The organism is Solibacillus sp. FSL W7-1472 (assembly GCF_037969775.1).
Lineage (GTDB): Bacteria > Bacillota > Bacilli > Bacillales_A > Planococcaceae > Solibacillus > Solibacillus silvestris.
On record NZ_CP150208.1, the window covers coordinates 1,480,586 to 1,538,256 of the forward strand.

Consider the following 57,671-nt stretch of genomic DNA (forward strand, 5'->3'; position numbering starts at 1 on the left):
AGGCAAAGTGGATTCGTTAAATGGCAAAGTAGCATTACAACCGCTTGCGCCAAACCAATTAAAAGAACCATCACCAATTACAATTGATGACGCGAAAGAAATTGCAAAACAGTTAGTAGCAAGCCAGGGAAATACAACAAAATTCACAATTGATCATGCCTATGAACATGAAATGAATGATCAAGCCGTAATCAGTGTTTCCTATTCTTACCGCTACCGAAACGGCTCGTTCGGTTCATCAATCGAATTCAATAAAAACACTGGGGAACTTATCTCTTACTCTGACTTCTATAGTCCACTCCCGCTAGAAGATGATGAAACGGAAAATACAGTTCCAAGACTGGATAAAGATAAGGTCCTCGCAGCAGCGGAAAAATATGTGAAGGAGCTTGCTCCAACATCCGTACATGAATATGCGAAGGCACATACAGATCCGGTTTATGATAAGGAATCAAAAGTGCATTATGTGAATTTCCCACGAATTAAAAATGGACTGATTGTAAATGGTGACAGTCTATCGGTAACAATTGATGACGAAGGGAAATTGAAATCATTCTATCGCTATCCATTGGATATTGAGGAATGGCCAGATGCATCAGCAACAGTTTCAGGCGAAGAGGCAAAGAAACTATTTGCAGATGCACTGGATGTTAAACTTGTTTACCACCGACTGCAAAATGAAGACGGTAAATACGAGCTTGTATATGTCCCGACAGTAAAGGGACAAGAGTACTACCAAATCGATGCCAACAGTGGCGAGATTGTCAGTCCGTATGTACAAACTGAAAAAGCGAAAGTAACTCACCCGACTGCCGAAAAGGAACTGAATTATTTAATTCAGGCTGGTGCAATTGAAGTGAAGGATCCGAAAACTTTCAATGCGGATACGGCCATTTCACAAGGGCAGGCGCTTCAAACTATCATTAAGTCCATCACTTATTTCTATGAGGATTATTATGCATATCGTCCGGAGCAGCCACCAGTTTCATTCGATGAAATCAATCCGGATCATCCGTATTATAATGTAGTGGAAACTGCAACACGTCTAGGCATTTTAAATCCGCTGGAAGATGAATTAAACATCGACCAGAAAGTAACAAATGAGCAATTAGCCGTTTGGTATATCCGAACACTAGGTCTTGAACAAGCGGCAAAGCATGCGGACATCTATCAGTTAACGATAAAAGATGCGGCTGATGTTGATCCTGAAAAAATCGGATATGTTGCAATTTCGCATGTATTAGGACTTCAAGGTGCGGAACAATCGATGTTCTTACCGAAAAAAGAAGTAACATATGCACAGCTTGCAAAATCTATTATTGAACTTGCATATGAAATAGCAGAAAAACGCAATAGCGGTTCGTATTACTACTAACCTTTATAATGGTTTTAAACTCGTGAAGTTTCTAAAGACTCCACGGGTTTTTTTTATTTTTTTTCATAAAATAAGGAATATACGTTCTCTTTTGTGCAATAGTTAGTGGTTTAACTGTACCGACTTGTGATAAAATAATTTAAAGTGCTAAACTGAAAAAAATCGCGATAATTTTTTTGAAACGTTGTAAGATAGTACAAGTAACGAATCAATAATGGAAGTTGGGAAAAAAATGCAAAAAAATAAATACCGAATTCATAGTAATGTTCTGTTTGAAATTGCACAAAGCCGTTCATTCACAGAAAAGGATAATATCGAGGAACGTTTTGATGAAGAGGGAAAAATCAAATTATTAAGTGACCGTGCTGGAGCGGATTTATCACTATCGATTGTAAAAACTGAAGATGGGATCGCTTATTCAGTAAAATGGGATGACTCGGAAGAAGTTTTCAAAGGTTGGAACATGGCTTGGGAAGAATTTATTTGGTGCTTAGGTGTTGTCAACAAACCACTTGAAGAAGCGGCGAAAAAAGCTGCAGAAGAAGCAAAACGTCGTGCAGCTGAAGAAGCATTGCTAGCAGAAGAAAATGCAGAACTTGAAGAAGCTGTAGCAGAAGAAGCATCAACTGAAGAAGCTTCGGCTGAAGAATCATCTAAATAATAATGTGAAACGCCTTCTCAATATAATTGAAGAAGGCGTTTTGATTACGCCATACAATAGTGAGAAGCCGATAATTTAAATGGATTACAAGTAAAAAAACATCCATCTCCTCACATAAGGGGAAATGGATGTTTCAATATATCTATTTATCTGAACTAACAATGGCATAGCGTTCCCATTTTCGACTGCGCCAGCGGAAAATAACGAGCACTGCGCGGATCCATTCATCACACGCAATAGCAAGCCATACACCAACAAGGCCCAAGTCAAGAACGAAGACGAATAAATAACCTAGAGATAAACCGATAACGATCATGGAAATAAAACCAATACGGACAGGATAAGCGGCATCCCCTGAAGCACGCAAAGAGTTAATGATCGTAATGTTAATCGTACGTCCTGTCTCCAGTAAAATACTTAATAATAGTACGCTCGCCCCGATTTGAATAATTTCTTCATTGTCAGTAAAGATGCGCATGAACGGTTCTCTAAAGAGGATGATAATTGCGACCATGGACAATGTAAAAATTAAAGCCGATTTTACACCAAACCATACTTTACTATAGGCAAGTTCTTTCTCGCCTGCTCCGACGTACCGGCCGACTAAAATAGCTGTCGCCATCCCGATTGCCATTGCAAAAAGATAAGTAAACATCGAGATATTCACGGCATACTGACGGGCAGATAATGCCTCGGCTCCAATAAATGTTACATAATAGAGAAGGACAATTTGATTGGTCTGGTAGAGCACCTGCTCAAGGGCAGACGGAATTCCGATTTTCAATATTTTTGAAATATAGTTTTTGGACAATCTATAGTAATCTGCCCATTCAATACGAACCTCCAAGGCCTGGTATAAAAGCCAGAAAAATACAACTGATGCCAGGACACGACTAACAACAGAAGATATTGCTGCACCTTCCACGCCAAGTTCCGGCATTCCAAATTTACCAAAGATTAAAATATAGTTTAAAACAACGTGTACAATATTCATTGCAAGCGACACGTACATCGTTTGCTTCGTCCAGCCTTGCACACGAATAATTGAAGACATGGAAGTAATTAAAGCCTGAACGAAAATAAAGCCTCCAACAATGACCAAATAGCTCTGCGCTGCTTCCAATACAGCACCTTGCAGGTTCATCATCTTCATTAGAACATCGGAAAATAATATAAATAACCCACTAATGACTAAACCGACGAGTAAATTGAGTGTTACCGATAAAGCTGCGATTTGGGATGCTTCAGCAATTAGGCGGGAACCTAAAAATTGAGAAACGACAATGGATGCACCCGTACCGATTACCCCTAATAATAAAATTGCAATTTGTATATATTGATTGGCTGTTCCAACGCCTGCTACTGCATCATCCGATACAGCACTTAACATAAATGTATCCGCTAACCCCATCAGCATAAATAGGAACAACTCTAAAAATAATGGCCAAGTTAACTTAAATAAACTCAATTCTTTCGTGCTATTTTCCAATCAGTTCACTCTTTCTATTGTTTAAATCAAAACAAAAAATATATTAGCATAAATTGTTACAGTAGGATAGTTTTTTACTCACCGCTCAAAAGAAGGTAAAAAGTCATGTGGAAATTGTTAATATATGGTTCTATTTTACGCGAATAATAAAGTTATTCAGATATTTGTAATATATTCTCGACATATTTCGACTATTTGTTATCGAATTGTAATATTGACGGCATGAAGATGTCATCTCACTGAAACATTGGGAGGTTATGCTAGGTCATGTTGAATCAAAAAGATTTTTCACGACACTTTTTCTGGAGGGAAATATTCAAGTATGATCAAGAAAATAGTAGCATTTATTGCGGTTATGGTCGCAAGCACATTCATTTTTGCAGGAACGTCAGAGGCAGCTTCACATACAATTAAAAAAGGCGAGAATTTAACAATGCTTGCGAAGAAATACGATACATCAGTAAAAGAACTTATGGCATTGAATGATTTAAAGACTACAAAAGTACAAATTAAACAAGTCCTTAAGTTACCAAGCCATATTAAAAATAAGCCGGCAGCAAAGAAAGCGACAATAAAAAAATCAGCCACACATCCTTCTAATGTAAAAAAGACAATTAAGATGTCATCAACGGCTTACACAGCTAACTGCAAAGGCTGTTCTGGTATTACGAAAACCGGGTTAAATTTACGTAAAAATCCTAGTTTGAAGGTCATTGCAGTAGATCCGAAAATCATTCCACTTGGCTCTAAAGTATGGGTAGAAGGCTATGGAATTGCCGTAGCGGGTGATGTTGGCAGTGCCATTAAAGGAAAGAAAATTGATATTTTTATGAGTAAAAAATCGACAGCTAAAAATTGGGGTCGAAAAACAGTCACGGTTAAACTTTTAAAATCATAAAACAAAGCCTATTGCGATGAAACTTACTTTTCGCAATAGGTTTTTTTTATTTTAAGTTATAATATAAAAAGATTTTGCGGAAGGAATGGATCTGAAATGTTTTTTTATGAGACAACTTGCCGGTATTGCCGGAAGCCATTCAAGTTGATGGAAGGTACAAAAAAATATAACCAATATAAAGTAAACCGACAAGCAAGCATCAGTTGTGATGATTGTGAACGGCGGATCGAAGCAGATTCAAGAAAATATTTGTTTAATCGGGATTAGGGTTTGCCCATCATTTTTCTTATTTGCCGAAGTTCCCGAATTAATTTATCGATTTCATCTTGCATTTGCTTAAAATCAGATTCGCTGCTATAGGATGCCGAAGCCTGCTGTCCGTTTTGCTCCTCAAGCAGTTTTAATGAAATTCCTGCAGAAATCATAGACAATACATCGCCAATCGTTGTAACAGCAGCACCTGCATAGGCAAGCCTGGCTGCGATTACTTCTAAAGAGGGTGTAGAATCCGAACCATTATTCAATTATATTCCTCCTATTCATAGGCAGATGCCTTTACCATATGTATATACGCCTGAAAAATTTTCATTACAGGTATCATTGCGTTAAGAACGAAATAAAAGGAGTTGGTAGTCATGGATGGCAAAAAAGTAGAAATTGAATGCAGAAACTGTCACGAAAGGATGACGATCGATTTTTCTACAGATCATTTTTCTTCGGAAATCAAAATATTTAACGGAAAAAAACAACAGAAAAGGACTTATATTAAGGAATGTCCGCATTGCCAAACAATTAACTCCGTCACGAGTGATAAAAAAGAGGAATGGGGCGGTAGGAAAGGACCAAATATAAAACTTTTTATGTTTTCTGGTTTATTCGGCTGTTTAGGATTTATCGTTATTGGTTTCCTTTTACTTTATTTTGCTTTTAAAGGTTTCGGTTTTTTGGTCGATTGGTTATTTAATTAAGGAAATGATAAATTTTCATGCTATAATAAATAGCTTGTGGAGGTGTAGTTAATGTCAAAGAAATGGACAATCCATTCGATTCGCGAATATGTAGAAAAGAATACAGATACAAAATTAATATCAACAGAATTTAAAGGATTTTCGCAAAAATTAGATTTCCAATGTGCATGTGGGAACACATTCCAAAAACCTTGGAAAAAATTCAAAGAAAACAAACAGCAAAAATGTGAAGTGTGCCAGCCACCGAAAGAATCACGCTAAAGAAATAAACGGTATACAAATACGTCAAAAACGCTGTCTAGCAATAAACTAGTCAGCGTTTTTGACTGTTGCTTCGTTCATTATGAATCGCTAACAATTGTCAGATTTAGTTCATTATAAAGTTCATAAAAACTTTTATGTTCAGTATTTTCTGCAGAGCCTATATAAACAACACTATTTTTAAAGTGCAGGCTGTTTGACAGTATTTCTATATATTTTCCGGTAGTAATGAGTAAAAACTTTTGCTCACAGTAAGGATAGATGATTAATTGACTGTTGGCTGTTTCAATATTTATTGTCTCAAACAGTTTCCTAAAATTCATATGATTTTTCAGCTTAAATTTATACATTGAAATCAAATTGTTTTCATTAGAGTGCTCACTGAAAAATGTATTGGCAATTTGATAAAACTGCTTTGAATTATATATGAGAACACTCTGAGACTTATTGATTTCAGATGGCATAAATGAATTATGACGTTCAATTATTTCCTTGCAAAATGTCAGCAGATCGCTATATAGATCACTGGAATCCGGATGTTTTTTTATTATCCGGTAAAAATGCCGGGCTAAAAAAGAAGTATACATAATTTCGTTCGATTCATTAAATTTTTTTAACAATGAAGACATCGAAAAAACAGCCATTTCATAATTTTGCTTTAAGAAATTTGTACTTGCCTGAATGGAATGGACAAAAACAACTTCCGCATCATTTTTACATTGTTCAATATACCAGTTAAACTGGCCTATATATTTCCTTGCTTCCTCAAAGCTTCCCGTTTCCAATAGGGTGGTAACGAGCTGTAACTGTGCATTACATTCATAAAATAATCGGTCCTCTTTCATTTCCAAAGCATAAAAGTAAGCACTTTTAGCATATTGAACCGCTTCGGGATTATTATTTTTTTCAAGTGCAAGGATGCTTAGTAAATAGTAGCACATTGACAGATTTTGAGGGGAAGAATCTGAATCAATTGAGTGAATGATTGAGTTAATCAGCATGTCGCTTTGTGGAATAATAGCGACTATAGAAGCAAATTTAACACAGCAAACAAGCGCTTCTGTCACATGTTCCGGGTTGCCCGATCTTTCTATGGTCGCCAAAATAAACTGAAGCTGAGCAAATGCTTCGTCAAACTGTTTGTTTGAATAATAAGTCTGAAAATGCTTTATACTCAGCGTTAAAGAGCTTTCGATCAATCGCAATTCGTTGTTTTTCAAACTATTTTGTAAAGATGATTGGGAACAGGTATGCATATCAAAACTCCTTTAGATAGATAAAATAATATCGATTTGTACCGTCAATAGAATCTGTAATCAGTTGACTGAAATAGGTGTCCACAATAATTTTCGCCTTTAAACTGCTTAGAAATTGGATATGGATTTGATTGATAGTCAGACTTGGTGAGGAGGTACTTGGATTGTTTTCATAAAAGTTAATTAGTTCCAGCGGTAATTCAGATTCAAAACCTGTTTCATCTACAAGATTTTGTATCATCTGCTTTAATTTATTTTTTAGGAGAACGGAAAAGAGTAAGCATATTAAATGATTATTACTTTTTCTTTTTTTGAATTTCTGAAGTTCGCTTTGCTTTATCGTTAACTCATGAATATACGATTGAAAAGGATAGTAAAAACGTATGTTGTCATCCATTATTAATTCATAATCATCTGTAGTTAAATATGTATACAGATTATAAACAAATTGATAATAAAAATTATAACATTGATTATAATCTTCCAAATGGACGGCCAGAAATGGGTAGTTTGACAGGAGCTGCTGAAATTCTGAATACTTATCTCCTGAAACAAAATAATAGTTATGGAAATTCAATGAAATATCAGCCTCTCTATTATGGAAATTAATACAATATAAATTGTACAGAATCTTTAATCGTATATCAAACTAATATAGGTTCCAATTTAATAAAAAAAGAGCTAAATTTAGAAAATTAGCCCTAATTCTAGATTATATTATTCAGTTACAGGTTCTGTTTCTAATTTCGCCTTTTTCAGTTCAGGATGAGCCATTTCCAATATAGAAGGGCGCAGTAATAATAGTACAATACCAATTAGAATCAGCCCGCTGACGATTAAAATATATTGGGCCGGAATGAATTCGTATAAAATCCCGAATACAAGTGTTCCAACAGGCATGGCACTCATCGCCATCATTTCGATAATTCCAAAAACCCGCCCCCGGTATTCTTCTTCAATAGAAGTTTGCATCAATACGCCAAGCGGGGTATTTGTAATAACCCCCAATGCTCCAAATAAAAACATGATAATTAAATAATAAATGAAATTCATCAATACCGAAAATGTTACAATGAGCGGCAGTGCCGATAAAATGACAACAATAGAAGAGGCGAACACGGACCGTTTAACTGTCAGTAAAGGAAATTTGACGGTTGCTCTTGATGCGAAATAAATGGATGTAATTAAAATTCCGACTGCACCTCCAGCCTCTGTAAAACCGATGTATTTTGGATCTAAATTCAAAATCGTCAATAAAATATAATCCCCGCCAACATTGATTGCTGTGAAAAATAAGTTTAACCAAAGTGCTGTCCATAAAATCGCTTTAATAATCGGCTTTGTATTGACATAGCGGAAGCCGGCTTTGAAACTTTCGAACATCGATTCTTTTTCAGCATTATCATTTATTGTTTCTTTCTTATATAGTACAAAATTCATTGTTGATTCCAGCATTAATGTCACTACAGCAGCGCAGATGAAGATAATAAGGAACATTTCCATCGATACAAAACCAAATAACATCCCGCCGAAGATCGGTCCGCCAATTCCTGAAATAGAATAGGACAACTGATTAAAGCTCATCGCCTTTTGCAGTCGAGCTTCATCGACCAAATTGGCAATAGATGCGGAAAACGCTACACCGGAAAAAGTACTGAAAATACTATTGAACACCGTTGTGATATAAATCGCCATTAAAGATAATCCGAATTCATGCGTGTAGAGCAATAAGCCGCTTACTGTCAGGATGACCCCGGTTTGCCCACCGAGCACAAGCCATTTCCTGGGGAAACGATCCCCTAAGAGACCTGCAATCGGTGACATGATTGTGCGCGGCAAGTAGCTTAAAATAATATTTGTCGCAAAACTGAGCGAAGAGCCTGTCATCGATAAAATATACATACTGATCCCAAAGCTGTAAACATGTGACCCAAGTGCACCAATCATTTTACTTACTAGAAACGTGTATAAATGATACGTTGCTTTTTTCAATTTCTGTTGTTCATTCATAAACAAACCCCTTTGTTTAATTTAATTAAACTTATTATATGGCGGAGTTTTTAAAATTACAATACAAAAGTTTAATTTAATTAAAATAATTTCTCTTTGTTACATTAAAACCTGAATCAAATGTTTAATAAGGTTAAAATATTCGCCTTTTAAATGATTTTTGGTAAACTGTATTTAATGAGGTGACGACGTGTTAAATATTGGTGCAAAAATAAAAGAACTAAGAAAAGAACGTAAAATGACGCTTGCCCAAGTAGCGGGAGACCGAATAACGAAAGGGATGCTCAGCCTGATTGAAAACGGGAAGGCACAGCCGTCAATGGAGAGCCTTCAGCATATTGCGAAACAGCTCGACATTGATGTGTCCGAGCTCATGCAAAACGAAAATCATCAGCAAATGAAAGAATTATACCGTGATGTTGAAATAAAACGTTTAGCTCTAAATAAAGAGCATGATGATAAAAAAATAAACGAAAAAGTTCTCGAACTGTATCATCTGATTCATCCATTTCATGAAAATGGCAGCCTTAAGGGGGCAACTTTTGAGGAAGTACGCATTTACGAAGTGTATTTGACAATGCGCTACTTTGCGAAAATGGATTTATCGGAAAAGCCATTCGTCAAGCTCGTCAGAATGTATGAACAAGTACATGGCTATTCAAAAATATTGAAGATTTATTCCCGCATGGGGAACATTAAGTTTCTGGAAAATGATTATGCGGAAGGTCTTCGCTATTTACATGAAGGGGAAAAGTATATCGAGAAATACGGGGATTTGATAGACGACCTTGAAAAACTCGATCTATACTATAACATTACAGTTTCCTATGCAGCGCTGAATGATGATGTTCAAATGGAAGTTTATTTGGAAAGAGCTTTAAAATTGGCAAAAGAGAAGAAAATCGTATATCGGTTAAATGATTTTTACCGCTTTTTGTTTTTCATTCACTGTTCAAAAGAAGAAGAGGAAAAGGCTACTTATTATTTAAAGAAAATCCGGGCATTCGCAGAAATTATGGAAGACCCGACTGAAACGCTCATGGAACGGCTAGTAACGCTTCTATATACAAATCAAATTGAAAAAGATTACGAGAAAACGGTTGAGATCCGATTTGAAAATGATTTTGAATTAGAAGGCTTTTTATACAGCACGGACATTTTCTTTAATGGGCAATATGGCTTTGCCTACTACATGCTTGAGCGGTATGAAGAAGCACTGCAAACTTTGAAAGACATCGAAATATTGGAATACAATCAGCACCCGATTGATTTGTCGATGATGTACCGGGCGTTTGCTGTAAGGGCATTATGCTACTTCAAACTAGGGGACAAAGAAAACGCCAAACGCGATATTTTATATGCAATGGATGGTGTGAAAGATTTGAAAGTCACAAGAGAAATCCAGTTCATCATCGATGCATATGAAGAAATAATGAAGTAAATGAAGACACGGATAATCCTAGAGATTATCCGTGTTTTTCTGCGGTATTAGTTTAAATTACTCCATATGAAGTTCTAATCATTCAGTTGGCTGAATAGATTGGTAGGGTGAGTTTAATTTTTGTGACATGGAGGAATGAAGATGATCAAACGAGTAAATCCAGAATTTTTAGCCGGTTTAGAATCATTTACGGACTTTGATTTTAAGGTAGAACAATTGGAAGCTATGCGTGAAGGTATGGCACAAGCGGTATTACCTTTAACAAGCACTGAAACAGTGAATATTATCAATAAAACTATTACTGGCATTGATGATAATGAAATCCGCGTTCGTATTTATAAACCAGCCCACCACGATCAAGAATTACCGGTTTTACTGTGGATTCATGGCGGGGGTTATATATTAGGTTCCATCGAAGACAATGATCATCTTTGTGTACAAGTTGTAGAAACAGCAAACTGTGTCGTTGTTTCCGTTGATTACCGTTTAGCTCCGGAACATCCTTATCCAGCACCACTTGAAGATTGCTATAGTGCTCTTGCATGGATTGCGGATAATGCAGTAGAACTGCAAATCGACAAAAGTCGTATTGGCGTAGCCGGGGCAAGTGCCGGCGGTGGTTTGACAGCGGGTTTAACATTGCTTGCGCGTGACCGTGAGTATCCGTCAATTTGTTTCCAAATGCCGCTTTACCCGATGATTAATGACAGTAACGATACACCTTCTGCGAACGAAATTACAGAAGGTATGATCTGGAACCAAAAAACGAATGATTTTGGCTGGAATTGCTATTTAGCCGAATTGCACGGGCATGATGAAGTACCGATTTATGCTGCACCGGCAAGAGCTGAGGATTATCGTAATCTTCCATATACGTATACATGTGTAGGTCAGCTGGATCCTTTCCGTGACGAAACAATTACGTATGTATCTAAATTGGCACAGGCAGGTGTTGATGTGGAATTCCACTTATATCCTGGTGCATACCATGGTTTTGAATCACTGAATCCTCAGTCAGAACTTGCTCAAAAAGTGATTAAAGAATATGTAAATGCAATTAAAGTAGGCTTTGACCGCGTGAAAGCAAGTGCTGACCAAGTGGAAGAAGTGAAATAAATTCATTGTTTTTAAATTGACAAGTGCTCGGTTCTATATTGAACCGGGCATTTTTATTTTGAGAGGTGTTACTGAATTTAAAGATAGGATTTAAACGAGAGCACGTTATAATTCCGTTTTTCATACAGATCGATTATATGAGCGGCTAATTGCCGAATACCGAGCTGGATTTTGGTTTCATTTACTTGTGAAATACTTAGTCGAATTGCTTTCTGACTATATTCGCTTAAAAACATCCTCGAAGCATTATCTACATAAATATGGTTTTCATGCAGCATGTATATCAATTTATCGACATCAATACCGGAAGGCAAGAAGATGGTGAGATAAAAACCGGTTTTAGGCTTTGTAAATTGTACATAGGTAGGTAAATACAATGAACAAGCTTCTAATAATAGATTCATTTTATTTGAATATAATTTTTTCACCTTTTCTAAATGGTATTGAAACATCCCGTTTTTTAAATAGATTTCCAAAGCCCCCTGTGAAAGTGGCGATGTATTGAAATCCGCGCTGAATTTATTGTGTACAAAGGAAGAAATCATTTTTTCAGGGAGAACCACTGTTGCGATTCGCAGTCCAGGCAAAAATACTTTGGAAAAGCTCTTAACATAAATGACTCTTTCATTAGGTTCATATGCAAACAAAGGATCGGCTTTTAAATCTGTATCAAGTTCTGCCAAGTAATCATCCTCTACGATATATACATCGTATTTTTCTGCAAGAGCAACAATTTTTTTCTTTTCCTCATTAGTGTAATGATGTCCTAATGGGTTGTGGCATCTTGGGATGATGTAAAAGAATTTAATATCATCGGTGCGAAATAACTTCTCCAGTTTTTTAAAATCCATTCCTTCCATTGTCACTTCAATTCCAAATGTTGTAATTTCGTTTACTTGTAAGGCATCAATCATACCAAAGTAAGTGGGCTGCTCAATTAATACATTCTTTTTCCCGTTTGGAAACGGCATGGCAGAAAGAATATGGAGGGCTTGCTGTGATCCGGACGTAATGACCAGTCGATCGGGTTTCGCAAATACTTGTAAATGTTGTAAATACTTCGCAAGCTCCTTACGTAAAGAATAGAGTCCCTGTTGATCACTATAAGTAAATAATTGTTCTTTATAATGATCGATCGCCTGGTTAATACAATGTTGAAAGTCCTCATAGGGCATAATCCTTTGATCTGGACCGGCCGATAAAAAATCAATAGCAATGTCCTGATGATGAACGGATGTATTATGATTATCCACTACATAATAGCCACTTTTCGGTTTAGCGTAGATAATATGCTGTTTTTCCAACTCAAGTAATGCTTTCGCGACCGTATTTTTGCTGCATTGAAATTGTTCAGCGAGCAGTCGAATTGATGGTAATTTATCTCCTGTTTTTAACTTCTCATCCTGTATTTGTTGTTTGACCCATTCCAATATGCCAATATATTTAGTTGTCATCCAGTTCTCCTTTGCTATCTGTCCCATGACAGATGGGGAATTCTCTTATTTTAAAAAGAGCGGATCTTCCTTACAATCTGTTTAATTAGCTTAATCGTATTAACTAATTATGGAATATTTTTTTAAAACTGTGAAGGGGGAACGAAATGGAAATCAGTATGAAAAAAGGGATGCTGTTAGGCTTTATTGGAATCATTTGTTTCAGTTTTACATTACCGGCTACAAGTATTGCTGTCCCTTATTTTGGTGAGACAATTGTCGGATTGGGTAGGACAGTTATTGCAGCAATTATAGTAGGAACAGTATTTATTGTGAAAAAGCAGCCTTTACCGAGTATAAGCCAATTTAAGAACTTACTTATTGTCGCTGTTGGAGCTGTACTGGCTTTTCCGATATTAACAACTTATGCGATGAAGTCATTGCCGGTTTCACATGGTGCAATTGAATTGGCCTTACTTCCACTTGCGACAGCAGGCTTTGCAATGTGGCGAGGAGGCGAAAGACCTTCGAAACGCTATTGGATTGCGAGTGCAACAGGGGCGGTAACGGTCATTATTTATGCCATCTATTTAGGATTAGGGCAATTGCATAAAGGAGACTTTGCGCTGATTGCAGCGGTCATATTACTTGGATTAAGTTATGCAGAAGGTGGCAAACTTTCAAAGGAAGTTGGTAGCTGGCAAGTAATTGCCTGGGCTATTTTAATTGGTGCACCCTTTTTTATTATTCCTGTTGGCCTTGGCTTATCTGACAGTATGCTGGATGCGCCTATTGAAGCATGGATCAGTTTGTTTTATTTAGGGATCGTCAGTCAGTTTTTAGCTTATGTAGCATGGTATGGTGGTATGTCTTTAGGAGGTATAGCTAGGGTAGGGCAGATTCAATACTTGCAGCCTTTTTTAATGATTGGTTTTTCTGTATTATTTTTAGGAGAATCGATCACATGGATTACAATTGTTTTAGCTATGATCGTTGTGCTTTGCGTTATAGTAGGGAAAAATGCTGATGATAAAAACAAAGCTTGGAGCTGAAATAGGGTTGCAGAGTTTATAATTCATATTTTATAAAGAATGATTTCCTATAAGGGGATTCGTTCTTTTTCTTGTTGTCCCTAAAAGGATAAAAATATTTTTATGTTGAAGTAAATTACATAGCTCTGTCTGCACATATGTTTGTGATAAATGATTAAGCATGGTATAAGTGTAAATGAATTTTAATCTGGGAATCTAAATGTTAAAAGGAAGTGAACGTATGTCAAAAATCGTGATTATAGAAGATACAGAAACGATAAGAGAAGAATTGAAAAGCTTTTTAAACACATATGGATTTGAGGCAATTGCACCGACAAACTTTGAAAATATTATTCAGGAAACGCTAAACGAAGCACCGGACCTTATTTTGCTGGACATTAACCTACCCATTTTTGACGGATACTATATTTGCAGAGAAATCAGGAAGCAATCGGATGTGCCGATCATTGTCGTGACGAGCAGGGATAACGAGATGGACGAACTGATGAGTATGAATTTAGGCGCGGATGATTTTGTTACAAAGCCTTATAACACTCAGATTCTTTTGGCGAGAATTGAAACCATATTAAGAAGAGTTCAGGGGTCAAGTATAAGGGATACCCTTGTTTATAATGATTTAAAGCTCAATTTATCCAACGGTTCTGTTATTTATAAAGGGGAGAAGGCAGAGCTCACTAAAAATGAAATCAAAATACTTTCCTGCCTTTATAAAAACAAAGGAAAAATCGTATCAAGGGACGATCTCATGGATTTTATGTGGAACGCAGATGTCTTTGTAGATGATAATAACTTATCGGTCAATGTTACGAGATTAAGAAAAAAACTGGAAGCGTTAGGTATGGAGAAAAATATTGAAACGAGACGCGGGTTAGGATATATACTTCCATGACACTAAAAGAATATGTTAAAGACAGAACAGTTTTCCTGCTCATTAATTTCATCTTATTTATCATTATTGGCGGGATTATGATACTTGTCGGGGTGAATATCCAAATTGTTTTTCTTATTTTCTGTATTTGGTTTTTCCCTCTCATCATATATGTACTGATCGAATATTTTAAGCAGAAAACATTTTATAACGAAATAACTAGCATTATGGAAAATTTAGATCAGAAATATTTGCTGCCGGAAGTTATGAAAGAGCCTGAAACTGTGGAAAGTAAGGCATTGTATGAGGTATTGCGTCAGGCAAACAAAGATATGCATGAGCATGTAAAGAGTTATCGGGACCGGGAAAATGAGTATAGGGAATATATTGAAACATGGATTCATGAAATTAAAACACCCATTGCCTCAACACGGCTGATTATTGAAAATAATCATAGTAACGTTACCCGAAATATTAAAGAGGAAGTAAAGAAGATTGAAGAATATATTGAGCAGGTTCTCTATTATTCAAGAAGTAACAATGTGAGCAAGGATTACCTCATAAAAGAGGTGTCTTTAGCAGGTCTTGTAAGAAGTGTTATAAAGAGAAATTCAAGGGACTTTATTAGTAAAGGGATTTCGATTGATCTTGAAAAAGTTGAAGGGACCGTTTTCAGTGATGCAAAATGGCTGGAGTTTATCTTAAATCAGCTGATCGGGAATGCAATTAAGTATATACGTGAACGTGATGGAAAGGTGATCATCCATACGGTACAAAATGAAAATAATATTGTCCTTACGATTGAGGATAACGGGATAGGGATAACAGAAAAGGATATACATCGGGTTTTTGAAAAGGGGTTTACCGGGGAAAATGGACGGAAATTCGGGAAGTCTACCGGTATCGGTCTTTATTTATGTAAAAAACTTGCAGATCAGCTTGGTCTAGGTCTTACCATCACTTCAAAAATTGGCGAAGGAACAAAGGTGAGTATTATTTTCCCTTTAGGCAGTGTAGTCTTCATGCAGTAATTCAACTTTAGAATAGCGGATTTATAGCGATTGTACATTACAATTGCTATAAGTCCGTTTTTTTATCTTGCAAAAATGTCACTTTAATAAAATATAAAGCAATATGTCTTCCCGATAGCTATTGATAAGATACAGTTAGAAATCAATTAGGGGGAATAAAAAATGAAAAAAGCAATTCCAATAATATTAGGAATCTTTCTGTTAGGTCTTGGAATTTTCCTGGTGTATGAATATGCAACAGAACCAAAAATTGTAGAAGGTGTCATGTCAAAAGCGATTGATGAAAAGGGCAGACCTTCTGATATAACGAATATATTTACACAAGGGGATACAGTTTATTTTTCCGCAAAGAGAAACCGATTCTGGACCAATGAAGCCGAAGTGGTTTGGTATAAAGGCGAAATAAAACAAGAGAATCGATTTTTAGTGGAAGAGGAAGTACTTGTGAACGATGCGAAATATTTCACTGCCGAGCTATCCGTTCCGGAAGGTCTTGAAGAAGGGCATTACAGTGTCACGATATATGTAAAAGGGAAAAAAATTATGGAAACAAAAGCCGAATTTGATGTGAAAAAATAGATGTATCTTGGAGGAAAAGCATGCAACCGATATTAAGTGTAGAAAAAATTGAAAAATACTACGGAAACAAAGGTAATATTACAAAAGCAATAGATAATATCAGCTTTAAAGTAAATGAAGGTGAATTTTTAGGAATTATGGGTCCTTCAGGGAGCGGAAAGACAACGCTCCTGAATTGTATTTCGACAATTGATCATGTTACAACTGGCAAAATAATTATCAATAATCAGGATATTACAACTTTAAAGAAGAAAGGGCTTGAAGCATTCAGACGGGACGAGTTAGGTTTTATCTTTCAGGATTTTAATCTGCTGGATACTCTGACAGCTTATGAAAACATTGCTTTGGCTTTGACGATTCAAAAAAGAGAAGCAATGGAAATCGATCAACTCATTAAAGCCGTTGCGGAAAAGCTTGATATTACGGGCATCCTTAGCAAATTTCCATTTCAATTATCGGGAGGCCAAAAGCAAAGAGTCGCTTGTGCAAGAGCGATTGTAACTGAGCCTTCCCTCATTTTAGCCGATGAACCAACGGGTGCACTTGACTCAAAATCATCACGATTACTGTTGGATTCCTTTGAAAAGCTGAATAAAGAATACCAGTCAACAATTTTGATGGTTACCCATGACTCGTTTACGGCAAGTTATGCCAATAGGATATTGTTTATAAAAGATGGTCGGATCTTTAATGAGCTCGTGCGCGGAAATGATACGAGAAAGGAATTCTTTAATAAAATCATTGAAGTGGTGACTTTACTTGGAGGCGATGTTAGCAATGTTCTCTAAAATCGCAATCAACAATGTTAAAAGAAGTTTTAAGGATTATTCAATCTATTTTCTGACATTAACTCTGGGAGTGTGTATATTTTACAGTTTCAACTCTCTTGACTCGCAAAATGCTATCCAGGAAATGAACAAGAATACGATTTTTCGTGAATCATTAGAATTGCTTATGTCTGGAACATCAGTGTTTGTATCAGTTATTCTTGGAGGTTTGATTGTATACGCCAATAACTTTTTGATCAAAAAGCGGAAAAGAGAACTTGGCTTATACATGACATTAGGTATGTCAAAAGGGAAAATCTCGAGAATTTTAATTGTCGAAACTCTCCTAATCGGTATAGTCTCATTAATCGTAGGTATTGGACTTGGGATTATTGTATCGCAGGGTCTGTCAGTGCTGACGGCAAACATCCTGTCTATGGATCTTGATAAATATAAGTTTGTTTTTTCACTTGGCGCCATGATGAAATCGATTGTCTACTTTGGCATCATCTATTTACTTGTCATGATTTTCAACCAGTTTACGATTTCCAAATACAAACTGATCGATATGTTAAATGCTTCAAAACGTAATGAAGAAGTAAAACTGAAAAATCCTTTCGTATCAGTGCTAACCTTTATTTTATCAGTAGCATTTCTGATATTCGCATATATGAGAATCCTAGAGACAGGCTTAAATGCTGAAGATACGGATCTGATAATTACGATCTTAATGGGGGTCTTTGGAACGCTCCTATTCTTTTTCAGCCTATCGAGCTTCTTTATACAAATTGCGCAAAAGAATAAGGGGTTCTATTTTAAAGATATAAATATTTTTGTCTTAAGACAAATAAACAATAAGGTCAACACGAACTTTCTTTCGATGACAATTATCAGTCTAATGCTTTTTTTAACTATTTCACTCATCTTTACCGCGTTTGATTTAAAAGGAACGATTGATAAAAATACAGCAAATACAACTCCTTTTGATGCTTCGGCATTTCTTGTTGTTAATCAAGAGGAAGAGGATCCTGCGGTAAATGATATTGAAGCTTACTTAAACAATATAGACTTTACATTTGAAGCATATGAAAAACATGCCTTCTTTGATGAATATCTTCTTGATTTAACGATTGAGGATCTGTTATCACAGTATTTAAGCGACGAGGAAAAGATTGCTATACAGGAAAATTACATGTATGGTCCGGTATCTGCACTAAAAATATCGGATTATAATGCAATTATCAATCTGACGGGGCAAGAGTCTGTTGATTTAAAGGAAGACGAAATATTCGTTGTATCAACCTATGGCAAGATGATTCAAGCTTTGCCTGAGTATATGAAAAATGAAGAAAATATTATCATTGAGGATAAAGCATATAAAATAAAAAATGATGTGCCTATTGAAGAAAATATAAAAATTAACAGGGGCAGTAACTTCTTTTATCTTATTATTCCTGATAATTTTACAGGAAACCTTCAATTAGAGTATACAAGTTTTAATGTAATATATGAAGATCGCTACATTGAAAAATCAGAAGAGAAATTTATAACCCTGTTTAATGACCTTGATGAAAATAAATATAGATCCATTAATCCAGGATTAGTCATTGGAAGTACAGAAAATCAGATTAAAGAGCAAGAAAAGGGTTCAGCAGCATTATTTATATTCCTTGGCCTGTTTTTAGGGCTCATCTTTATTATATCGAGCGCGGCCGTAATGGCATTGCAGCAGTTATCTGACGCAAGTGACAGCTTGGAACGCTATAAATCACTGAAGAAAATCGGTGTCACGGATAAAATGATAAATGGGGCTATATTAAAACAATGTCTCATCTATTTTTTACTCCCTTTAGGTCTGGCTGTCATTCATTCCATTGTCGGAATCAAGGCGGTAAGCGGAATGTTCCATTTCAACTACGAAAGCGTCCTAATCAGTTCATTAATTCTTGTCATCATTTATGGCGGGTATTTCTATGCAACGTATATCGGTGTAAAGAACATTGTTAAAGGTAGTAATTAGGTTATATGAAGGGCTATAATTAAAAGAAGAACGAATTTCCGTAAAGGGAATTCGCTCTTTTCATGTTGCTCTATTGCGATTATGAATTAATATCCTGTATCACTTTTTCCAAGAATTCACCCATGCGTTTAACAGTTGACTCTGAAAAGTCAAAATCGACGCCGGTTTCTTTATAAATCGCTGCAATGGATTGACTGTAATCCGCACTTGCACCTTTTTTGTAAAATTCGACAGCTTGCTGCGGATTCTTTTGATAATTCTCAAGTAATTGAAGTGCACCGAGCATTGACATCGAGTATTCAATATCATAAAAAGGATATTGAATAAAGTGGAGGGTACCGATCCAGCTCATGCCAATTACCTCTTCAAAACCGGTCGTATCAACTGGGCTCAACCCGTAACGTTTTGAAATTTCATAAAACTTCTCATCACGTTCCTTTGCTGTATGCTGAGGATTTGTATACATCCAATGTTGGAAAAGATCTCCAGACAATGGGCCGAATAACATCGTAAATGCCCGTCTCAGTTCTTCACGTTGTGCGCTTTTGAATTCCTCTTCTTCCGGATAAAATAGATTAAATTTATCCAATAATAACAATTCCATTCCGTGTGAATACAATTCAGCTATTTCCGCTCGCCACTGGAATTCTTCAATAGGGCCCTGTTCTGAAGCTTGGAGGTAACCATTCACCGCATGCCCCATCTCATGGATTAAAGCAATGAGCGAGAAAAAGGAAGGACTAAAGTTTGCAAAAACAAATGTATCACCGGAAACAGGTAATGGGACACAGAAACCACCCGGACTTTTACCTTTACGGTCTCCAAGATCAAGTAATCCATGTTCTCTCATGTACTGCAAACGGTCTGAAAAATACGGGTCGGTTTTTCCTAACATTTCAGCAACCCCGTCCAAAAGCTCTGATGTCTCAGCGTAAGGAGGATTTTTCAACAGTTTTGCAGTGTTATCCCAAGGGAGATATGTTTCGACACCAAGTTTAGACTTGAAAACATCTGCAAGCCTGTTCCAAGCCGGAATAATATGCTTTTCAACATTTTCATGAAAGTCGTAACAATCTTGAATACTGTACTCACGGTTTTTTGCGACAAACATATAATCACGGTAATTTTCAAATCCGGCATTGATTGCGATTTGGTGGCGTAGTTGAACGAGTTCATCCATGAGCGCATCCGTATCCGGCTTAATTTGACGGTAAGCAGCTCTAATTAAATGATAAGCTTTTTCCCGAACGTTTCTGTCCATATTGTCAAGCTGCGATTCGATAAAAGGGAAAGGTTTTTCCTCTCCGTCCCATTCCACAGTGAGACCACCCATAATTTCACTGTACTTTGTGCATAGTTCTTGTTCCTTAACTAATAGAGGGATATTCTCTTTTCTAAACAGTTTCACTTTTGACTCACGAAAACGTTTCATTAAGCCGTAACGATTTTCATCCAATTCATTGAAATAAGGGGATTCACAGCATTTATCATTTAACTTTGCCTCGTATGTCATTAAAAGAGGCTGAATGACTTGCTGATCCTGAAGGTAGGTTGATTTGATATGCGGATCTTCAGTATTTCGGTAGAAGTCGACAAGATGGCCTGTTAACGCCTCTTCTATTTCAAAGCGTAAACTTTTTTCATCCTCTATCCAATTCTCCAGATCATGGATGGATTCAATTGAAACATTAAGTAAACGTTGAAACTGGGCTTCAATCCCTTCGACATCTTTCAAATCAATTAATTCTTTGTAATAGTTAATACTTTTCGCTTGAGACATGAATAATTCTCCCTTTACCTTCAGATTATTTTGACTAATGAATTAATTATATTATAGATTGCTGGTCATTCATTCTTTTTTTGAAAATAAATTACTAAATAATAAGAGGATGAAGAGAACAGTTTGTAAAAGAAGAAATAAAAGGATAACATGGTCTCATTGGAAATGGATCGGTAAAAGGAGTTTTTGTCATGATTTCAAGAGAACAGCTTGAAAAGAATCAAGTAACGATATATATCATAACTTTACTATTGGCCGGATTTACAGGATTGAATTTTCTGGAGTTTCAAAATGAATTGGAAAAATTAATCCCGTTTATCCTTGGAATATTAATGTACAGTATGTTTGTTCAAATTCCTTTTGCAGCTTTAAAAGAAACTTTTTCAAACCGGCGTTTCTTTTACGCACTCTGTATAGTCAATTTTATTGCGGTTCCGATTGTCGTATGGACCCTGACGTTGTTTCTTCCAGATTATCCGCCACTACTTTTAGGCGTTTATCTTGTTTTACTCACTCCATGTATAGATTATGTCATAGTATTTACAATGCTTGGCAAGGGGAATGAAAAAGCGATGCTCAGTGCCACACCCTTTCTTTTTGTTGCACAAATGCTGTTACTGCCGTTTTATTTATGGTTGTTTATCGGCGAACAAGCGGCAAATATAGTAGAAGTGGCTCCATTTTTTGAAGCGTTTGTCTCATTTATTGTTTTTCCATTAGTTGTTGCACTTATTGTACAAATTTCATCAAAAGAGGGCGGTCGTGTTTTTGAGATATCTTCGTGGCTTCCGGTACCATTTATGGCTTTAACTCTTTTTGTAATTGTTGCATCACAAATCGGCAAATTGTCGGGTTCATTTGAATGGATTTTAAAAGTAATCCCCATCTACATAGCATTTTTGATCATTATGCCTTTCATCTCAAAGATCATCGCGAAAAAGCTTCATCTAGATATCCGGACAGGCCGTGCATTGATCTTTAGCGGATCGACACGTAATTCACTTGTTGTATTACCATTTGCACTTGCAATGCCTGAGGAAATCCGATCGCTCGTTGTGGCGATTATTGTCACCCAGACACTTGTTGAAATTGTGGGGGAGCTTATCTATATTCGCATCATTCCACTTATCATCTTGCGTGATGAATAGAGAAGCACTTTATTAGCTATTGTCCGTTAGCTGTTTTACAATTTTGAAAAGAAGGGTCAAACTGCGCGTTTTGTGTAGTATAATCTTCATTACTATGTATTTTAAATAGAAAAGGAGTTTTAGCATGAAAATCGAGGACTGGTTAAATAAAGAAACATCAACAATCGCTAATAAGCTAATCGACTATAACAAAAAACATATTGAAGTGGAAAAATCGATTGGATTCACTGGCCGTGATCAAATCCATCATATATTGGATAGTTTTTATGAAGTTTTCTTCCCGACGATTTATAATCAAGGTGTCGTCGATGAAACACGTACATTGATGAAACTGAATAATAATCTTCGTCAATCAGCGTTGGATTTGCGTGATATTATCGAGAAAGTATTAATCTACCAAAACTTTGATAATTGTGATGGCCAATGCCGAGAAAAAGCGGATCATGTTGTAATGAAGTTAATGGACCGTTTCCCTGAAATCCGTGAAACAATTCAAACAGATATCCAGGCTGCATATAACGGAGATCCTGCTGCTACATCAACGGAAGAAATCATGTTAAGCTACCCGTCGATACGTGCTGTATTTATCCATCGTATTGCACATGAACTGTATAAAATGGATGTCACAATCGTTCCACGTATCATGTCTGAATATGCACACCAGTTAACAGGAATCGATATTCATCCAGGTGCCAAGATCGGCCATTCGTTTTTCATTGACCACGGCACAGGTGTGGTTGTTGGAGAAACGTGCACAATCGGCAACAATGTTAAAATCTATCAAGGTGTAACGTTAGGTGCGTTAAGTTTCCCGCTTGATGAAAACGGTAACCCGATTAAAGGTGTAAAACGTCATCCAAATATTGAGGATAATGTTGTCATTTACGCTGGAGCTACAATTTTAGGCGGGAAAACGACAATTGGTCATGACACGGTGCTTGGCAGTAATATTTGGCTGACATATTCGGTGCCGCCATATTCACGTGTTTATAATTCACAGCCATCTCCGAATATTAGCAATAGTAAAGAAGTTGTAATCGAATACGAAATTTAATCGGAAAAAAGAATATGTTGAACGGACGGAATGGAGTCATATTACTTCATTCCGTTTATGGCGTTAATAGGGATCAGAGAATGTGCCATGGAAGAAAGGAAAGCAGGTGTAACCATTAAAAAGGATACACCTGCTTATTTATTACTTAATATATTTATTGCTCACCAGCACATCCTGAAGCAGCTCTGTCGGAATTTCAAATGTTACAAGTCCCATAAAGGCTGGTGCTGCTTCATATTCATCAAAGGAGATCACAAGCTTACCTGCTTTTGTAATATAGAAGTTTTGCTCAGGTGAAATGCCTTCAAAGACACCAAATGATTCGTCATGCCATTCAGTTCCGCCTACCCAGTACATTTCATCACCTTTTGTTTCAATCATTTTCCTGCGCATTTCATCTTCCAAATAGCGACTGATAATTTCTACGTAGCGATCGTCTTTAAACAGACTCGGTAATGTAATGGCCGTTTCCGCCTGTTTATCAATCGTAGTGTACTGCATAACAGATGAAGAGGAGGCGACAATAACTTCTACATAACGACCGAATGACAATATTTCATCGGTATCTGTTTTGATAACGTAGCCGCTGTTCACTGCCATATTTCCAGCTTCCATTTCCTCAATATCCGTCTTGAACTGCTCATAAAGTAATTTACCTTCCTGAGCGTATTTTTCGTTCAATGCTTCGATGTCAGCAGAAGAACCAGAAATTTGAGGCACTTGGATATCAACTGTATATTCATCCTTGACCATTTCATATTCTGTAAATGTAAGCACCTTGACGACTTGACCGATGACCGGTACATCCGCCAAATTTTTCGCCATCGCAGGATTTGTATTAAGGCCTACTGTAAACAGAATTGCCGCCGCAGCAACAGATGTTAAAAAAAGAGGCAGTTTACGTTTTCTCTTCTTAGGAGGACGTTGCAGATTTTTTTCAATCATCATCTCAAGTTCCTGTGGAATAGGTATATCCTTATATTGTGTGTGTAGCTTTTTTAATTTATCATTCATGTTTAATTCTCCTCCGTTTCAAGCTCAATTTTTAATAGCTTTAACGCTCTATAAAGTCTTGATTTCGCCGTGCTTAGAGGAATCGTCAAAATGTGCGCGACGTCTTCGATTTTCAGATCCTCAAAATAGCGCAGCACTACCACCTCGCGCAGCTGTAGAGGTAAACGATGCAATGCCTGCTGTAAATCAAGATTGAGGTATGAATCTTCCTCAGATAATAGCAGAAGGGAATCGTCCCCAATGAGCTCGACCCGCTTTTGTTTACGTAGTAAATCAATCGCTGTTCGGACTAAAATCGTATAAAACCAGCTTTTCATCTGATCACGGTTTGTCAGTTTCTCAAGTGCAAGCCAACCTTTTTGAATACTGTCCTGCACGACATCGAGTGCATCCTGCTCGTTTTTTGTATAGCTATATGCCAGTAAATATAGCGAATTTTGCTGCGTCCGGATAAATGTAATAAATGCATTTTCTAATTCTTCAATCATTATTCGAAGCTCCTTTTTTTACTCTGTCGACAATTATAAGACGACTGATGGTAGGTGGAAAGTTTAAAAGGGGTAACTTTTTTTATAAAATACCATTCTATACACTTGTATTCACCAATTTATAAAGAAGAGGTAACCCCCACATAAGCAGCCAATGCAATTACAATCCTTCAAAACACCAATAAAGAAAAAATTATAAGAACCACTTGACGTTTGTAAAATCCTTTGTTATATTTATCTCAAGTTCGAGATATTCAATTTCGAAATTTATTTTTGTAATATATCTTGATATCGAGATAAAATGGAGGAGAATTTAAAATGACAACATTTACAGTCGATCAAACGCATTCAACAATCGGTTTTGAAGTAAAACACATGATGGTATCAAAAGTAAAAGGTCAATTCAATGACTATACTGCTGATGTAAAAGCAGAGGATTTAACGGATTTAACGACAGCGACAATCAACTTTGAACTGGATGTAGCAAGCATCAATACAAGTAACGAAGACCGCGATAACCATTTGAAATCTGCAGACTTCTTCGGTGCAGAAGAATTTACAAAAATCAAATTTGCTGCTACGAACATTGCGAAAGACGGCGATGATTATAAAGTAACTGGTGACTTAACAATAAAAGACGTAACAAAGCCGGTAACATTTGATGTGGAATACGGTGGTAAAGGTACGAACCCATGGGGCGTAGAAGTATACGGTTTTGAAGCGGAAACAAAGATTAATCGTGAAGATTTCGGATTAACATGGAATGCTGCTTTAGAAACAGGTGGTGTACTCGTAGGGAAAGATATCAAAATTAAAGTAGAGTTAGAATTAAACCCTGCTGCTTAAAATATGAAGGCATTTATAAGGATAAATTGTCAGCAAAACGGCAATAATGATTTACGTTACTGATAAGAATGCATAATAGTACAAAATTAAAATTTGAGGCAAAACTTCAATTATTTATATGCATACCTAAATCAATCTATTAAAACCCTCAAATTTTTAATTGATATCTTATTTCGAGATAATTGAAGGAGTGTAAAAAATGGGATTCATCAGTAAACTATTTGGAAATAAGAAAATGGAGGAAACAAAAATGGAAAAATTAAACATCGGTATTATTTTAGGATCAACTCGTGAAGGCCGTGTAAGCCCTCAAGTCGGTGCATGGGTAAAAGAAATCGCGGATAAACGCGGAGACGCGAACTATACAATTATTGATATCGCGGACTTCAAACTACCATTGCTAGGCGAACCTGGTGGGGATGCGTCAGGTGCTGGCGGCTGGTCTGAAGCAATCGCAAAACAAGACGGTTTCGTATTCATTGTTCAGGAATACAATCATTCAATTACAGGCGCACTGAAAAATGCATTAGACTATTTACGTGAAGAGTGGAACAATAAAGCAGCTGGTATTGTATCTTACGGTTCTGTAGGAGGAGCACGCGCTACTGAACATTTACGCGGTATTCTAGGGGAATTATTGGTTGCGGATGTACGTGTGCACCCGGCATTATCATTATTTACGGACTTCGAAAACGGAACAGACTTTAAACCAGCTGTCCACCAACAAAACTCAGTTAATGAAATGTTAGACCAAGTAATTCCATGGTCAAAAGCTTTAAAAACAATTCGTTAATTAACAATCATCGGTCTAGCACATGTTATTTCGTGTGCTAGACTAATTACATAAAAATTGGACAGAGTGTTTTATCAAATAGAATATTGTGTTCAGTTTTTACGAATGGAGGAAATGAATATGAAAAAACATACAACGGGTATTCATCACATTACAGCAATCGTCGGTCATCCTCAGGAAAATGTCGATTTCTATGCAGGTGTTCTCGGATTACGACTCGTAAAAAAAACAGTCAATTTTGACGATCCAGAAACATATCACCTATATTTCGGAAATCAAGGCGGGGAGCCAGGGACAATCATTACTTTCTTCCCTTGGCCGGCAGCATATAAAGGTAAAATCGGCGATGGTCAAGTTGGCGTGACGACATACTTGGTGCCTTTGGGAGCAATGGACTTCTGGAAAGAACGGTTAACAAAATTCAATATACTATTTAAAGAAGAAACAAGATTTGAAGAGAACTATCTACAGTTCGACGATCCACATGGACTGCATTTAGAAATTGTTGAACGTGATGGGGGTTCACCAAACGGCTGGACGTTTGGTGGAATCACTGCGGATGTAGCAATCAAAGGCTTTGGCGGTGCAATTTTATATTCATCGCAGCCAGAACAAACAATTAATACATTAGTTGACGTAATGGGACTTGAAAAGATTGGCCGTGAAGGAGACTATGTACGACTAGAAGCAACAGCATCCATTGGCAATATTGTCGACGTTAAAATGACGGTCGGCAATCGTGGGGCGATGGGTGTTGGAACGGTGCACCATATTGCATGGCGTGCAAACGACGATCAAGATCATAAAGAATGGCAGCAATACGCTTTGGATAAAGGTCAGCATGTAACGGAAATAAAAGACCGCAATTATTTCAATGCTGTTTACTTCCGTGAGTCGGGTGAAATTTTATTCGAAATTGCGACAGACCCCCCAGGATTTGCGCATGATGAAACGCCGGAAACAATGGGCGAGCAATTAAAATTGCCGGTGCAATATGAAGAGTTCCGTGACCGTTTGGAAAACTCGCTTGTCCTGATTAAAGTTAGAGAGCTAGATTAATAGTGTGACACTAAAAGGGGTTTACTCAGTTTTACTTGAGTAGACCCCTTTTATAATTAAAGTAATTTTGCCATATATAGTTCATTTACATATTGTCCGTCAATAAGTAAAGAATTGCTTTTTAAGCCTTCAACTTCAAACCCCATTTTCTTATAAAGATGGACAGCTTGTTCATTATGTTCAATTACCGTTAATTCAAGTCGGTGGAGCTGCCCCTGTTTTGCCCACTGAATCATATGGGCGAACAAAGCGGTGCCGACCCCTTTACCGCGACTTTTACTATGTACACCGACAGCAATTTGAGCCCGGTGAGAAGTGCGGGATAACGTTTCCGCTTTTAAAAGGAGATACCCTAAAATCTCATCCTGATGCTCTGCGATAAAGAAACCGGATGTTGGTGTTTGATTAATGGAATTGATTAACTTGCTTAAAGCAGCTGGTGCCATGTTTCTTTCATCCGGTGCAAAGAGCATAAATCCGGACTGTTCTGCATCTTTCATCACTGCAAGTATTTGTGATGTATCACTTTCGTTCGCTTTTCTGACTATACTTTTTTCACCGATTTTGTTCATCTAATTCACCTCTATCTTATTGTAAGAAAATTATATCATTTCCAGAATATTTAAATTAGACTAAAATTAAATAGAATGAAATTCAAAGGAGACTGAATATGAAATTATTAAAAAACGGGTTTATCGTTAATATGGAAACAGGGGAGTTTAGTAGGCAGGATGTTTATATTGAATATAATAAAATTATAAAAATAGCTCCCAATATTCAAATGGATGATGTAGAAGCGATTGATTGTACGAATAAATGGCTGATTCCAGGATTGATTGATATGCATGTCCATATAAAAAAACACTTTGCCAATTACTTCACAGCAGCAGGTATTACAACGGTTCGCAATACTGCGGGAAGCATTATTGAACTTAAACCATTTATCGATGCGAACGGGAGTAAATTAGAACCGCGCGTTATTTCTGCAGATCGTATGATTGACGGTCCTCCAGGGTTATGGGGAGATGATACTGCCTATAACATTAATGTCGACAATGCAGATCTTGCAAAACAGGAAGTAGCACGGCAAGTAGAGCTTGGTGCACATTTTATTAAAGTTTACGGCTGGCTTGATCCGGAATATATGGAAGTAGTAGTGAGTGAAGCGCGAAAACATAATTTAGAAGTAAGTAGTGATATATTATATTCAAAAAAAGTAGATGCACTTCATGCGGCAGCCATAGGGATTGATTGGCTTGAACATGGCTCTGGTATTATTCAGGCGATGTATCCAGAATGGTCAATGGATGCACCGAAAGAGATCTGGGATTCAATACCTTGGGAACAGCCGGATGAACAATTGATAGAAAGCATATGTAAAGAATTATTGAAAAAGGATATTAAGCTTTGCCCAACAATCGTTTTATATGATCAAATGCGATTAGCAGATCACTATTGGACAACAACACATGAAGTTGTTCATCATATGGAAAATAGTGACTACTTATTTAAGCATTGGCCACAAGCTGTACAGGCAAAACAAGGACAGGTTACGTTTGGAATTCAAACGAAAACGATTCAAAAAATTGCCTATACCTATTATAAAATGGGCGGTACTGTTGTGACAGGGACAGATACACCTGCGGGAAGCTTTACATATCCGGGCTTTGCGTTACATCGGGAGCTTCAACTGTTTGTTGATGCCGGATTTACACCATTAGAGGCCCTTCAACAAGCTACAATTAATGCAGCGAAAGCTTTGAAAGTAGCTGATTTAGGAGATATAAAAGAAGGTTTTACTGCGGATCTATTAGTATTGAATGAAAATCCCCTTAGCGATATAGAAAATACAATGAAAATCGATCGGATAGTAAAGGATGGCAAACTGTATGCCATTCATGAGCTACTTGAAAATATTCCGACGGAGCAAGAGATAAACGATTATACCAAAGAATTAATTAAAACTTTTGAAGAACTAGGATTAAATGCAGGAAATTAGATATCATCAGGTTTAGTCTTGTGGGCAAGAGGGGAATTTCTATTATCGAATATGTTGTGAAGTATTTGGAGAAATTAAATGTAAGTAATTACACGTAAAGGAGCTCTAAAGTACATGAAAAATAACAATGATAAAGAAGTTTCGCGCCGTAACATGTGGTCTGGTATTTTGTTTGGTGTCGGTTTGATTGCCTTTATTGATGAAACCGTTTTTCACCAGTTATTAAGATGGCACCATTTCTACGATAAATCGACAACGGATATTGGGTTGATTTCCGATGGTATTTTTCATGCATTCAGCTGGTTTGCAACGATTGCAGGATTATTCTTATTTGCGGATCTGCGTCGGAGAAATGGCTTAATCTTTCAACGCTGGCTTGGAGGCGTATTACTAGGGATTGGAGTATTCCAGTTGTATGACGGCCTTATTCAACATAAATGGATGCGAATTCACCAGATTCGTTATGTGGATAATGTCATCGTTTACGATATTGTATGGAATGTCAGTGCCTTTATTATTTTACTTATCGGACTTTTTCTTTTATTCCGTAAATCCCAAAGCAGTAAATTAAAAGAGAAGACTGCTAATGAGTAGCCTGTACTTGTTGCATAGTCATAACCATGCTGAAATGAACCATTCGGCGCCTGTATTCAATGTTCAACTATTGCTCGGATTATTTTTTGTACTGTTATTTACGGCATATATAATCGCTGTTTTCATAACGAACCAGCGCTATAAAAAATGGCCCGTTTTCCGTACAGTTTCCTGGACAATAGGGATCGGGTTTGCACTTGTGGCCGTTGTAGGTCCGTTGGCAAGCAGCGCTCATACCAATTTTACGGCACATATGATGAGTCACTTATTATTAAGCATGATCGCACCGATTTTTATGGCGATTGCCAAACCGATGACTTTGCTGCTCAGAACAGCAAACACAACATTAGCACGTAAGCTGACGTCCATTTTAAAAAGTCGCTTGCTAAAATTCATTTCGCATCCGATTACTGCCGCCGTCTTAAATGTAGGCGGACTATGGCTGTTATATACAACGAATTTATATACTTACATGCATGAAAATGCGTTTATTGCCTTATTTGTTCATTTCCATTTTTTCATTGCAGGGTATGTATTCACAATTTCCATAATATATTTCGATCCGGTCTACCATCAGTATTCTTACCGGTTCCGGGCTGCTGTTTTAATTGCTGCGATAGCCGGTCATGATATATTGTCGAAGTATATGTATGCGAATCCGCCTGCAGGAGTTTCACGGCAAGAAGCAGAGATGGGGAGTATGGTCATGTACTATGCAGGGGATTGGATTGAAGTGGTGCTCATTATTATTTTTTGCTGGCAATGGTATAAATCGACGAAGCCGCGCAGAAGTGCTGCAGTCGAGTTCAATCGGGAAGAACAGGTTGCTTTGTATGGAAAGGAAGGTTAGTCTTTAAGTCTTTTCAACTCCATGTATCGGTAAAACTTTTATCACCCTCGACTAATACAAAAAAAAGCGCCGCAAATTTGCGGCGCTTTTTTATTTGAAAGTCAGCTATCTTTTTTCTGACCATCCGGGGTATGCTGTTTTTTCGGTCGAATATATAGTCCTAATTTCTTCCGTTCTGCCATTAACGATTTGTAGAGTGAAAGCATCATCAGTAATATGATAAATGAAAACGGGAAGGCAACTATAATCGCTGCATTCTGCAGTGCGGTCAGACCACCTGAGAATAAAAGACTTGCCGCAATGGCTGCCTGTAAAATTCCCCAAATCAGCTTAATTTTAAATGATGGATTCATCGATCCAAAAGTTGTTTGCATACCTAGAACAAATGTAGCCGAATCCGCTGAAGTAATAAAGAAAATCGCAACAAGCAGCAGTGCGATAATTGATAATATAAAACCGAATGGCATATTACCAAATACACCGAACAATAGTTGCTCTGTCGGTAATTCAACTAGTGTCTGGTCTTTCGTAAGGTATGTTTCTATCGCTGTAGTACCGAACGTAGCAAACCAGAAAATACTAACAAGTGTCGGTGCTAAAATAACACCCATTAAAAATTCACGGATTGTCCGTCCTTTTGAAATACGTGCAATGAAAATACCGACAAATGGTGACCACGACATCCACCATGCCCAATAGAAAATGGTCCATCCATTAATCCACTCACGACTGCCCGCATCACCCGGTTCCATGCGTAAGCTCATATGCACGAAATTCTGCAAATAGCTGCCAAGCCCCGAAGTGAAATCATTCATTATTGCAACAGTAGGTCCAATAAATAACGTTAATAATAGTAAGGTAGCTGCTAAATAGAGGTTCCAGTTACTCAATAGTTGTATCCCTTTATCAAGACCTGTTGAGGCTGAGACAATAAAGAGTACCGTAACAATAACGATAATGATTAATTGAACAGTAAAGTTTATTGGAACATCAAATAAATAGGATAGACCGCCATTAATTTGTTGGGCACCTAAACCTAGTGTAGTTGCCACGCCGATTACCGTAGCGAATACGGCAATAATGTCTATTGTGTAACCGATAGGACCTTTTGTTTTTTCGCCAAAAAGAGGGAAAAGCGTTGAACTTATTAAACCAGGTGCTCCTTTACGGAAATTGGAATAGGCAAGTGCAAGAGCAACTACACCGTAAATGGCCCAAGCGGAAATTCCCCAATGGAAGAATGTGAAGCGAAACGAATCTTTTAATGCCTGTTGGGAACCTTCAGGAGCTTGGGGGGAACTAATAGCGAAATGTGATAATGGCTCTGCAGCACCCCAAAATACTAAACCAATTCCCATACCCGCACTGAATAGCATCGCAAACCAAGAGGCATTGCTATAGTCCGGTCGGTCAGTCGACTTCCCGAGGCGAATGGCACCAACAGGACTTAGGATTAGAAAAACACAAAACGCAATAATGATTGCAACGATTAATAAATAATACCAGCCGAAATTATAAGTAAGTAAATTTTGGACATTCTTTGTTACTTTTTCCAATGTTTGTGGCGCAAGTACACCAACCAGAACAGCCAGCATTACTAAAGTAAACGAGCTCCAAAAAACAATGCCTACTTTTTTCATTTAAATTACCTCCGTTCAGCGACATATAAATGTATTTCCTAGTTTGAAAAAAATAAACATTTTTATTCAATTATTTAGCAAATAGCGCAGTACTTATTTAGAATCGTACGTTTAAGCATTATTCGGCCATTAAATATTTATAAGGAAACAACACTGGTTTTTCTTTATATTACCCAAATTTGCAGACTTTAACTAAAATGAATAACCTTTTTATAAATTTCCTATACTGTGTCAAAAAGGGGGGAGTCGTATTGACACAAACATTGGAAATCAAGCAGGAAATAAAACGACTAAATAAGGAATTCCTCCATTCATCGGATTTTGTTGTGAAAGAGATCATGTTAGGGCAAGATGAGAACGCAATTTTGTGCTATTACTCTTCACTAGTAAATAAAAAAGATGTTGAACAAAACCTTTGGAATCTAAAACAGTTAACTCAACAGTCCAATCAAGTAAGTCAGGATACGAGTGAAAATACAGATGGGGAAAAATCGAATGAAAATAATAATGGGGATAATAGCGCCGGACAGAATCAGTTATTGAAAGAAGATTCGATTACTATTACTACTGAAAAATATGATCAGAAAAAAATTAATGATTATGTTTGCAATGGCGAGACTTTAATCATCTTGTTGCAGTCAAAGCAGATGATACGAATAAATAATGCAGAATTTGCTCACAAAACACCAGAAGAGCCTGAAAATGAACAAATATTAAGAGGTTCGCATGAAGGTTTTGTGGAAAATTTTGAAATGAATATGCAACTTATTAGAAAGCGTATAAAAAATAATAAGCTTGTTGTAAAACAAATTACGCTCGGAAATGAGACCAAAACAACAGTTTACTATATGTTTGTAGAAAATGTAGTTGACAACGAGGCACTTAAAACGGTAGAAAAGCGATTAAATGCAGTTGATGTCGATATGTTTTATAGCATTGGCCAGCTTAGTGACTATTTGGAAGATCAAGTATGGTCTCCTTTTCCACAACTTTTGAATACAGAACGGCCAGATCGTGTAGTAGCGAATATTTTGGAAGGTAAAATCGCCATAATGACGGATTTATCACCAAATGCACTCATTGGACCAGTTACATTTTTTTCTTTTTATCAAACACCGGATGATTTTAATGCACGTGTATTTGTCGGAACTTTCTATCGGCTGATGAGACTATTCAGTGTCGTTGCCGCCATTTTTCTACCAGCATTTTATATAGCGATTGTAAGCTTTCATTTTGAAATACTGCCGCTTGAACTGGCAAATAAAGTGAAGACGGATATAAACCAGATACCATACCGGCCACTTATTGAAGCGATGATCATGGAAATAACCATTGAATTGATTCGTGAGGCGAGTGTTCGACTGCCGAAATCGATTGGACAGACAATTGGTATTGTCGGGGGACTTGTAATTGGGGATGCGATTGTGAGCGCGGGACTTGTATCGAACTTAATGGTAATTGTCGTAGCGTTTACTGCGATTTCAAGCTTTGTTGTCCCATCTATCGAACTCAATACAACAATTCGAATGCTCCGTTTCCCATTTATGTTTTTAGCATCTCTTTTTGGTTTCTTTGGAATTGTCATCGGGACATTTTTATTAGTTGTTCATTTATTGAATTTAAGCTCATTTAAGCGGCCATATTTTTCTCCAATTATTCCATTTGATCCAGTAGAAGTGAGAAAGATCTTTTTCCGTGGTCCTTATTATGGAGCTAAACGACAGGCAGAAGACTTTTCTCCAAAAAAGGAAGATAAAGCATGACTGTACAGTTGACGAAGGCACAAATATTTCTTCTTATGTTCGTTATGCAAACCGGCTTTGTCTATATATCTGTTCAAAACCTGATCATCGAGCATGCACATCGGGACGCTACAATACAATATTTAATTATAGCGTTCATTTTCTTTCTGCAATTATTGTTTTATGAACGAATGCATCAATACATGTATTTAAATAATTTTGTAAAAGCACTTTACCTGATTTATTGGACCATTTATATTACGATTTATGTCAGTTATATTACGTATGTATTAACGATATGGGTGTTTCCTAATACACCTACACTGGTTTTAATAACAATCTTTTTATCGGTTTGCCTTTATGCGAGTATTAGCAGACCCGAAACTGCCATTAATATAGGTGTTGTGCTAATTCCAATGCTTTTCTTGTTTCTAATATTTATGTTTTTAACGGTGAAGAGCTTAAATGTGACCAATTTGCTTCCACTTTTTTATGATCGATCAAATACTTGGTTTAAAGGCTTCATTTATTGTACTTATGCATTTAGTGGAGCGGAAACGTATTTCGTACTTCGAAAATATCTGGTGAAAAGTGAAAAAATTTCCAAAAAGGCAATTGCTATTTATTCCATTATTTTAACGAGCTTTTATTTATTGTCGATATCTTTTACTTTAATGTATTTTGCATTGGACGAAATAAAAATCATTCCCGAACCGATTTTATATATATTACACGCTGTGGAAGTAACATTTGTAAAACGGCTTGATTTATTTTTCGTATATATTTGGCTTTCATGGTCGTTAGTTAGCATTGTCAATTATGTACTCGTTATGCGCCTCTTATATTTTGAGAAAAAAGTGAAATTACCGAAAATAAAGCAACTTATTTTTTTTGCTGTTATTGCCGTATCTGCTAATTCACTTATCCGATTTTCAGCAATTGAATTATTCCAAGACTATTTAGTGTATGGAACTATCTTTTTTACCTTTTTGTTGCCGATGATTATTATTCTCTTGAATAGAGTGAGGGGGAGAACCTTATCCGGATCGGAAAAATCATCTTAATAATTACTCCACTGATACTGGCAGGTTGCTGGGATGAAAGGCTCTATAAAAATTCATCCGTCGTATCGCTTACAGGCATAGAAGGGACAATAGGAAGTTTAACTGCTTACTATGCCTATCCGGAAGCTACAGCAACAGAAATGAAAACCATTGTTATTACCGGAGATGGGGTTTCGCCTCGTGATGTACGACAGGATGCTGAGCTAAAAGTTGAGCAGACAATGGATTTATCTGTCTTATCAACAGTTCTAATCTCAGAGGATACCGCGAAACATGATATTTATGAATATTTAGATATTTATTTTCGGGATGCGAACAGTCCAATAACTTCGAAAATGGCAATTGTACAAGGGGATTTAAAACCATTTTTTGAACTAAGCGAAAATAAGCAATCTACAGCAGGGGAATTTTATGACCGATTTATAACAAGTCTGGAAGATAACTCTTTTGTTATTCCTTACACTTTGCAGACAGCTACTTCTATCATTTTCGAAGATGCCCAGGACTTGGCTTTGCCCTATTTAAAAATGGGGGAGGATAATCGGCCCAAAGCAGACGGGGTTGCCTTGTTTTCAGGTAAATCCTTTACTGGCAAGACTTTAACAGCTGATGAAGGATTATTGTTAAATATTTTAAATGATACACTTGGATTTTCGACGCGTATTTCTCATTTATATAAAGAAAGTCCTTTAACAGTAAGGGTCAATAACTTAAAAAGAAAGCTTAACATATCCGAAAATAAAATTGTAATCGATCTTAAAATTCAGTTTATGGTTTCTGAATTTCCAAAGGATAACTTAGATAAAAAAAGTACAAGAAAAGAGCTGGAAGGATTTCTGAAGGAAAAGATTGAGCATGATCTGAATGAAGTTATCAAAAAATTGCAGGAAGCAAAGAGTGATGCTCTAGGACTTGGTCGTAGCGTTCGAGCATTTCATCCAGAATGGTTTAAAAAAGATTGGAACGAACGTTTTTCAGAATTGGATATTTCGGCTAAGTTAAAAGTTGAAATTGTGAAAACGGGTATATTGGAGTAACTGTATTGCATCATAATACAGTTGAATATTTGAAAAAGGAGTGAAAAAAATATGAACTACGGTGATGATTATAAATTTATTCCTGCTACATCTGTACAAAGCGGTGTAAGCCAGGAAATATTGCCGGACTTGTATGCACATACAATTCAAATTGCAAATATTGTTTTTTACAGCATTCCTGGCAGTAACGACTTTGTTTTAATAGACGCGGGTATGCCGAAAAGTGCAGAAGAGATAATTGCTGTTGCAGAGAATAGATTTGGGGAAAATGCTAAAGCAAAGGCGATTATTTTGACACATGGTCATTTTGATCACGTTGGTGCAATCATTGAACTTGTAGAGCACTGGCAAGTTCCTGTTTTTGCCCACGCACTGGAACTACCGTATTTAACAGGCGAACAAGATTATCCAGAGCCGGATCCAAGTGTGGACAGCGGATTGGTTGCTAAAATGTCACCGATGTTCCCGAATGAAGCGATTGACTTAGGTGAGTTTGTTCAGGAACTGCCATCAGATGGAACAGTGCCATTTATGGAAGGGTTCAAGTGGATTCATACACCGGGACATACACCTGGACATGTTTCATTGTTCAGAGAGCGAGACGGGGCACTCATTGCAGGGGATGCTTTTGTGACGGTCAAGCAAGAATCATTATATAAAGTGTTTACTCAGGAAAAAGAAGTGAACGGTCCACCGAAATATTTGACACCGGACTGGGAAGCAGCATTTGAATCGGTAAAAAAATTAGCAGCCTTGAAACCTTCTATAGCGGTAACAGGCCATGGTGTGCCGATGAGCGGGGCAGAACTTTCCAATGGACTGGAGAAGCTCGTTGATCAGTTCCAACAAATCGCACTGCCGAAAAAAGCAAAATAATGATAAAAATCATCCATTTACTCAATAAGAGAATGGGTGATTTTTTGTTGGGGACAGTGGCAGTGCAGATAATGAAACTTAACCTGGTACAGGCGGAATTCATAATTATAAGATATAGAAAAGTACTAAATTTTGAAGGAAAAAATATTACGATTATATTTCACTGGACTACTTTTTGAAAAATAGGGTAGAAAAGTAACAGAGATGGTTGAGGGAAAACTAATCTTATAAATACGCTATTTTTGTATGAGGAGGATGTAAATTGGAAAACAACAATAAAAAAGTCGAACAATTGAAACAATTCACTGCGAAAGATGAAGGGCAGCCGTTAACGACGAATCATGGATTAAAGTTAACGAATGATGAGCATTCATTAACAATAGGCGAGCGCGGTCCAACAATTATGGAAGACTTTCATTTCCGTGAAAAAATGACGCATTTTGACCATGAGCGAATTCCTGAGCGTGTTGTGCATGCAAGAGGATCGGGAGCTCATGGGGTATTCGAAAGCTATGGAGATGCTTCAGATATTACAATGGCTCATTTTTTGGGTGAAAAAGGGCGACAAACGCCTGTTTTTGTTCGTTTTTCAACAGTAGCAGGGTCACGAGGTTCAGCAGAAACCGTTCGTGATGTACGAGGATTTGCTACGAAGTTTTATACGGAAGAAGGCAATTACGATTTAGTAGGAAATAATATCCCTGTATTCTTTATTCAGGATGCGATAAAATTCCCTGATTTTGTCCATGCCGTAAAGCCGGAGCCTCATAATGAAATTCCACAAGCGCAAAGTGCCCATGATACTTTTTGGGATTTTGTCGTAAGCAATGAAGAAACGGCACATATGACAATGTGGCATATGTCGGACCGAGCGATTCCAAAAAGTTTCCGTACAATGGAAGGATTTGGTGTCAATACATTCCGTTTCGTCAATGCAAACGGGGAAGCCCACTTCGTTAAATTCCATTGGAAACCAGTATTTGGCGCACATTCTTTAGTGTGGGATGAAGCTCAAAAAATTGCAGGTAAAGATCCGGATTTTAACCGCCGTGACCTTTTTGACAATATAGAAGCAGGTAATTATCCTGAATATGAGCTTGCTGTTCAGCTAATTCCACAAGAAGATGAATTCAAATTTGATTTTGATATTTTGGATCCAACAAAAATTTGGCCGGAAGAACTGATTCCGCTGCGCAAACTTGGAAAAATGACATTGAATCGAAATACGGATAACTTCTTTGCTGAAACAGAACAAATTGCTTTCCATGTAGGACATGTCGTTCCGGGAATCGATTTCTCAAACGATCCTTTACTGCAGGGACGCTTATTCTCTTATACGGATACACAATTGATTCGATTAGGTGGGCCAAACTTCCATGAGTTACCGATCAATCGTCCTGTATGCCCATTCCATAATAATCAGCGTGACGGCTATGGACGCATGACAATCAATAAGGGCCGTGTTGCATACGGGAAAAATAGCTTGCAAAATAATACACCGCATGTGGTGACTCAAAATGAAGGCGGCTATTCTCATTACCAGGAAAAAATTGAAGGACGTAAAGTAAGAGCCCGAAGCTTATCGTTTGAGGATCATTATAGCCAAGCTCGTCAATTCTGGTTAAGTCAAACAGATGTGGAAAAGCAGCACATTATTAATGCTTTCAGTTTTGAATTGGGGAAAGTAGAAACAATCGAAATCCGCAAGGCCACAGTCGATATGTTTGCCCGAGTAGACCGTGCAATGGCTGAGCAAATTGCCCAAAATATCGGTGTTACACCACCAGATGAATCTATCCAGCAAGTTGCAGACCAACAGCCATCTGATGCAGTTAGTATATTGAAAAATCAAGTTCCGTATTTAAAAACAAAAAAGGTTGGTATTATTGTTGATACAAACAGCAATTTAGAAGAACTTGTTATGCCTCTCGAAAAAGAGGGGGTTGTCGTTGAATTAATTAGCGATAAGCAAGGAAGAATCGGCCAACGTGAAATTGACCATACGCTGGAAACTGCATCTCCAGTACTTTATGATGGCTTAATTATTGCTGCAACTTTTGAAGGTGTAGTACCAAACCGAAAAGTTCAAACCTTTGCAGATGAAATTTTTAATCATTACAAAGCATTGGGTTATGTATCCGTTGAAAGTATGGATAAAGACTATGCCAATGCACCGGGTGTCGTAACAGCTATCACAGAATTCGTAGAAGCACTGAAAAAAGGCCGCCACTTTGACCGAACAGATGCAACGGGTTGATGAGTATAATAAAAATTAAGTAACACAAAACAAAAAAACATTTTTCTCAGTGAGAAAAATGTTTTTTTGTTTATATCCCTAATTTCCTACATCGCTTACGAAAAATGAATATTTAGAATAATTAAATATCAGTTCGATAGTATGTTATAATATTAAAATTGTAGATAATAAAATATGGAAGGGGAGTATGTAGGGGGAAGTTGAAAAAGGGGCTGTATGATTGAAAAATTTTATTATGGAGAATCAAGCCTTTGTTATAATTTATAAAATACATAGTTGTTAATGGATTAAAGGGGTGTCAAACGTGTGAAAAATATATTTAAAATTGGAAGCGCATTTATAGGAGTAATCGTTGGTGCAGGATTCGCTTCAGGACAAGAGATACTGCAATATTTTACAAGCTTTGGAATACTCGGGATGTTCGGGGCAATTTTATCAACTGTACTGTTTGCATGTATTGGTATGCTTTTAGTATGGCTCGGCAGTTATACAAAAACGAAATCACATAAAGATGTTATTTACCGGATTAGCGGGCGTTATCTAGGAACGGTAATCGATTTTATTCTTATTTTTACGTTGTTTGGCGTAGGCGTCGTTATGCTTGCCGGTGCCGGTTCGAACTTAAATCAACAGTTTGGATTACCGATTTTTGTAGGTACGACCCTTATGACAATACTCGTACTATTAACAGGATTTTTGAAAGTTAATCGTGTTGTTTCCATTATTGGGAGCATAACGCCGATTCTCATTATTTTTGTTATATGTATAGCAATATACAGTTTACTAACTATGGATGGCACTTTTGCATCATTGAACGAAGTAGCACAAGCAACACCAACTACATTGCCAAACTGGTTTGTTTCCAGTATTAATTATGTTTCATTCAATATCGCTGTTGGAGCATCGATGTCAATTGTAATGGGTGGGGCTGAAAAAAGTCCAAAAACTGCAGCAATCGGTGGTTTAGTTGGTGGTCTTGTTTTAGGGATACTGATTCTCTTAATCCATTTAGCTATTTTTTCTAAAATTGAGGAAGTTGGCACATTGGACATGCCAATGCTAGGAATTGTTAGTAATATATCTCCAGCATTAGGTATTGTCATGTCTTTAGTTATCTTTGGAATGATCTATAATACTGCGGTTGGAATGTTTTTTTCTTTCTCGGCTCGTTTTGCAGAATCAGGAACACAGAAATTTAAAATATTCTTTATCATTACGATGATAGTTGGCTATTTAGCAAGTTATGTAGGGTTTACAGGACTGGTTAGTTATTTTTATCCACTAATCGGTTATTTGGGAATTATCCTCATTATTGCGCTATTGGCAGCTCCGTTTATTATTAAGAGACAAGAGGCGCAATAATAATCTATCTGTACAAGCTCAAAGCTACCATTTTTCAACAATGGTAGCTTTTTACTATACATTTGTCTATTTCTAATTTGATTCAGCCTCTTTAAGGCTTTTTTGTATCGTATAATCAATATGTAAAAACTTCATTCCAAAAAGTTTCATATCATGTGTAGCAGTAAGTATCCCTTTTTGTTCTTTTATTACAAAATACTCATGGAGCGGCAGTTTGAAAACGTAGGAACCGATCGCCAAATATGTACCTGCATCGCCTTGTCCATCACTTGTTAAGTAAAGTGCCCGGTCTTTTGCGGAAAGCTGTAAAATTCCGTGCATTGAAGAGAATGGCAAGGGCAGTGCGATATTCATATAGGTATTAGTTGCATCTTTATGCTGCGAATAAATCGCATTAAATACAGGTTCGCCATTGATCGACCGTTGCCAGACACGCGGTTTATCCCGGCCATCATTTTGCGGTTCAACTTGCCAAATTTCACCGTCCATCATAATCATTTTTGAAGAAAAGGGTAAATTCAACTGTCCCATTTTCCGGCTGATAAACTGATATACAAAAGCAAAAGGTTTAAACCATGGTGCCCACTGTACAGATGCTTTTAATTCAAACTGCGTCGTACGTTCATAAAAATCAGCGATTAAAACATGGATATCCTCTTTATTTATATAAGAAGACATCTCATCAACCAATCCGTGAGCCGGCTTGTTAGTCGGAGAAAAGTTGCCTCGGATTTTACTTACCGGGAATGAATAATCGATATGCTTTGACGGCGGAGTATAAAGACTCCAAGCGATTACCACGGCAATACCAAACCCTAAACAATTTAAAAGCCCATGAAAGTCCAGCATATCCGGAATATCCACAATAATCATTCCAGTTAAATTACTGTAAGCGTATAAAAATGACCAAATGATTGTAAAACATAACGTTATAAAGGCAAGCCGGATAAATAAGCTTTGCACACGCGGCAACCGCCATTTCATGACATAAAAGTTAATACTGAAAATAGCAAGTACATATAAGCTGACCGAAACGATTTCAACAATTCTTGAAAAGGTAATTCCGACAGCTACTAGCATTGGTCCTGCGGCAATAACGGCACAGCAAAATTTATAGTATCGGGTCATATGAAGACGCCCAATCAATCCAATTGTAATACAAAGTAAAAAGGCGGAATAATGAAAGTGAATAGCAGTTAGCCATGTAATAATCGGACTAAATCCTGTATTCAACTGTAAATGGAATGCCAAAAACCATAATCCACCCACCACAATATAAATCAGTCCGATATCAATCATTATTTCAGCCGTATTTGTAAATCCCCGTCTCAAAAATCGGTTGACCCCATGGGAAGCAATGACAAGTGTACTTAGCAAATAAGCCAGCACACAAAGTAGGATGAGGAAATCCTGTTGCGTGAAATACAGCATTGTTACAGCCAATTGGCCGATCACAATAATCAGCTTTTGCCAATTTTTCAGCAAAACTAACTGTTCCAGTATGACTGGTACAAAGATCAGTTGTGCCAATGTTAAGTAGTAGTACATTGATGTTGGCTCATTAAATAACAGTAGGGCAGCCATACAAGTAAGACCGATGATTGTTAAAGGTCTACTGAGCACACGGCGTAAACTGACCAGCATACATCATCATCCTTCCAATTAAATCATTGTAAATGGAGACATGGATCGTATACACATCCAACACATCGTCATAACCTTCCGTTACAACTACTCGACCTGTCAGTTTCTTTGGCAGGGCAACCTCAGTCTGACCAATGACAGCACGCTGATCTGCGGAGCGTATCATTAAGGAACCATCGTTTGTAACATCCATTTTTAAATCGGAGTAGAACAGGGCCGGATCCCCTAAATAATCTTTTACAATTTGCCGCTCCAAATCGACCGTCATTGTCGCATTGAACTTGCGTGTTGCCTGTGGAAAGAGAAAAGTGCGCTCCCAGTATACTTCAGCTTCCTTTTCATTGTTTAATCTTGCTGTATTCATTATTGTAAAAGGAATTTCCTCACCATTTTCGGGAAAAAGAAAATCGGTTTTCGTAAACAAATGATACATCGGACGTAAAAAACGCGGTCCGGAATGAATGACTTGCATTGTTCCTTGAGCATGAAAAGGCTGACCTAATGGAAGTCGGTATCTTTCCTGCAGTTTTGGATGCAATTGATTAAAGTTATTTCCCAGCATTGTTTCGTAAATCATATTAAGCACCTCTTTTTCGTTTGCAAAATCTTGCAGTCGGTAATTCTTTAGTTAGCAGTAAAGCAATAATCGAAGCAATCCATAATCCAATATTCAGTGTGACAACATTAAATGGAGCTGTTGCAACTGAAGGCGCAGCAATAATTGCGCTTAATGTCAGAAAAGGGAACAACATAATTTGCGCCTTTAACAGCAGTGGCTGCAATTTCGGCACCAAAAAAAGAATTCCAATGATTATTTCCAAAACACCTATTGCAATAATGGCCGTCGATGCTTGCCCCAATGAAAGCGGAGAAAGGTTCATCAGCATATCAATTTCAAGGGGATGCTTCATTAACACTTTCGGTATGAAACCTTGGTAGAGCCAAGTAAAACTGAACAGGAAGCACAGTAAATAATAGCTGAAAAAACGCCGGTACTGGGTTGCCGGCTTTTCTCCGGCTTCAATCCATCTGGCCAGTACATTAAAACTGAGCGCGGTAGCCCAGCCGATAACAGGGCGAAACAGTTGGTCGAATACTTGACCGAATTGACCAAACCGGACGTCATAGTCATACTGGGTTAGAAAGGTAACACGGTCACCATTCGGAATATATTGCCAATAGCCGCGACCTTCTTTAATTGGGGAGATCTGTTGCGGTGTCCCGAAATGGAGAGAAGATGTTTTAACACCACTTGCTTTTTCGTGTGTTCCTTTACTTTCACCCCAACCTGAAACTGACAGGCCGGGCATGATTTTTGTCGTATATGTAAATGTTTGAGGTTCGTCCTCATGTTGTTTTTCGTTGTAAGTGATGGATGTAAATCGCAAATCCCACTGTTCATGCAGATCGGGCTGCTGTGTATAGTGCCATACCTCTTCGATCGAGCTGTCTATTACGGTTTCCACATAAATTGGCTTTTTCTTCAAGATGTTCAGCTCCTTCATTAAAAATGAAATAATGTATTCTCCCCATTCATCATACCTTAATATTCCTCCTGTGATTAGTCGGAATTTACAATATATTGATTTTGCAGAATGAATATGAATCTTTTACATTATGAAGTAATATAAATGATGGGTAGACCGAGTAACCGATTTTAAGGGGTGAAGCAATGGACTTTATTTTAGATTATAAATGGTTTTTCCTCATTACTGCAGAAGTCGTTTTCTGGGTGTGTGCGATTGCTTTTTTATTATTACGCTACTGGTTTAAGTTGAAAAAGCTGAGTTTATTTGTTTTTGTCATTTTTATCTTGAATGATTTATGGATTGCACTATTGGCTTATTTGGATTATCAGCGAACTGGTGAATTTTCGATTTATCAAATCATCATCGTCATAATCATTATGTACGCAATGACATTCGGAAAATCTGACTTTAAAAAGTTGGATGCATTTATTAAAAGGTGGGTTGCTAAAAAACGGGGAGAGCCGATCGATGAGTCACTTCAACCTGTCAAACTGTATGGTAAGGCATATGCGTTACATGAATGGAAGCAATTTGCGGGGCATTTCGTTGTTTTTATCATTGTTCATATAGGGTTTGCTATTGCAGTCGGTCTTTCAGATAGCATGCAGGAAACGCCTTATAATGAATTATTCGGCATGTGGTTCGATGATGAAAACAGTAATTTCCCTTTTAACAATGAAGGGGTTAATAAATTCAGTCAGGTGTGGCTGCTAATTCTGGCCATTGATTTTGTGATTACATTATCATATACATTATTCCCGAAAAAGAAATCATAAAGGGCAAATCCGGTTAACTAACTAAAATAGATTAAATGGAGTGAGTTTTTAAAGAAATAATATACCCCTTTTGATTATTCATTCAAAAGGGGTTTGGATCATATTATTATCGCTTAAATATTTCAGTCAATGCTTGGCCGTCTGTATTTCCAAAATCCAAATCCAAAATATGAGCAATTGTCGGACCGAGATCGACGACACAAGCTTCGCCAATGTCTGAGCCGGCAATTACATTGTTGCCGGAAATAATCAGATTGCTCGTATAGTCAGGTTTAGTTGGTGAGTAGCCGTGAGTCGCGTACTTTTTACCGAGTGCATGTAAGTCGATGACAGCTTCCTGTAAATGGTCATCTTCAAAAGCATAGCCTTCTTTTGCCTCAATCATATAGCGGAACTGACTGTCTACATGAAACTCTTGTAACTGCTGCGTACTCAAAATAGCTTCGATGCCGTAAGTTTTATTGCGTGCAGCTTCCTGTAAAATAGAAAGAGCTAATTGTTCTGCTTCCGTATCGCCTGGCTGTACATGCAAATAAGCAGCTCCACCGGCACTTTGGACATATGCGCGCCAATGCCATTTTCCATTTTCCTCATAAATAAGACCTTCCTCGTATAAAATTCGGTTCAAATACACTTTGTACTGAACATCGAGCTGACTATGGTCACCGACAATTATAAAAGTCGTTTCTTCATAAATACCTTCATCTTTTGTCGCCTGGACTAGATCTCCAATCCGACGGTCCATCCGTTCGATTACTTCTTCGATATGTGGTCCTTTTGTTCCAAGTAAATGCTTCGTATCATCGAGGTCAATTAAGTGCATTAAAAGTAAATTCGGCTTTCTCTTCTTAATCGTATCTACTGCGCATACTGTTGTGAAGTCATCTAAATAAGGCTGCTGAATCCCTTGCCGAACTTTTCCGTACTTCATTTCCATTTGCAATGTAAACAATTTACTGCCGCTTTTTAGTATTTTTAATGCCTGATTCTCGTTTTTGATCGCTTTTATTTCCGGGATATTAAAGTTAATATTCGCTTTTCCTGATACTGGCCACAAAAGCCCGGCTGTCGTGAGTCCTTTTTCTCGAGCTGCTTCATATACAGTTGGAGCTTGGATATCACTGCGGAACCAGTGCCAGTTTTGCTCGTTTTCAGGGACGAAAGGCTGGAACGGATTATTATGGAAAACCCCGTGCCGGTCTGGATAGACACCAGTCACATAGGAACTGTGTATGACATACGTAAGGGTTGGGTACACACTTTTCAGTAAATTTGTAGAGGCCCCTCGTTCAATCAGTTTGGCTAAATTCGGTTTAGACGCTGCACTTTCCCAATTATCCTTAGAAAAGGCGTCATACGAAACAACAATCACATAATTACTTTTTTTCTTCATCTGATCACCTTACTAATTTAGTTTGTTCATGCGCATCTTTTGGCAGCATTAAAAAGACAATGAGCCCAATTATGAACAGAGGAATAATCGATAAAATGCTATATCGGGCATCGCCGGTAATCGTTGTTGTCAGTGCCATTAGAAAAGGTCCGATAATTGCAGCAAATTTACCAAAAATGTTATAGAAACCGAAAAATTCGTTGGAACGCTCTTTCGGAATAATTTTACCATAATAGGAACGGCTTAATGCTTGAATCCCGCCTTGAGCAGAACCAATCATAATCCCTAGAATAAAGATATGCCACATTTCCGAAATGAAAAAAGCTGCGATACAGGCAATGACATAAGTCGTAATCCCGACGATTATTAACGCCCGAGTCGAATATTTTTTTGCAAGTGACCCATAAAGAAGGGCAAACGGGAATGCTACAATTTGAATAACGAGTAAAATGGCCAACAGCATAAAGGTATTCAACCCGTCGGAACCTAAAACGCTTGTCGCGTACGGAACAACCATTTTAATAATTGTATCGACACCATCGATATAGCAGAAATAGGCGATTAAAAACATGAATACTATTTTATAGTCTTTAATATTTAAAAAGGTTTGCCCTAATCGTTTGAAACTATTGCCGATCGGATTTGGTTCGGGTTCAATATAATGGCGCTGTTTGACGTCTTTAATCATCGGGATTGTCAGTAACCCCCACCATAGCGCGGTAATGCAAAATCCGATTTGATATCCGATTGCGGCATCCATTCCCATAATTAAGATGACGGCTAAACTAATCCCAAATGGAATGACACTTGAAATATAGCCGAAAGCAAAGCCGGACGATGATACTTTATCCATTTTCTCATCTGTCGTCACATCGACTAAAAAAGAATCATAGAAAATATTAGCGCCGGCAAAGCCGATGCAAGAAAGAATGTACATGACGATTAATAGCTGCCATTGCCCGCTATCGGGTGAAATAAATGTAAAGGAAAGAGTAGAAATAATGCCGACTAACGCAAAAAATGTGAAGAAACGCTTTTTCTTATCCTTATAGTCCGCAAAGGCTCCTAAAATGGGACTAAGAACGGCGACTAATATGCTTGCAAGTGAATTGAAATAGCCTAAATCCATGTTGTCAACACCTTGAAACATCCCAAAGACAATCGGGAAAAGGGCGGTTGTGATCGCAATGGAGTAAGCAGAATTCCCGCAGTCATACAAAATCCAGGACTTTTCTTCTTTTGTCAGCTTCACTTAATTAAAACCTCCTAACCTACTATTTTCAGTCATTATACCATTATCTTGAAATTGAATATTGAAGACATACAGAAATTTCATATTAGTGAAATATTGTTTACGTAAACTCTGTATAATGGAAGTTATCTCTAAAAATTTACAGGAGGCCGGCTATGACAAGGATTTTTAACTATTTTCATCCACTTGTATGGATTATATTAAGTGGGACGATTTTTGTACGGACTGCGAGCTTCATGGCAATCCCGTTTTTAGCTTTATATTTACATAATGAACTTCAAGCCTCGCCGTTATTAATCGGGGTTACGATTGGAATTGCGCCGCTGTTCTCAACCTTTGGCGGACTGATCGGCGGCTACTTGACCGACAGATTTGGACGAAAAGCGGTTATTATTATTACAGTCTTTATATGGAGTCTTACATTTATTGGTTTTGCACTGGCTCCTTCAGCTGTGTATTTTGTCGTGTTGAATGCAATGAATGGGCTATGCCGTTCATTTTTTGAACCGGGTACCCAAGCACTGATGATTGATTTTACAGAGGATGCGAAAAAAAGACGGTTATTTTCTGTACGCTACACGGCCATTAATATTGCGGCTGTAATGGGACCACTACTTGGTGTATGGGTCGCAGGCTTATCAAGTCCAGCGACACCGTTTCTGATTACCGGCATTATGTATGCATTGTATGGCATATTTTTACTCGTAATATTAAACCGCTATGAAATGAAACAAAAAAGACTTGGTTCAAACCAACAAATCCGAACGATATTACGTGCAGTTATCCAAGATCAAAAGCTGTTGCTGTTTATCGCAGGAGGTATTTTGATTACAGTTGGTTATTCCCAGTTCGACTCGACACTGCCGCAATTCATTAATATGAATGTGGAAGATGGGGTGAAGCTCTTTTCCTATGTGATTGTCGCAAACTCCATTACAGTGCTGGCATTTCAGCTGCCATTAACAGTATTAAGCGAAAAAATTTCAATTTATAGTTCACTGAAAATTGGCGTTGTCATTTTTGCGGTCGGATTATTTCTGTTTGGCGTTTCTGGCAGTTCTTGGATGTTCATTGCGAGTATGATAGTATTTTCGGTCGGTGAGATTTTCTGTTTCCCGATGATGAATGCCGTTATTGAGGAAATTGCGCCTGAGGACCAAAAGGGGACATATCTTGGTGCGTCTCAGTTTAAAAATATAGGCGGATTTATCGGGCCGATTATTGGTGGCTGGCTATTAACAGCTTATATAGATTATATGTTTGCAATTATTTCATTAATCATGCTTTGCAGTATTTATATATATAACCGCGCGCAAAGGCTGGCTTAAAATCTGTAAAACTGGCGGCGCTATGTAATAAAACAAAACAGCAGCTCATAAAGTGAAGCAGGTTCCTCTAATGAAAAAACTTGATAAATAGAACTCTGTTAAGTACAATGAACTCTTTGAATACATAACGAGTTCGCGGTAACATCCGCTATAAGACTTTACAACAAAGAGGTGGCAACATGAAAGGTCGAACACATTTAACGATTGGGTTAGGAATCGGGGCAGTAGCATCTGTCAGCCAAGCATCTGAAATGATTCCGGTCGTCTTAGCTGTATCTGCTGTAGCTTCACTGGCTCCGGATTTAGACGGAAACAATCTGTTGAATAAACATGTAACGAAAACGGCGAAACAAATAAAAAAAGGCGGACAATTGGTCGGCGGTGTGATAATGGTTCTGTCCTTGGCAGCTTATTTAAACTTTCTGCCTTTTTTGGATGGTGTATGGTTTACACAACAAAATAAACTGCTGTTTTTAGTATTGGGCGCCATCATCATTGCCTTATCCATGAGAAGTCAGGAAACGCTTAAAAATATTTTAATGACTATTTTGAGTTTATTCCTTCTGTATTATGCGATTACCGATGAGATGTGGTGGCTCGTACTGTTTGCTGTATACATTGGGGCAGCTGGATGGTTTCCGCATCGAGGATTTACCCATACGATTTGGGCGGTGGTCTTTTGGGCATATATGTCCCATCTGCTGGAAGTGAGTACAGGCGCGGAAAATTTAGCGATTATCTCAACGATGGCTTATTTATCTCATATTTTAGGTGATATGATGACGAAAAAAGGGGTTAAATTCATCGCTCCTATTACGAATAAAGTATTTAAAATACGAATATAGATTTTTGGAAAGGTCTTTCATCAGTTGTTTTAATGAACTGTCGGGAGATCTTTTATTTTTAGTTAATTATTATTGAAATAACATCGTATTATGCATAAGCTATAATAAATTATGGGATTATAATTTAGAAATATATCAATAATTTTAGCCCAATATGGATGTTAGAGGAGGGTGATTTATGATTGAAATGCATCGTAAAAATTCTTTATTACTTCTTTTAATAAGTATTTTTTACTTTACACAAATAATATTTAATATTGTCATTGAAGGAATAGAGAGCATATTTCCTCCAGCAATCTTTTTTGGGATATTTGGGCTTATCATGATATTGTTGATTCTAAAGAAAGTAAATGCCAAATTTACAATGTATGTAATGGTCGGTAGCATGTATATTTATTTTTATTATCTGCTTAACGATTCTCCGTATTTAGTAAATTATCTCTTCATGTGGCTCGCTCTGCCGCTAAGTGCCATTTATCAACAGATAAAAGCCGTTTTAATGTCAGGGATCGCTTCGATTATTCTTACATTCTATTCGTTCTTTTACCTTCACGATGAAATTTTTCCGAACGTCATCAAAGAAGACTTTATTTATTTAGTACTGTTTGGAATTTTTATTACGATTTTTCATATTACATTCATTCTTAAAGTAAGAGCGGCCAATGACAAATTACAGGACTTAGCCTATCATGATCCATTAACCGGAGCAGCAAACCGTTTATTGCTTAAGGAAAAGTTTGATGTGATGAAGTATGAGAATGTCGACTCAATTGCATTATTGTTCCTTGATATGAATGGCTTTAAAAACGTAAATGATACATATGGCCATGAAGTTGGGGATCAGTTATTGCAAATTATTGTTTTAAGGATAGATGGTGTATTGAGAGATACGGATTTACTTTGCCGATTAGGTGGAGATGAATTTATCGTTCTAACGTCTAATATCGATCAGTCTATAGTAGAAAAGATTGCAGATAGAATCCAATCTGCACTAGAGAAACCAGTGATTTTAGATCAACATATAATTAATGTTTCGGCAAGTATTGGATGGCACTACACAACGGAAGTTTTAAATGCAAATTTAGATGAGATGATTAAAGAGGCGGATCGAGCAATGTATAAAGAGAAAGAATTGAAAGATTTACCAGGCGGTACGATCAACTAGTAAAAAATATAGTAGAGGCTAGGATAAAAACCGCCTCAAAATCAAAAGCCGTTCAAATTTGAACGGCTTTTTTGTGACTAGTTCGTAGCAGGAGGAAGCTTTCCAGGGGCAAGGTAGATATTTAATTCCTCGTTTTAAACAATATAATTTGAGTATTTTTCGACTTCTGTTTTTAATATAGATAGTAAATCGAACTGATCTAAAACTTCCAACATGTTCATCCCCTTATGACTCCAATATAATCCGCATTTGCCCATATTGTTCAAACAAATACCCTTACGTATATAACAGATTGATAAATTAATAAAATGTTTTTCTATTTTACACAGTTCGATTGAATTTTCTAATTGCTTTAAAGCCATATTATAATCGCTATTTTTTAAATATAGCAGCGATAGATTAATTAAGAAATTTATTTTTATCCGATTTATATTCTGGAAATTTTTGTACTTTTCAATGTGCCGAAAAGCAAATGTTTTCATTTCCACAGCAGTTTCAATTGGAAAAATATATAGTATAGAATTTAGTAAAAAGATATCGGATAAATACAAATTGTCTCTACGAGATAGTTCTTCCCAAATGGGCTCAGCAAGTAATTTTGCATAATGAATATCGTTAGTATTGGCTAATATAGCTAGACTTTTTATAATAATATTTATTTTATTAATTAGTTTATCCTCTGGAAATTCTTTTAAGAATGAAATACAACTTTGCTGTAATTGCAATAATTTTTCCGAATTATTATAGGTTTGATTATAAAAATTATTAATAATTTCATCTCTTAAAGGCATGGTATATCCATTATCGATATATCTAAATTCTTCATAGGAAGTTTCTATACGTACTAGAAATTCACTTAAGGTAGAGTGTTTTATATCTTTATTTTCTCCTAGTTCAAATTTGGAGAAATTACCTTGAGTACAGATATTGTTTGATACATATTTTTGCGAAAATCCTTTGCCAACTCTGATTTTTTTTATAGTTTCTCCATAATTATTCATAATATCCTCCCAAATATTCTTTTACTAATATTATAAGCCGGGAAAGTGTAAATTATGTAAAATAAGTAAAAAGGGGGGTGAGAACATGATTGATATAATTATTATCGCTCTAGATTTGTGGTTAGTAGGAATTGGGGGAGGTTAATAAGACTTTTTTACAGTAGCATTTGGTGTGTGATAACGGGATGGCACCAGTATCAAGTAGTAAGATTCACAACTATTACTGCTGGTGCTCATCTTGTATTATCTAGTGTACCATCAAGGTTGAAAAATTACATCAATAGGGATATTTTTAATATCCCTATAACTAAATTTTTGGTTGTATTATTCTTTGGAATTTCCCCTATATATAATAAGAAGGTAAACGTTCTATTCGGTCTTTTTTAATTAAAAACGAACGGAAGTTCATGTTTTAAGAATAAAAAGATAAGGGGTTTGAGGAATGAAAATTTTAAATCCTGATGTCGTGAATAGTAATGTGTTTAAACGGTTTTTAGAGATCGAAAAATATAACAAACTGTATAATGCATACTTACAGGAACCGACAAATACTAATGCGGATTTTTTAAATGAACAATTCAAATATTTTGAAAGGCAAATCATACGTATCGCCTATATCAAAAAAGCAATTATTTATGAATCCAGAAAATTTGATTCAAAGTTAAGAGAGCACAATAGGAAGTATGAATTGAATTTGGATGCTCCAATAAATGAAGGCCTGGCAATGGTTGACACAGTTCAAGATGAAAAATCTTTTATACAATTCGAAAACATTTTTGAGAATGACTTAGAGAGCTTGTTGAGTGATGAACTGTTAATAACCTTATTAAAACGTTTAAATGCTAAGCAAAAACAGGTTTTGTATTATCGGTATGTAAACGAGTTAACTGAAAAGGAAATTGCGAAGATTTACAATGTATCACAACAAGCTATTTCTAAGATGATTCATAAATCAATTAATATTTTAAGAGAAGGGAGGGAGGGGGATGATTGAAGGACAGCTGTTTCAAATATTAGGGAATTTCGGGTTTCCTATTACCATTGCGATTTATTTATTAATGAGATTCGAAGGCAAAATTGATTCATTGCGAAATTCGATTGACTTATTATCGAACGACCTCACGAAGTCAACCCATGATAGGAGTAAAAAATAGAGGGGAGGTTAACTATGGTCGAGCAGTTAGATCCAAATGAAATTATTCAAGTAATAAAAAGAATGGAACCTGTCATTTCATATTCTTCACTGCAAACTAGAATGGAAAATCGGGATGACCTTAAGCAGCACCTTTATGAAGTTACCATTAAAACTTTAAAAAATACGGTTTTTGTACAACCAAAAGGATTGTTTAAATGAATAGAATAGTTGGTGAGGCATTTTGATATCTAAGGAGTTCGTTGCATCTTTGGATTATTAAAATGCCTTTTTAATTGATATTTGCCTTTCGCATGGAAGTTATATAAAAAATAATCCAAGAAACTCGCCTGATATTTCAAAGGTGTTAAAAGTGATACATAAGGTGTTTTACTGTATAAACTGCATTATTTGGGGGTTTTCCATATTAATAAGTTTTAGAAACAGTAATAATAGGGAGAAAAATGTCTTTTTTATTTAGACAATTTTTACTGACATGAGATATATGTAAAATAATTTAACCTAGTTATACAGTAAAGGAAATTACATGAAATAACATACAGAGCAAGTATGAAAGCGTAATCATTCTAATTTAAGGGAACGATTTTGGCTGTCTTTTTTATTTCGTATGTTGCAAAATTCGAAAAATTCGTAATGGAGTCATCAGCTCTTTTAATCTGAGTTAAACAATATTGTAATATAATTTTGGTATATTCTTAACAGGCAGTAGATGGTGCTGCCAAAAAAATTGAGGAATCATTTTACTCGGTTCAATCAGAGGTGAAACGATCAATACCGGGAGTAATGAAAAATCCATCCTATCAGTACAAAATACGAATTAGGAGCGATCAAGTAATGAATAAAAAACAAATGGACTCTAAAACAGCGAATAAAAATTTTTCTAAGAAAGTAGCGCCACTAGTGATGTCAACATCATTTATAGCTGCATCATTTTTAGCGGCTGGTGCACCTATTTCTGCAGCAGAGCTAGATGCAAAGGATGTTAATCCGGAAATTATTGAACACGCAAAAAATCATGGACAGAAAGTGTCTGAATTTGCAAAGAGCCTGCCAGGTTCTCCTGAAAAAGGGAAGCTTGTTAGCCAAGTAGCCCAACAAAAAACCGAAACTACGGATGAATTAGATAATATAGATGAAACAACAGATGAGGTTGTTGAAGATGGTGTAGCAGAAGTGCCAGAAACACCGGCGACTGAAGAGGATCAAGTAGAAGAAGGTATAAATGAGGAACCAGCACCAGAGTCTGATGATGACCCAGTAGAAGAGGGTGAAACTGAAGAAAATCAAGCAGAAGAAGAGGTAACTGAGGAACCGGCAGCTCCGGTAACTGAAGAAGATCAAGCAGAAGAAGGTGCAACTGAAGAACCGGCAGCACCAGTAACTGAAGAAGACCAAACAGAAGAAGGTGCAACGGAAGAACCGGCAGCACCGGTAACTGAAGAAGACCAAGCAGAAGAAGAGGTAATTGATGAACCGACAGCACCAGTAACTGAAGAAGACCAAACAGAAGAAGGTGCAACGGAAGAACCGGCAGCACCGGTAACTGAAGAAGATCAAGCAGAAGAAGAGGTAACTGAGGAACCGGCAGCACCGGTAACTGAAGAAGACCAAGCAGAAGAAGGTGCAACTGAAGAACCGACAGCACCGGTAACTGAAGAAGATCAAGCAGAAGAAGGTGCAACGGAAGAACCGGCAGCACCTGTAACTGAAGAAGATCAAGCAGGAGAAGAGGTAACTGAGGAACCGGCAGCACCGGTAACTGAAGAGGACCAAGCAGAAGAAGGTGCAACTGAGGAACCGGCAGCACCTGTAACTGAAGAAGATCAAGCAGAAGAAGGTGCAACGGAAGAACCGGCAGCACCAGTAACTGAAGAAGATCAAGCAGAAGAAGGTGCAACGGAGGAACCGGCAGCACCTGTAACTGAAGAGAACCAGGAAGAAGATGGAACATCAGAAGGTGACTTTACTTCATGGATAGAAGGATCTTATCAGTTTATCGATAATAGCTATCAAAGCCTAATTAACTACTATCAAACTCATATTGAACAATATTTAAGTAATATTGATTCTGAACAATCTAATGAAGAACCTGAAAATGTTCCAGTAATTGATGAAACAACTGAGGCTGATACTGATGTTGTTGAAACGGTTCCAACAGATGTAGAGGAAGATACGGCACAAAATCTTCCGGTTGATGATACAGTTCTACCAACTGAAACTGAAGAAACGTTGGAAACTCCAGTAAATGTAGATATTGAAGAGCTACCTTCTACTGTAGAAACTCCAGAGCAGGTAACTGAAGAAGGGGATAACACTGTTTCAGAACCAGTACAAGAACCCGTACCAACAGAAACGGAAGAAATAAGTGTAGATCCTGAAAAGGAACAAAATCAAGCTGATAAAATCGCATTAAAAGATAAAGTGGTTGGTTATTATCAAGATCTTGTAGCATCATTCTCTAACTTTTTAAGCTTCCTAAAATAAGAGGGACAAAGTGAAAATAATTAAATAACAGCTAGTAAAAGCTTGGAAAGCCTTAATTAATAAGGTTTTTCCAAGCTTTTTATTTGTTAGGAAAGCAATTTATTTAAAGTGGAACACTAATGTGCAATAAATAAATAACGAAATTTGATATAAATTTATTGATTATCGATAAATAGTATATTAAGATCAAAAGTGAAAATAAATAAGTGAGGTGCGTTTTTATGGAAAAAGTAACTACGTTGTTTTTAAAAGTTGCTGTTATTTTTTTGGGGATTCCAGTTTTGGCGCTGTGTATCTTTTTAGTTCCTGAGCTGGCAAATGTTGCAGCTGAAATGCTTCCGGATTTTGCTTTCATAAAGTATTTTGTTTACATTGCTTTCGATGCTTCGGCGATTCCTTTTTTCTTTGCTTTGTATCAGGCTTTCCAACTTTTACGCTATATCGATAATAATAAAGCGTTCTCCGATTTAGCTGTGAAACCTCTAATGAAAATAAAATACTGTGCGATAACAATCAGTGTTTTGCATGTGCTAGTTTTACCGCTTTTTTATGTCTTTGCGGAATTGGACGACGCACCAGGAGTTATCTTTGTCGGATTGATTGTTCCTTTTGCTTCATTGGTAATTGCAGTCTTTGCAGCTGTTCTTCAAAAACTTTTACAAGAAGCAATTAATTTTAAATCTGAAAACGATTTAACGGTCTGAGGTGAAAAGCAATGGCAATTATAATCAATATTGATGTGATGTTAGCAAAAAGGAAAATGAGCGTAACAGAACTTTCGGAAAAGGTGGGGATCACGATGGCGAACCTTTCTATATTAAAAAATGGGAAGGCAAAAGCAATCCGGTTAACAACTTTAGAAGCCATTTGTAAGGCGTTAGAATGCCAGCCTGGTGATATTTTAGAGTACAAAAGTGATGAAGACTGTTAACTATTACAGCGGAAATAAAGGGAGGGAATTCAATGGAGAGTAGTAATTTGGTTATTGAAAATAGTACTAAACCCGATGTACTCGAGAGAATGTATAGAAAAGACCCGAACGCTTTTACCAAGTCATTCAAACAAGCATGGGAACAAAATCCTGATTCTCCAATTCTGAGTGTTTGGTATGAAAGACTGAATTTCAGCGAAAAGGAAAAGAAGTCGTCGATGCTTGAAAATGGATTTATTTTCATGGGCATACTAGCGATTATGGCAGGGGTAAGTACGAGAATCATATTCCATTTTATCGAACAGGAAACAATTGCTCCCATTAATTTGGCATTTGGTATTATTCCCTTTATTGCCGCCTATTTTGTTTACAAGCATACTCCTAATAGAAGTATTATTTATTCTTTAATAGCCTTATTTCAAGTTTCGGGAGTATATTTGAATTTGCTGCCCTTAGATTTCAACAGTGATAGCATTATTTTAGCTTATTTACATTTCCCCATATTCTTATGGGTATTGTTAGGGCTTGCATATACAGGAAATGATTATTTACAAAGCAGTACAAGATTAGCATATATTAAATTTAATATAGAATATGGTATTCTCTATGCCAGCATGGCAGTAAGTGGGATGGTTCTTGCATTATTAACGATGCAGTTGTTTAGCTTTATTGGCTTGAATATCGGGGACTTCTATTTTAGTAATGTCGTGTTATTTGGTGCAGCGGCACTTGCAATAGTAGGTGTGCACCTCGTTTCAATGAATCTAAAGCTTGCTAAAAATGTTACACCATTTATAGCGAAAATTTTTAGCCCTTTAGTTTTAATCACTTTGCTCGTATATCTCGTAACAGTCATATCAGTCGGAAAAAATCCGTTTTTGGACCGCGACTTTCTGATTGCCTTCAACGGAATACTACTTGGCGTCCTTGCTGTTACAATATTCTCCATTACCGAGAAAGAACCGGATGGTAAAAAGAGCATCTTTGACTATGTCAATATGGCATTAATCGTTGTTGCGCTCATCATTGACAGTGTTGCATTATCAGCGATTATGTTCAGGATTACTTCTTATGGTATTACCCCTAATAGGCTCGCCGTTTTAGGTGTAAATATACTGATCTGTGCAAATCTGCTATGGATTATGATTTCCTATATGCGTTTTCTACAAAACAAATCCGGACCGATTGCTATCCAAAATGCCGTTACGAAATATTTGCCCGTATACGGAATATGGGCGGTTTTCGTTATATTTACTTTTCCGGTGATTTTTAATTAGTCATATAGCAATTACAAGCAAAATATAAACGACCTCTGCTTTTTTGAGCAAGGGTCGTTTTATTT

The 57,671-nt window shown here is 37.0% G+C and carries 54 protein-coding genes (1 of these 54 cut by a window edge); 38 read left to right on the forward strand and 16 right to left on the reverse strand.

Translation table 11 applies throughout. The features are described 5' to 3' along the window. Positions 1-1,375, forward strand: partial view of a YcdB/YcdC domain-containing protein gene (locus tag MKY07_RS07210; protein ID WP_008408459.1) — the 3' portion only. It extends 842 nt beyond the left edge of the window; 1,375 of the gene's 2,217 nt are visible here — the last part of the coding sequence; its start codon lies off the left edge, out of view; its stop codon occupies positions 1,373-1,375. A gap of 232 nt (positions 1,376-1,607) precedes the next feature. After that, positions 1,608-2,036 carry a hypothetical protein gene (locus MKY07_RS07215; RefSeq protein WP_008408458.1) on the forward strand — a complete coding sequence of 143 codons (429 nt, stop codon included), beginning with the start codon at positions 1,608-1,610 and terminating at the stop codon, positions 2,034-2,036. 142 nt (positions 2,037-2,178) lie between these two features. Here MKY07_RS07215 and MKY07_RS07220 read toward each other — a convergent pair whose 3' ends face one another. Continuing rightward, entirely contained in the window at positions 2,179-3,525 is a 1,347-nt protein-coding gene (locus tag MKY07_RS07220; protein WP_339264223.1) for an MATE family efflux transporter, read from the reverse strand. A 322-nt stretch (positions 3,526-3,847) separates the two neighbouring features. Here MKY07_RS07220 and MKY07_RS07225 point away from each other — a divergent pair, with 322 nt between their 5' ends. Then, positions 3,848-4,423: a 3D domain-containing protein gene (locus MKY07_RS07225; RefSeq protein ID WP_065217147.1), complete on the forward strand. Its 576-nt coding sequence runs from the start codon at positions 3,848-3,850 to the stop codon at positions 4,421-4,423. A 263-nt stretch (positions 4,424-4,686) separates the two neighbouring features. Here the strand turns inward: MKY07_RS07225 and MKY07_RS07230 are convergent, their stop codons facing one another. Then, entirely contained in the window at positions 4,687-4,947 is a 261-nt protein-coding gene (locus MKY07_RS07230) for a hypothetical protein (RefSeq protein WP_339264224.1), read from the reverse strand. A 111-nt stretch (positions 4,948-5,058) separates the two neighbouring features. On the opposite strand from MKY07_RS07230, the gene MKY07_RS07235 reads away from it, so the two are divergent. Next, a complete protein-coding gene (locus MKY07_RS07235; RefSeq protein ID WP_339264225.1) occupies positions 5,059-5,391 on the forward strand; it encodes a redox protein in 333 nt (110 codons plus the stop codon). Positions 5,392-5,442: 51 nt separating this feature from the next. Beyond that, entirely contained in the window at positions 5,443-5,652 is a 210-nt protein-coding gene (locus MKY07_RS07240; RefSeq protein WP_008408453.1) for a hypothetical protein, read from the forward strand. A gap of 80 nt (positions 5,653-5,732) precedes the next feature. On the opposite strand, the gene MKY07_RS07245 is transcribed toward MKY07_RS07240, so the two are convergent. Beyond that, positions 5,733-6,908 (reverse strand): hypothetical protein, encoded by a 1,176-nt coding sequence (locus MKY07_RS07245; RefSeq protein WP_339264226.1) that lies wholly within the window; start codon positions 6,906-6,908, stop codon positions 5,733-5,735. Positions 6,909-7,625: 717 nt separating this feature from the next. After that, complete coding sequence (locus MKY07_RS07250; RefSeq protein ID WP_339264228.1) at positions 7,626-8,918, reverse strand: MFS transporter; 1,293 nt, start codon at positions 8,916-8,918, stop codon at positions 7,626-7,628. Between the two features lie 190 nt (positions 8,919-9,108). Here MKY07_RS07250 and MKY07_RS07255 point away from each other — a divergent pair, with 190 nt between their 5' ends. Beyond that, positions 9,109-10,359, forward strand: coding sequence for a helix-turn-helix transcriptional regulator (locus MKY07_RS07255; protein WP_339264229.1), 1,251 nt, complete (start codon positions 9,109-9,111; stop codon positions 10,357-10,359). Between the two features lie 141 nt (positions 10,360-10,500). Further along, positions 10,501-11,475 carry an alpha/beta hydrolase gene (locus MKY07_RS07260; RefSeq protein ID WP_339264230.1) on the forward strand — a complete coding sequence of 325 codons (975 nt, stop codon included), beginning with the start codon at positions 10,501-10,503 and terminating at the stop codon, positions 11,473-11,475. Positions 11,476-11,552: 77 nt separating this feature from the next. On the opposite strand, the gene MKY07_RS07265 is transcribed toward MKY07_RS07260, so the two are convergent. Next, complete coding sequence (locus MKY07_RS07265; RefSeq protein WP_339264231.1) at positions 11,553-12,929, reverse strand: PLP-dependent aminotransferase family protein; 1,377 nt, start codon at positions 12,927-12,929, stop codon at positions 11,553-11,555. Positions 12,930-13,075: 146 nt separating this feature from the next. Between MKY07_RS07265 and MKY07_RS07270 the strand changes: the two genes are divergently transcribed. The 6 genes from MKY07_RS07270 (at position 13,076) to MKY07_RS07295 (ending at position 19,225) form a co-directional block, all read left to right on the forward strand. Next, positions 13,076-13,960, forward strand: a complete 885-nt coding sequence (locus MKY07_RS07270; protein ID WP_339264232.1) for a DMT family transporter — start codon at positions 13,076-13,078, stop codon at positions 13,958-13,960. A 220-nt stretch (positions 13,961-14,180) separates the two neighbouring features. After that, positions 14,181-14,849 carry a response regulator transcription factor gene (locus tag MKY07_RS07275; RefSeq protein WP_339264233.1) on the forward strand — a complete coding sequence of 223 codons (669 nt, stop codon included), beginning with the start codon at positions 14,181-14,183 and terminating at the stop codon, positions 14,847-14,849. Continuing rightward, positions 14,846-15,859 (forward strand): sensor histidine kinase, encoded by a 1,014-nt coding sequence (locus tag MKY07_RS07280; protein ID WP_339264234.1) that lies wholly within the window; start codon positions 14,846-14,848, stop codon positions 15,857-15,859. The genes MKY07_RS07275 and MKY07_RS07280 overlap by 4 nt, the downstream gene beginning before the upstream one ends. Positions 15,860-16,021: 162 nt before the next feature. Next, positions 16,022-16,438, forward strand: a complete 417-nt coding sequence (locus MKY07_RS07285; protein ID WP_339264235.1) for a hypothetical protein — start codon at positions 16,022-16,024, stop codon at positions 16,436-16,438. A gap of 20 nt (positions 16,439-16,458) precedes the next feature. After that, positions 16,459-17,226 (forward strand): ABC transporter ATP-binding protein, encoded by a 768-nt coding sequence (locus tag MKY07_RS07290; protein ID WP_008408432.1) that lies wholly within the window; start codon positions 16,459-16,461, stop codon positions 17,224-17,226. 166 nt (positions 17,227-17,392) lie between these two features. Then, positions 17,393-19,225, forward strand: a complete 1,833-nt coding sequence (locus MKY07_RS07295; RefSeq protein ID WP_339264236.1) for an ABC transporter permease — start codon at positions 17,393-17,395, stop codon at positions 19,223-19,225. Between the two features lie 79 nt (positions 19,226-19,304). Here the strand turns inward: MKY07_RS07295 and MKY07_RS07300 are convergent, their stop codons facing one another. Next, positions 19,305-21,005, reverse strand: a complete 1,701-nt coding sequence (locus MKY07_RS07300; RefSeq protein WP_339264237.1) for a M3 family oligoendopeptidase — start codon at positions 21,003-21,005, stop codon at positions 19,305-19,307. 191 nt (positions 21,006-21,196) lie between these two features. Here MKY07_RS07300 and MKY07_RS07305 point away from each other — a divergent pair, with 191 nt between their 5' ends. Both MKY07_RS07305 and epsC read left to right on the forward strand, forming a co-directional pair. Next, a complete protein-coding gene (locus MKY07_RS07305) occupies positions 21,197-22,153 on the forward strand; it encodes an arsenic resistance protein (protein WP_339264239.1) in 957 nt (318 codons plus the stop codon). 124 nt (positions 22,154-22,277) lie between these two features. Next, the gene (gene epsC / locus MKY07_RS07310) at positions 22,278-23,207 is read left to right on the forward strand and encodes a serine O-acetyltransferase EpsC (protein WP_008408424.1); all 930 of its coding nucleotides are present in this window, start codon (positions 22,278-22,280) and stop codon (positions 23,205-23,207) included. A 141-nt stretch (positions 23,208-23,348) separates the two neighbouring features. Here the strand turns inward: epsC and MKY07_RS07315 are convergent, their stop codons facing one another. Both MKY07_RS07315 and MKY07_RS07320 read right to left on the reverse strand, forming a co-directional pair. Next, positions 23,349-24,221, reverse strand: a complete 873-nt coding sequence (locus tag MKY07_RS07315) for a DUF3298 domain-containing protein (RefSeq protein WP_339264241.1) — start codon at positions 24,219-24,221, stop codon at positions 23,349-23,351. A gap of 2 nt (positions 24,222-24,223) precedes the next feature. Further along, positions 24,224-24,709 carry a sigma-70 family RNA polymerase sigma factor gene (locus MKY07_RS07320; protein ID WP_008408421.1) on the reverse strand — a complete coding sequence of 162 codons (486 nt, stop codon included), beginning with the start codon at positions 24,707-24,709 and terminating at the stop codon, positions 24,224-24,226. A 318-nt stretch (positions 24,710-25,027) separates the two neighbouring features. On the opposite strand from MKY07_RS07320, the gene MKY07_RS07325 reads away from it, so the two are divergent. The 3 genes from MKY07_RS07325 (at position 25,028) to MKY07_RS07335 (ending at position 27,407) form a co-directional block, all read left to right on the forward strand. Then, on the forward strand, positions 25,028-25,555 hold the full coding sequence (locus MKY07_RS07325; RefSeq protein WP_008408419.1) for a YceI family protein: 528 nt from the start codon (positions 25,028-25,030) through the stop codon (positions 25,553-25,555). 199 nt (positions 25,556-25,754) lie between these two features. Next, positions 25,755-26,348 carry an NADPH-dependent FMN reductase gene (locus tag MKY07_RS07330; RefSeq protein ID WP_008408417.1) on the forward strand — a complete coding sequence of 198 codons (594 nt, stop codon included), beginning with the start codon at positions 25,755-25,757 and terminating at the stop codon, positions 26,346-26,348. A gap of 120 nt (positions 26,349-26,468) precedes the next feature. Continuing rightward, positions 26,469-27,407: a ring-cleaving dioxygenase gene (locus MKY07_RS07335; RefSeq protein WP_339264242.1), complete on the forward strand. Its 939-nt coding sequence runs from the start codon at positions 26,469-26,471 to the stop codon at positions 27,405-27,407. A gap of 56 nt (positions 27,408-27,463) precedes the next feature. Here MKY07_RS07335 and MKY07_RS07340 read toward each other — a convergent pair whose 3' ends face one another. Beyond that, the gene (locus tag MKY07_RS07340) at positions 27,464-27,979 is read right to left on the reverse strand and encodes a GNAT family N-acetyltransferase (RefSeq protein WP_065217131.1); all 516 of its coding nucleotides are present in this window, start codon (positions 27,977-27,979) and stop codon (positions 27,464-27,466) included. Between the two features lie 98 nt (positions 27,980-28,077). Between MKY07_RS07340 and MKY07_RS07345 the strand changes: the two genes are divergently transcribed. From MKY07_RS07345 to MKY07_RS07355, 3 genes are all read left to right on the forward strand, one after another. After that, positions 28,078-29,406: an amidohydrolase family protein gene (locus MKY07_RS07345; RefSeq protein WP_339264243.1), complete on the forward strand. Its 1,329-nt coding sequence runs from the start codon at positions 28,078-28,080 to the stop codon at positions 29,404-29,406. A 114-nt stretch (positions 29,407-29,520) separates the two neighbouring features. Next, positions 29,521-30,000, forward strand: a complete 480-nt coding sequence (locus MKY07_RS07350; protein WP_339264244.1) for a DUF2243 domain-containing protein — start codon at positions 29,521-29,523, stop codon at positions 29,998-30,000. Then, entirely contained in the window at positions 29,993-30,850 is an 858-nt protein-coding gene (locus MKY07_RS07355) for a cytochrome c oxidase assembly protein (protein WP_339264245.1), read from the forward strand. The genes MKY07_RS07350 and MKY07_RS07355 overlap by 8 nt, the downstream gene beginning before the upstream one ends. A gap of 101 nt (positions 30,851-30,951) precedes the next feature. Here the strand turns inward: MKY07_RS07355 and MKY07_RS07360 are convergent, their stop codons facing one another. Then, a complete protein-coding gene (locus MKY07_RS07360; protein WP_339264247.1) occupies positions 30,952-32,490 on the reverse strand; it encodes a BCCT family transporter in 1,539 nt (512 codons plus the stop codon). A gap of 251 nt (positions 32,491-32,741) precedes the next feature. Between MKY07_RS07360 and MKY07_RS07365 the strand changes: the two genes are divergently transcribed. The 6 genes from MKY07_RS07365 (at position 32,742) to MKY07_RS07390 (ending at position 40,828) form a co-directional block, all read left to right on the forward strand. Next, the gene (locus MKY07_RS07365; RefSeq protein WP_339264249.1) at positions 32,742-34,253 is read left to right on the forward strand and encodes a spore germination protein; all 1,512 of its coding nucleotides are present in this window, start codon (positions 32,742-32,744) and stop codon (positions 34,251-34,253) included. Next, positions 34,250-35,296 (forward strand): GerAB/ArcD/ProY family transporter, encoded by a 1,047-nt coding sequence (locus MKY07_RS07370; protein WP_339264250.1) that lies wholly within the window; start codon positions 34,250-34,252, stop codon positions 35,294-35,296. The genes MKY07_RS07365 and MKY07_RS07370 overlap by 4 nt, the downstream gene beginning before the upstream one ends. A gap of 17 nt (positions 35,297-35,313) precedes the next feature. Beyond that, positions 35,314-36,333 (forward strand): Ger(x)C family spore germination protein, encoded by a 1,020-nt coding sequence (locus MKY07_RS07375; protein ID WP_339264626.1) that lies wholly within the window; start codon positions 35,314-35,316, stop codon positions 36,331-36,333. 51 nt (positions 36,334-36,384) lie between these two features. Beyond that, entirely contained in the window at positions 36,385-37,209 is an 825-nt protein-coding gene (locus tag MKY07_RS07380; RefSeq protein ID WP_339264251.1) for an MBL fold metallo-hydrolase, read from the forward strand. A gap of 262 nt (positions 37,210-37,471) precedes the next feature. Then, complete coding sequence (locus MKY07_RS07385; RefSeq protein WP_339264252.1) at positions 37,472-39,466, forward strand: catalase; 1,995 nt, start codon at positions 37,472-37,474, stop codon at positions 39,464-39,466. Positions 39,467-39,772: 306 nt separating this feature from the next. Next, positions 39,773-40,828: a hypothetical protein gene (locus tag MKY07_RS07390; RefSeq protein WP_339264253.1), complete on the forward strand. Its 1,056-nt coding sequence runs from the start codon at positions 39,773-39,775 to the stop codon at positions 40,826-40,828. A gap of 72 nt (positions 40,829-40,900) precedes the next feature. Here MKY07_RS07390 and MKY07_RS07395 read toward each other — a convergent pair whose 3' ends face one another. From MKY07_RS07395 to MKY07_RS07405, 3 genes are read right to left on the reverse strand one after another with little or no spacing between them, the layout of a single operon-like run. Continuing rightward, a complete protein-coding gene (locus tag MKY07_RS07395) occupies positions 40,901-42,472 on the reverse strand; it encodes a YndJ family protein (RefSeq protein WP_339264254.1) in 1,572 nt (523 codons plus the stop codon). Continuing rightward, positions 42,441-43,049: a DUF4166 domain-containing protein gene (locus MKY07_RS07400; RefSeq protein ID WP_008408924.1), complete on the reverse strand. Its 609-nt coding sequence runs from the start codon at positions 43,047-43,049 to the stop codon at positions 42,441-42,443. Before MKY07_RS07400 ends, MKY07_RS07395 begins: the two co-directional genes overlap by 32 nt. 1 nt (position 43,050) lies before the next feature. Continuing rightward, positions 43,051-43,959, reverse strand: coding sequence for a DoxX-like family protein (locus MKY07_RS07405; protein WP_008408926.1), 909 nt, complete (start codon positions 43,957-43,959; stop codon positions 43,051-43,053). 185 nt (positions 43,960-44,144) lie between these two features. Here MKY07_RS07405 and MKY07_RS07410 point away from each other — a divergent pair, with 185 nt between their 5' ends. Beyond that, positions 44,145-44,777 carry a hypothetical protein gene (locus MKY07_RS07410; RefSeq protein ID WP_339264255.1) on the forward strand — a complete coding sequence of 211 codons (633 nt, stop codon included), beginning with the start codon at positions 44,145-44,147 and terminating at the stop codon, positions 44,775-44,777. 106 nt (positions 44,778-44,883) lie between these two features. On the opposite strand, the gene MKY07_RS07415 is transcribed toward MKY07_RS07410, so the two are convergent. Further along, positions 44,884-46,170 (reverse strand): ectonucleotide pyrophosphatase/phosphodiesterase, encoded by a 1,287-nt coding sequence (locus MKY07_RS07415; protein ID WP_339264256.1) that lies wholly within the window; start codon positions 46,168-46,170, stop codon positions 44,884-44,886. 4 nt (positions 46,171-46,174) lie between these two features. Next, positions 46,175-47,422 (reverse strand): MFS transporter, encoded by a 1,248-nt coding sequence (locus tag MKY07_RS07420; RefSeq protein ID WP_339264257.1) that lies wholly within the window; start codon positions 47,420-47,422, stop codon positions 46,175-46,177. 155 nt (positions 47,423-47,577) lie between these two features. On the opposite strand from MKY07_RS07420, the gene MKY07_RS07425 reads away from it, so the two are divergent. The 3 genes from MKY07_RS07425 to MKY07_RS07435 all read left to right on the forward strand — a co-directional run bounded on the left by MKY07_RS07425 (position 47,578) and on the right by MKY07_RS07435 (position 50,760). After that, complete coding sequence (locus MKY07_RS07425) at positions 47,578-48,750, forward strand: MFS transporter (RefSeq protein WP_339264260.1); 1,173 nt, start codon at positions 47,578-47,580, stop codon at positions 48,748-48,750. A 179-nt stretch (positions 48,751-48,929) separates the two neighbouring features. Continuing rightward, the gene (locus MKY07_RS07430) at positions 48,930-49,595 is read left to right on the forward strand and encodes a metal-dependent hydrolase (protein WP_339264261.1); all 666 of its coding nucleotides are present in this window, start codon (positions 48,930-48,932) and stop codon (positions 49,593-49,595) included. Between the two features lie 178 nt (positions 49,596-49,773). Beyond that, positions 49,774-50,760, forward strand: a complete 987-nt coding sequence (locus MKY07_RS07435; protein ID WP_339264262.1) for a GGDEF domain-containing protein — start codon at positions 49,774-49,776, stop codon at positions 50,758-50,760. A gap of 134 nt (positions 50,761-50,894) precedes the next feature. Here the strand turns inward: MKY07_RS07435 and MKY07_RS07440 are convergent, their stop codons facing one another. Beyond that, a complete protein-coding gene (locus tag MKY07_RS07440; RefSeq protein ID WP_065217123.1) occupies positions 50,895-51,761 on the reverse strand; it encodes a transcriptional regulator in 867 nt (288 codons plus the stop codon). 442 nt (positions 51,762-52,203) lie between these two features. On the opposite strand from MKY07_RS07440, the gene MKY07_RS07445 reads away from it, so the two are divergent. The 7 genes from MKY07_RS07445 (at position 52,204) to MKY07_RS07475 (ending at position 57,606) form a co-directional block, all read left to right on the forward strand. Next, positions 52,204-52,755 carry a sigma factor-like helix-turn-helix DNA-binding protein gene (locus MKY07_RS07445; RefSeq protein WP_339264263.1) on the forward strand — a complete coding sequence of 184 codons (552 nt, stop codon included), beginning with the start codon at positions 52,204-52,206 and terminating at the stop codon, positions 52,753-52,755. Beyond that, complete coding sequence (locus MKY07_RS07450) at positions 52,748-52,915, forward strand: YvrJ family protein (protein ID WP_008408942.1); 168 nt, start codon at positions 52,748-52,750, stop codon at positions 52,913-52,915. Before MKY07_RS07445 ends, MKY07_RS07450 begins: the two co-directional genes overlap by 8 nt. Positions 52,916-52,929: 14 nt before the next feature. Further along, complete coding sequence (locus MKY07_RS07455; protein ID WP_008408944.1) at positions 52,930-53,115, forward strand: hypothetical protein; 186 nt, start codon at positions 52,930-52,932, stop codon at positions 53,113-53,115. A 633-nt stretch (positions 53,116-53,748) separates the two neighbouring features. Continuing rightward, positions 53,749-55,398 carry a hypothetical protein gene (locus MKY07_RS07460; RefSeq protein ID WP_339264264.1) on the forward strand — a complete coding sequence of 550 codons (1,650 nt, stop codon included), beginning with the start codon at positions 53,749-53,751 and terminating at the stop codon, positions 55,396-55,398. Between the two features lie 221 nt (positions 55,399-55,619). Next, positions 55,620-56,102, forward strand: coding sequence for a DUF2975 domain-containing protein (locus MKY07_RS07465; protein ID WP_008406511.1), 483 nt, complete (start codon positions 55,620-55,622; stop codon positions 56,100-56,102). 11 nt (positions 56,103-56,113) lie between these two features. Beyond that, positions 56,114-56,329 (forward strand): helix-turn-helix transcriptional regulator, encoded by a 216-nt coding sequence (locus tag MKY07_RS07470; protein ID WP_339264265.1) that lies wholly within the window; start codon positions 56,114-56,116, stop codon positions 56,327-56,329. Positions 56,330-56,361: 32 nt separating this feature from the next. Then, a complete protein-coding gene (locus tag MKY07_RS07475; RefSeq protein ID WP_339264266.1) occupies positions 56,362-57,606 on the forward strand; it encodes a DUF4153 domain-containing protein in 1,245 nt (414 codons plus the stop codon). Positions 57,607-57,671 lie beyond the last annotated feature (65 nt).

Excerpts from the sequence above, each read along its gene's own strand:
- MKY07_RS07215 (WP_008408458.1), top strand. The coding sequence starts at position 1,608 with ATGCAAAAAAATAAATACCGAATTCATAGTAATGTTCTGTTTGAAATT.
- MKY07_RS07225 (WP_065217147.1), top strand. The coding sequence starts at position 3,848 with ATGATCAAGAAAATAGTAGCATTTATTGCGGTTATGGTCGCAAGCACA.
- MKY07_RS07235 (WP_339264225.1), top strand. The coding sequence starts at position 5,059 with ATGGATGGCAAAAAAGTAGAAATTGAATGCAGAAACTGTCACGAAAGG.
- MKY07_RS07240 (WP_008408453.1), top strand. The coding sequence starts at position 5,443 with ATGTCAAAGAAATGGACAATCCATTCGATTCGCGAATATGTAGAAAAG.
- MKY07_RS07245 (WP_339264226.1), bottom strand. The coding sequence starts at position 6,908 with ATGCATACCTGTTCCCAATCATCTTTACAAAATAGTTTGAAAAACAAC.
- MKY07_RS07250 (WP_339264228.1), bottom strand. The coding sequence starts at position 8,918 with ATGAATGAACAACAGAAATTGAAAAAAGCAACGTATCATTTATACACG.
- MKY07_RS07260 (WP_339264230.1), top strand. The coding sequence starts at position 10,501 with ATGATCAAACGAGTAAATCCAGAATTTTTAGCCGGTTTAGAATCATTT.
- MKY07_RS07265 (WP_339264231.1), bottom strand. The coding sequence starts at position 12,929 with ATGACAACTAAATATATTGGCATATTGGAATGGGTCAAACAACAAATA.
- MKY07_RS07270 (WP_339264232.1), top strand. The coding sequence starts at position 13,076 with ATGGAAATCAGTATGAAAAAAGGGATGCTGTTAGGCTTTATTGGAATC.
- MKY07_RS07275 (WP_339264233.1), top strand. The coding sequence starts at position 14,181 with ATGTCAAAAATCGTGATTATAGAAGATACAGAAACGATAAGAGAAGAA.
- MKY07_RS07280 (WP_339264234.1), top strand. The coding sequence starts at position 14,846 with ATGACACTAAAAGAATATGTTAAAGACAGAACAGTTTTCCTGCTCATT.
- MKY07_RS07285 (WP_339264235.1), top strand. The coding sequence starts at position 16,022 with ATGAAAAAAGCAATTCCAATAATATTAGGAATCTTTCTGTTAGGTCTT.
- MKY07_RS07290 (WP_008408432.1), top strand. The coding sequence starts at position 16,459 with ATGCAACCGATATTAAGTGTAGAAAAAATTGAAAAATACTACGGAAAC.
- MKY07_RS07295 (WP_339264236.1), top strand. The coding sequence starts at position 17,393 with ATGTCTGGAACATCAGTGTTTGTATCAGTTATTCTTGGAGGTTTGATT.
- MKY07_RS07300 (WP_339264237.1), bottom strand. The coding sequence starts at position 21,005 with ATGTCTCAAGCGAAAAGTATTAACTATTACAAAGAATTAATTGATTTG.
- MKY07_RS07305 (WP_339264239.1), top strand. The coding sequence starts at position 21,197 with ATGATTTCAAGAGAACAGCTTGAAAAGAATCAAGTAACGATATATATC.
- epsC (WP_008408424.1), top strand. The coding sequence starts at position 22,278 with ATGAAAATCGAGGACTGGTTAAATAAAGAAACATCAACAATCGCTAAT.
- MKY07_RS07315 (WP_339264241.1), bottom strand. The coding sequence starts at position 24,221 with ATGAATGATAAATTAAAAAAGCTACACACACAATATAAGGATATACCT.
- MKY07_RS07320 (WP_008408421.1), bottom strand. The coding sequence starts at position 24,709 with ATGATTGAAGAATTAGAAAATGCATTTATTACATTTATCCGGACGCAG.
- MKY07_RS07325 (WP_008408419.1), top strand. The coding sequence starts at position 25,028 with ATGACAACATTTACAGTCGATCAAACGCATTCAACAATCGGTTTTGAA.
- MKY07_RS07330 (WP_008408417.1), top strand. The coding sequence starts at position 25,755 with ATGGGATTCATCAGTAAACTATTTGGAAATAAGAAAATGGAGGAAACA.
- MKY07_RS07335 (WP_339264242.1), top strand. The coding sequence starts at position 26,469 with ATGAAAAAACATACAACGGGTATTCATCACATTACAGCAATCGTCGGT.
- MKY07_RS07340 (WP_065217131.1), bottom strand. The coding sequence starts at position 27,979 with ATGAACAAAATCGGTGAAAAAAGTATAGTCAGAAAAGCGAACGAAAGT.
- MKY07_RS07345 (WP_339264243.1), top strand. The coding sequence starts at position 28,078 with ATGAAATTATTAAAAAACGGGTTTATCGTTAATATGGAAACAGGGGAG.
- MKY07_RS07350 (WP_339264244.1), top strand. The coding sequence starts at position 29,521 with ATGAAAAATAACAATGATAAAGAAGTTTCGCGCCGTAACATGTGGTCT.
- MKY07_RS07355 (WP_339264245.1), top strand. The coding sequence starts at position 29,993 with ATGAGTAGCCTGTACTTGTTGCATAGTCATAACCATGCTGAAATGAAC.
- MKY07_RS07360 (WP_339264247.1), bottom strand. The coding sequence starts at position 32,490 with ATGAAAAAAGTAGGCATTGTTTTTTGGAGCTCGTTTACTTTAGTAATG.
- MKY07_RS07370 (WP_339264250.1), top strand. The coding sequence starts at position 34,250 with ATGACTGTACAGTTGACGAAGGCACAAATATTTCTTCTTATGTTCGTT.
- MKY07_RS07380 (WP_339264251.1), top strand. The coding sequence starts at position 36,385 with ATGAACTACGGTGATGATTATAAATTTATTCCTGCTACATCTGTACAA.
- MKY07_RS07395 (WP_339264254.1), bottom strand. The coding sequence starts at position 42,472 with ATGCTGGTCAGTTTACGCCGTGTGCTCAGTAGACCTTTAACAATCATC.
- MKY07_RS07400 (WP_008408924.1), bottom strand. The coding sequence starts at position 43,049 with ATGATTTACGAAACAATGCTGGGAAATAACTTTAATCAATTGCATCCA.
- MKY07_RS07410 (WP_339264255.1), top strand. The coding sequence starts at position 44,145 with ATGGACTTTATTTTAGATTATAAATGGTTTTTCCTCATTACTGCAGAA.
- MKY07_RS07415 (WP_339264256.1), bottom strand. The coding sequence starts at position 46,170 with ATGAAGAAAAAAAGTAATTATGTGATTGTTGTTTCGTATGACGCCTTT.
- MKY07_RS07425 (WP_339264260.1), top strand. The coding sequence starts at position 47,578 with ATGACAAGGATTTTTAACTATTTTCATCCACTTGTATGGATTATATTA.
- MKY07_RS07430 (WP_339264261.1), top strand. The coding sequence starts at position 48,930 with ATGAAAGGTCGAACACATTTAACGATTGGGTTAGGAATCGGGGCAGTA.
- MKY07_RS07435 (WP_339264262.1), top strand. The coding sequence starts at position 49,774 with ATGATTGAAATGCATCGTAAAAATTCTTTATTACTTCTTTTAATAAGT.
- MKY07_RS07440 (WP_065217123.1), bottom strand. The coding sequence starts at position 51,761 with ATGAATAATTATGGAGAAACTATAAAAAAAATCAGAGTTGGCAAAGGA.
- MKY07_RS07445 (WP_339264263.1), top strand. The coding sequence starts at position 52,204 with ATGAAAATTTTAAATCCTGATGTCGTGAATAGTAATGTGTTTAAACGG.
- MKY07_RS07450 (WP_008408942.1), top strand. The coding sequence starts at position 52,748 with ATGATTGAAGGACAGCTGTTTCAAATATTAGGGAATTTCGGGTTTCCT.
- MKY07_RS07455 (WP_008408944.1), top strand. The coding sequence starts at position 52,930 with ATGGTCGAGCAGTTAGATCCAAATGAAATTATTCAAGTAATAAAAAGA.
- MKY07_RS07460 (WP_339264264.1), top strand. The coding sequence starts at position 53,749 with ATGAATAAAAAACAAATGGACTCTAAAACAGCGAATAAAAATTTTTCT.
- MKY07_RS07465 (WP_008406511.1), top strand. The coding sequence starts at position 55,620 with ATGGAAAAAGTAACTACGTTGTTTTTAAAAGTTGCTGTTATTTTTTTG.
- MKY07_RS07470 (WP_339264265.1), top strand. The coding sequence starts at position 56,114 with ATGGCAATTATAATCAATATTGATGTGATGTTAGCAAAAAGGAAAATG.
- MKY07_RS07475 (WP_339264266.1), top strand. The coding sequence starts at position 56,362 with ATGGAGAGTAGTAATTTGGTTATTGAAAATAGTACTAAACCCGATGTA.